This window comes from Nonomuraea diastatica (genome assembly GCF_004349015.1).
Lineage (GTDB): Bacteria > Actinomycetota > Actinomycetes > Streptosporangiales > Streptosporangiaceae > Nonomuraea > Nonomuraea diastatica.
This window is the reverse complement of sequence record NZ_SMKP01000044.1, coordinates 1-56706: the sequence shown is the minus strand read 5'-3', so window position 1 is coordinate 56706 and position 56706 is coordinate 1. Positions and strand designations below refer to the sequence as shown.

The window sequence follows — 56706 nt, the reverse complement described above, 5'->3', positions numbered from 1 at the left end:
CCCGAGGCCCGCAGGCCCGACCCGTGGCGGCTGCTCAAGGCCTACCACTCCTCGGCCGTGACGCTCAATCTCGCGCGCGCGTTCACCAAGGGCGGCTACGCCGACCTGCGCCAGGTGCACGCCTGGAACCAGGACTTCGTCGCCGAGTCGCCGGCCGGGCGCCGCTACGAGAAGCTGGCCAGGGAGATCGACCAGGCGCTGGCGTTCATGCGGGCCTGCGGGGCCGATCCCGAGGAGTTCCACACGGTGGAGTTCTACTCCTCGCACGAGGCGCTCATCCTCGACTACGACCGGGCGCTCACCCGCATCGACTCCCGCACCGGGCTTCCCTACGACGTGTCGGCGCACATGGTCTGGATCGGCGAGCGCACCCGCCAGCTCGACGGCGCGCACGTCGACTTCTTCGCGCGCATCCGCAACCCGATCGGCGTCAAGCTCGGCCCTTCGACCACGCCCGAGGAGGCCGTCTCACTCGTCGAGAAGCTCAATCCCGGCAACGAGGCGGGGCGGCTCACGTTCATCACGCGGATGGGCGCCTCCAAGATCCGCGAATCCCTGCCTGCACTGGTCAAGGAGGTCAGCGCGACGGGGGCCCGGGTGGCCTGGATCTGCGACCCGATGCACGGCAACACCTTCGAGGCGCCGAGCGGCCACAAGACGCGGCGGGTCGACGACGTGCTCGACGAGGTGGCCGGCTTCTTCGAGGTGCACAGGTCGCTCGGCACGCATCCCGGCGGCATCCACATCGAGTTCACGGGCGACGACGTGACCGAATGCGTGGGCGGAGGCCACGAGATCGGCGAGACCGACCTCGCCACGCGTTACGAAACGGCCTGCGACCCGCGGCTCAACCGCAGCCAGTCACTCGACCTCGCCTTCCAGGTGGCCGAGCTCTACCGCGGCTGACGCCTGACCTACGCGTCCGGCCCCATCATGACCGGACGCTGACGGCCCGGCCGTCCCGTCGCGGGGCGACCGGGCCTTCGCGTGCCCGCCGCGCCAGGCACGTCTGTCACCGTATGTGACATGCGTCTCATCAATGCTCTCTGTCATCCCGTTTTCTGGAGATTTCGGGCGTTTACCCCGCTATGATCGCCGCAAACAGGGCGAAATTTCGGGAGAAAAACGTGGATGATGCCCCCGAGGGGGTCGACCCCAACGTCCCTAACGTCGCGCGAATGTATGACTACTTTCTCGACGGCAAGGACAATTTCGCGGCCGACCGTGCAGCGGCGGAGCAGATTCTCAAGAACTTTCCCCACACCAAGGAGGCCGCCCGGTCGAACCGGGCCTTCCTGCGCCGCGCCGTACGCCATCTGGTGGACCTGGGCGCGCGGCAGATCGTGGACCTCGGGGCCGGCCTGCCGACCCAGGGGAACACCCACGAGATCGCCCCGGAGGCGCGCGTCGTGTACGTGGACTACGACGCCGTGGTCTGCGTGCACGGAAGGGCGCTGCTGGCCCGGCGCGACGACGTGGACTTCCTGCAGGCCGACGTGCGCGAGCCGGAGGCGCTGCTGGACAAGCTGGGCGGCCTGGTGGACTTCGACCGGCCGGTGGCGTTCCTGATGCTGACCGTGCTGCACTTCATCCCGGACGACCTCGCGTACGAGGTGGTGACGAAACTGCGGGACGCGAGCGCGCCCGGCAGCCACCTGGTCATCAGCCACGCCGTGGACAACGCGCCCGACACCACTCCGCAGGCCCTGGAGGTCTACCGGAAGGCCACGGCCGCACTCAACCTGCGCACCCGCGAGGAGATCCTGCGCTTCTTCGACGGCTATGAGCTGGCCGATCCCGGGCTGGTGCACCCGTACGACTGGCGCACGGATGACCCGGGCGACCCGGGCAAGGGCATCACCTTCGGGTACGTCGGAGTCGGCCGCAAGCCCTGAGGAACGCGATACGCGAGAGCCCCGCCGGAACCGGCGGGGCTCGCCAGGCTCAGTTCTTCTGCGCGTTCTTCAGCTCTTCGTCGAGCTCCGCCCTGATGGCGTCCATGTCGAGCGCCCGAACCTGCCTGATCAGGTCTTCCAGCGCGGGAGCCGGGATGGCGCCCGCCTGGGCGAAGACCACGATGCCGTCGCGGATGGCCATCAGCGTGGGGATCGAGGTGATGTCGAACCCCTGCGCCAGCGCCTGCTCCGCGTCAGTGTCGATCTTCCCGAACGTGATGTCCTCGTACTTCTCCGACGCCTGCTCGAAGATCGGCCCGAACTTCTTGCACGGCGGGCACCACTCGGCCCAGAAGTCGAGCAGGACGATCCCCTTGTCGGCGATGTCGTTGAAGGTTTTCTCGGTCACTTCGATGGTCGCCACAAGAGGCTCCTCGTTCGTTGGTACGTCTGTGACGGTTAGAACTCGTTACCCTGCCCGGTGATTCCGGCTCCACGCCAGAGCGAACTCCGCCACCGCCCCCCTTCTGCTGTTCACCTTCCGCCGCCGGGCAGGGTCAGCCCGACGATCAGAGGGTCGTGGTCGGAGGAGCGGTAGGCGTCCGGCCGGTAGAGGCCGGGCGGGTTGAACTCGGTGTTGTAGTCGCGGACGCGGGGCTCGTCGGCGTTGATGTGCCAGATCGTCGCGCCCGTCACCCGCTTGCGCAGTTCCCTGCCGACGAGCACGTGGTCGAGCTCGCCCGCGAGCCCGTCGAACACGTAGCTGTAGCGCTGCCGCGCGGGGACGAACTTCTTGGTCGCGCTGGTCAGGCCGCCCTTCTCGAGGGCCTTGATCGGATCCTCCTCGCCGTAGGCGTTGAGGTCGCCGAGCACGATCGGGCCGGGGACGTCCGCGACGATGCCGAGCAGCGCCTGGGCCTGCGCGACGCGGGTGGCGTTCCAGCAGCCCTGGCCGTCGCCCTGGTCGGCGTCGGGGCCGCTGGAGGGGCAGCTGCCCTTCGACTTGAGGTGGTTGACCATCATCGTGAACGACTGCCCGCCGCGCAGCCGTTCGCCCTTCCCGCGGAACGTCTGGATCAGCGGTGGCCGGCTGAACACCGCGTCCTGCGACGTCCGCGGCTCCCCCACCGGGGTCAGCTTGGCGGGCTTGTAGATCAGGCCCACCTGGATGGCGTCGGTGCCCGGGTGGGGGTGGGCGAGCGCGGCGTACGTGCCCGCTCCGACCTTGGCGTTGACGGCGTCCACGAGCGCCTGGAGCGCGGTCTGGCCGTTGTTCTCGACCTCCATGAGGGCCACCGCGTCGGCGTCCAGGCCCTTGAGCGCGGCGACCAGCTTGGCCAGCTGGCGCCGCTGTTCCTCGGCGTCGCCGGCCCCGCGCGAGCCGAGCGTGGTGAACCAGTTGAGGGTGTTGAACGAGGCCACCTTCACGTTCCCGGCCACCGGGGACGGTCTGCGCGGGCGCGGATTGGCGGGCCTGTACGCGATCGGCTTCGTGGGCTGCAGCCGGTACGCGCCGAAACCGTACCCGAGCACGCCCGTGACCCCGGAGGCCACGTCGCCGGCGCGCACGACGGGCGGCAGCGTGGCCGGGTTCTCCCTGGTGGAGCCGTCGTCGACGAGCAGCGAACGGCGGGCGTTCAGCGCCGGGTCCACGCCCTGCCGGTCGGTCGGCTGGTAGAGCCGGCCCTGGGAGGAGAGCGTGACCTCGCCGTAGCGGCCCAGGTTGTAGTGCTCGCTGACGGTCAGCGGCTGCGGGAACGTCAGCAGCATGTTCTCGACCGGCTCCAGCCCGCCGGAGGGCAGCAGGTACGGCCGCGCCGCCACGCGTCCCGTGCCGCACACGTCCACGGCGGTGACCGGCGACAGCTCCGTCCACCCGTTGAACTCGGTGGCCCGCCCGGTGACCAGTACCCGGTCGCCGGGCTTGACGTCGTTGACCCGCTCCCCCGCGTACGCGAAGAGCCCTTCGGAGGTCCGCGGGTCGGCGTCCGGCAGGGGATCCTGCAGGAAGAAGCCGCCGAGCTGGTCGGTCCGCTGGAAGTCGCCGGTGACGACGCCCTCGACCCGCACGGTCCGGCCGGCCAGCGGGGTGGCGTCGCCGTCGCCCTGGACCTGGGAGATCCGGTGCGTGGCGGGGGTCTCGCAGGGGGTGGCCGGCTCGGCCAGGGCCGGTGTGGTGAGGAGGGCCGCGGGCATGGCCGCCACGATCAGGGCGGCCAGGGATGCTCGGGATAAAGCGCGCATGCCCGGCACAATAGAGGTAAATTAGCCCGCATTTTTCCACATAAAAGTGGATAGAACATTAAATCATCGAACCTTGACATGCGCCGTCGCGGGTATGACCACTGCATGGACTGGGTCACCTGCGCGCATTCCGTCAGCTGCACCGGGGTCGCCGTCCGTCCGGCCGGCCGCTGCCTCGCCCACCTCCCCCCTGATCACCTGTCCGAAGCACTCGGCGAGCTGCGCCCCGGCGGCCTGCTCGACCTGCGCGGCACGACCGTCAGCGGCGACCTGCTGACCCGGGTCGTCGAGGCCGCCGGCGGCAGGCCGGGCCGGGCACGCTTCGACCGGGCCCGGTTCACCGGCGACGTCCGGCTGCCGGGCGTGACGTTCGCGGGCGACGTGTCGCTCGACGAGGCAAGGTTCGACCGGCTGGCCTCGTTCTTCGGCGCCCGGTTCGAGGGCAACGTGTCGCTGGCCGGCGCCAGATTCGCCCGCGAGCTCTCCTTCCACGGCGTCACCGTGCGCGGGCACGTCTCGCTCGACCGGGCGCTGATGTCCCGCGACGCGCTGTTCAGCCAGGCCGTGTTCGGTCACGGGTTGTCGTGCGAGCGGGCCAGGTTCGACGGGTACGCCGCCTTCGACGGCGCCCGGCTCGGCGGCGCGGCCGCCTTCAGGGGGACACGCTTCGGCCGCACGCTCTCCTTCCGCAAGGTCATGGGGAACGCCGGGTTCGACGCCGCCCACTTCGCGGCGGACGCGTACCTGTCGGCCACCGGCCGGCTCTCGGCGGCCAGGGCCCGCGCGGACGGCCTGCTCGACGTGGTCGTCGCCCGCTGCGGCGTGGACCTGCGCGGAGTGTCGGTGTCGGGCCCGACGACGCTGCGGCTGACCGACTCGCAGGCCGACCTGGAGGGCGCTGTGCTGCGCGGCCCCGCCATCGTGACGGGCAGGGGCAGGTCCACGCTGACCTCGCTGCGCCGGGTAGAGGCCGGCGACCTGGCGCTGTCGGGGCTGGACCTGTCGGCGTGCCGGTTCGCCGGTCTGGCCCATCCCTCGGGCGTGCGGGTCAAGGACTGCGTGTTCGCGCTCACCTCGCGCGGCGTACGGGTGAGCCTGCGCCGGCCGATGGTGCGCTGGTTCTCCCGCCGCCGCGCGCTGGCCGACGAGCACACCATGCGCGCGGAGCCGAATCCGGGAGATCCCGCCGCGACACCCGCCCACCTGGCCGCTCTCTACGCCGGGCTGTCCGAGGGCGACCACGTCACCTCCGCCGACTTCGCCTCCGCCGCCGTGGAGATGCGCCGCCTGGCCGGCCACCGCTGGTGGTCGTAGGGCACGGTCCCTCAGAGCTCGTCCACGACGGCGGCGATGGCCCGGAAGACGGCGTTGCGCCAGCCGCCGCCCATGATCCGGCGCGACAGCTGCTGCAGCTCGTCGTCCGGGTCGAAGCCCTCGTGGTCGAGGAACAGCCGCGTGCCCCTGCCCTCGGGCACGAGCCGCCAGGTGACCGTCCAGTTTGCAAGCTTGCCGTCGCTCCAGCTGATCCTCAACAGCCGCTCCTGCTGGATCTCCAGCACACTCGCAGTGGACGACGCCGTCGAACCCCACCTGCTTCTTGGGCTCCGTCGTGAACGTGAACCGGTGTCCGGCCACCGGCTTGAAGTCGTTGGGCATGAGCCACCGGGCGACCAGCTCGGGCTCGGTCAGCGCCCGCCACACCCTCGCGGGCGGGTGCGCGATGAACTGGTCGACCCTGATCGCGCGCAGGTCGTCAGCCGTCGTGTCTCGGGGCATCGTCGTCCTCCATCTCGTCGAGCACGGTCGTGAGGGTGGCGAGCCTCTCCCGCCAGAACCGTTCGTACGGGCTGAGCCAGTCGCGGATCTCCATGAGCGGCGCCACCTCCAGCCGGTAGTGCCGCTCGCGCAATCGGGGAAATCCCGGATGGGCCCCCGGTTTCGCACTCCCTAGACTTGACCTCATGCGCATCGACGACTACGTGGCCGATCTCGACCGCGCCCTGGCCGGCCCGCATGGCCTGAAGCGCGACATGGTCGTCGAAGCACACGACAGCCTGACCGACACCGCCGACGCGCTGGAGTCGGAGGGCCTCGACCGGGCGGAGGCGGAGCGGATCGCGGTGGCCGAGTTCGGGGAGGTCACCAGGATCGCCTCCGGCTACCAGGCCGAGCTGACCGCCTCCGCCGGCCGGCGGCTCGGCGTCCTGCTGTTCGCCGGCGTGCCGATCACGGTGCTCATGTGGTCTTTGCTGTGGCGCGCATATCCGCCCGCCGACGATGTCTGGGCACACCAGCCGGAGTGGTATCACACGCTCTCACGACTGCTCGACGCCATCCAGCTGGCCACAGGCGTGTACGGCGGGATCGCGCTCCTCGCGCTGAGCCGGGGCGCCCGGTGGATCCACCGGCCCCGGCTCGTGACCAGGTCGCTGGGGTGGACCGTGTGGGCGTCGCTGCCGGTCACCGGCGGTCTGGGGCTGGTGCTCTCCTACGGCACGAAGGACCCCAACGGCCTCGACTCCCTGCCCGCCATGCTCGCCAACCTGGTGACCTGGGCCGTGTGGGGAATGCAGATCTATTGTGCCTCCCGGTGCATGCGCATCACCCGCGTCTCACGGACGCCCGCCGCCTGACGCGCGCACCATCACCGACTGACGGCGTTCGCGCGCAGGACGCCGCCGATCACGTTCGTGAACTCCCGCCAGGCCGAGCGCTCGCCCTCGAGCTGTTTCTTGCCCGCGTCGGTGAGCCTGTAGGTGCGGCGCTTGCGGCCGCCGACCGTCGCCCACTCGCTGGCGAGGTAGCCGATGCGCTCCAGCCTGCGCAGCGCGGGATAGACGGTGCCCGTCGGCACGTTGAGGGCGCCTCCGCTGCGTTCCTGCAGCGCCTCGATGATGGCGTAGCCGTGCAGCGGCTCCCGCTCCAGCACGGAGAGCAGCAGCGCGTCCATGTGTCCGCGTAGCACGTCCGGGTTCATGGCTTCGATCCTAGACATCCGTCTCCCATATAGACAGCCTACATGTAGGCTGTCTATATGTAGGCTGTCTATATCAGACAGGCACAACAACGGAGTCGTGATGGATGTACTCGAACTGGCCCGTACGCAGTTCGCGGTGACGGGCAGCCTGCACTTCCTGTTCGTCGTGCTCACACTGGGACTGGCGCCACTGGTGGCGATCATGCACACGCGATGGGCTGTCTCCGGCACGCCGGTGCACGAGGGAATGACGCGTTTCTGGGGGCAGGTCTACGTCATCAACTACGCGCTGGGCATCGTGACCGGGCTGGTGATGGAGTTCCAGTTCGGGCTCGCGTGGAGCGGGCTGTCCCACTACGCGGGCGACGTGTTCGGCGCGCCGCTGGCCATGGAGACCCTGGTGGCGTTCTTCCTGGAGTCCACGTTCCTGGGGCTGTGGATCTTCGGCTGGGGCCGGCTGCCCAAATGGGCGCACGTGGCGTGCATCTGGGCCGTCACACTGACGGCGTACGCGAGCGCGTTCTTCATCATGGTGGCCAACTCCTTCCTGCAGAACCCGGCGGGCTCCGTGGTGAGCGGCGGCCGGATGGTGCTGACCGACTTCGGCGCCCTGCTCACCAACAAGGCGCTGATCTTCGCCTTCCCGCACGTGCTCGGGGCCGGGCTGTTCACCGGGGGCATGGTGCTGGTGGGCGCGAGCGCGTACCAGCTGCGCCGCCGTACCAAGGAGCTGGAGTTCTTCACCCGGTCGATGCGCATGGGCGTGTACACCGCGGCCATCGGGATTTTCGTGACGCTGGGCTTCGGCTACGCGCAGTTCGGCGCGGTCGCCGAGGGCAAGTTCGACGGCGACGGGGGCGCCGCGCTGCCGCTCGCGCTCATGATGGAGGCCGGCCATCTGCTCGCGCTGGTCGTGCTGCTCGGGATGCTGCCGCTGGTCGGCGTGCTGCCGAGGTGGCGCTGGACCCATCCGATCCTGATGGCGATGACGCCGCTGCCGTTCATCGTGTCGATCTTGGGCTGGGTGGCCAGGGAGGTCGGGCGGCAGCCGTGGATGATCTGGGAGCGGCTCACCGTGGCCGACGCCATGTCGCCCGAGCTGACCTCGGGCATGGTCACCGCCTCGCTCATCGCCTTCACCGCCGTGCTGGGACTGCTGGCCGTCGCCGACTACGTCCTCATCGCCCGGACCGTCAAGCGGGGACCGCGCGAACCTGCCCTGGGCGCCGCCGCGGCGGACGAGCCGCGATCCCCCGCGCTGAGCTACTGAGGAGTGCGTGACACATGGAAGTGATCTGGTTCGTCTTCTTCGCGGCGCTGCTGGCCGGCTATTTCGCCCTTGAGGGCTTCGACCTGGGCGTGGGGCTGCTGCTGCCGCTCCTCGGCAGGACGCGGGAGACCCGGGACCGCATGGTGGCCGCCGTGGCCCCGTACGTGCTGGCCAACGAGGTGTGGCTGGTCGCCGTCGCCGGCACCCTGTTCGGGGTCTACCCGCTCCTGGAGGGCGAGGTGTTGTTCGGGCTGTACCCGCTGGTCGTGGCCATGCTGCTGAGCTGGATCGTGCGCGACGCCGGGCTGTGGTTCCGGCGCAGGCTCGACGGCTCCGCGTGGCGGGGCTTCTGGGACGCGGCGATCGCGTTCGGGTCCTTGGGGCTCTCGTTCGGCTGGGGAATGGCGCTGTACGCGGCGGCCACCGGGTTCGAGTCGCCGCCCGTCCACCCGCTCGGGGTGCTGCTGGGCGTGGTGATGACGCTGCTGTTCGCCCTGCACGGATGGACGTTCCTCGCCTGGCGCACGCCGGGCGAGTTCGGCGGCACGCGGTCGGGGCGGGCGCTGCTGGGGACGGGACTGGTCGCCGCGATCCCCGCGCTGGGGGTGCTGGCGGGCGCGATGCCGTACCTGCTGGGGCACAGCGCGCCCCCCGCCACGCTGAATGTGCTCAGTGTCATGGTGCTGCCGTTCGCACCCATCATGCTGGGCGCGCAAATATGGGTGTGGCGGACTTTCCGGCCAGGTAAGGACGCCTTCCGGTTCCCATCGTTCTTCTGAGGGCACGTGCACAAGGATCTCCTGCGGCTCATGCGGGCCGAGCGCTCCGTCCGCCGCCACCTCGCCGTCACCATGGCCGCGGCCCTGCTGGCGGGGCTGCTCGTACTGGTGCAGGCCGAGCTGCTCGCCGGGGTGTTGTCCGGCAGGTTCACGGCCGCCGCGCTGGCCGGCCTGGCGGCGGTGGTGTGCGTACGCGCGCTGCTGGCCTGGACGCAGGGCGTCTTCGCCGGGCGCACCGCGACCGGCGTGAAGTCGGCGCTGCGCCACCGGCTGCTCGCACGCCTGCGCGAGCTGGGGCCGGGCAGGCTCGCCGCGCACCGCTCCGGCGAGCTGGTCACGCTCGCCGGGCGCGGCCTCGACGGGCTCGACGCCTACCTGACCGGCTACCTGCCCGCCATCGCGGTCGCCGCGGTGGTGCCCGTGGCCGTGCTGGTCCGGCTGTTCGCCGCCGACCTCGCCAGCGCGGTCATCGTCCTCGTCACGCTGCCGCTGATCCCCGTCTTCGGGGCGCTGGTGGGCATGACGACCAAGGCGGTCACCGAGCGCCAGTACCTCGCGTTGTCGCGGCTCGGCGGCCACTTCCTCGACGTGGTGCGCGGGCTGCCCACCCTCCGGGCGTTCGGCCGGGCCCGCTACCAGGCGGGCGTCATCCAGCAGGTCGCCGACGCCCACCGGAGCGCCACCATGCGGACGTTGCGGGTGGCGTTCCTGTCGTCGCTGGTCCTGGAGCTGTGCGCGTCGCTGTCGCTGGCGCTGGTGGCGGTGCCGATCGGGCTGCGGCTGCTGGGCGGGTCGCTGGACCTGACCACGGCGCTGCTGGTGCTGCTGCTGGCGCCGGAGGCGTACCTGCCGCTGCGGGCGATGGGGACGCGGTTCCACGCGTCCATGGAAGGGGTGGCCGCCGCCGACGCGGCCTTCGCCGTGCTCGACCGTTCCGCCGGCGACCAGGGTGATCCCGTACGCCGCCCGGCCGCCGCGCCGACGGCGTCCCCGGAGACGGGGACGCTCCAGTCCGGGGCTCGCGGAACGGCGGCTTCCGCGACGACGGGCGCGCCGGAGATCCGGCTCGAGGGCGTGACCGTCCGCTACCCGGGCCGGGACGGCGCCGCGCTGGACGACGTCTCCCTCACCATCGGCCCGTGCGAGCGGGTCGCCCTGGTCGGCGAGAGCGGCGGGGGCAAGAGCACGCTGCTCCACCTCATCCTCGGCTTCGTCCATCCGTCCGAGGGGCGGGTGCTCATCGACGGCACGGACCTGCGCGAGCTCGACCTGGCGAGCTGGCGGGCGCGGCTCGCGTTCGTGGCGCAACGGCCGCACCTGTTCGCCACCACCGTGGCCGGCAACATCCGGCTCGGCGCGCCGTCGGCCTCCACGGAAGAGGTACGCCGGGCGGCCGCGGCCGCGCACGCCGGCTTCGTGGCCGACCTGCCGCAGGGGTTCGACACCGTGGTCGGCGAGCGCGGGGCCGACTTCTCGGCGGGCCAGCGGCAGCGGATCGCGCTGGCGCGGGCCTTCTGCCGTCCTGGCGCCTCGGTGCTGCTGCTCGACGAGCCCACGGCCCGCCTGGACGGGCGGAGCGAGGCCGCCGTGGTGGCGGCGACCGCGGACCTGGCCCGGGGCCGTACAGCCGTCATCGTCGCGCACCGCCCCGCGATGATCGATCTCGCCGACCGTGTCGTGCGCGTCCACGAGGGCCGCATCGTCTCCGACACCGCGCGCCCCGCCGGGACGGCACACCCACCCGGCATGCCGTCGGCGGCCCAGGCGACGGCCGGCCTGTCCGACGTCCCCCCAGGAAGCGGGGCAGCGGACGCGGCCGGCGTGCCGTCAGGGGGCGGGGCGGACGCGCCCGCTCGGGACGGCCGGCGGACGGCGGATGTGCGGTGTGAGGAGGGCGGGCGATGAACCGGCGCATGGGGACGCGGCTCGTCTGGGCCGTACTGGCCGGGTCGGCGGCCGACCTGGCGGGGCTCGGGCTGATCGCCGCCGCCGCGTGGCTGATCACCAGGGCCGCCGAGCAGCCGCCGCTCGCCGCGTTGAGCGTGGCGATCGTGGCGACCAGGGCGTTCGCCACCGGCAAGGGCGTCTTCCGCTACGCCGAACGGCTTACAGGTCACGACGTCGCCCTCCGCGCCCAGGCGGGCACCCGTGAGCGGCTCTACCAGGCCCTGATCCCGCCGCAGCGCCCCCGGCACGGCGGCGCCGACCTGCTCAGCCGCATGGTCGACGACACCGAGGCCGTGCAGGACCTGCTGGTGCGCTGCCTGCTCCCGGCCGCCGCGGCGGCGATGGCCGGGCTGGCCGCCGTCGTCATCGGGCTGACCATCCTGCCGGTGACGGCGCTGGTGCTGGTGGCCGGCCTGGTGCTGGCCGGTGTGGTCCTGCCCGCGGGCACGGCAACCGCCGCCCGCCGCTGGTCGGCCAGGATCGCCCCGGCGAGGGCGGCGCTGGCGGGACGGGTGGCGGACCTCGTACACGGTGCCGCTGACCTGGCCGCCTACGGCGCCGACGACGCGGCGCTGGCCAGGGCCCTGGCCGCGGACGAGTCCCTGGCCGCCCTCGAACGCCGCCAGGCCCGCGTCCACGCCGCCGCCCTGGCGGGGGGCACCCTGGTGCAGGGGCTGACGGTGGCGGCCGTCGTCCTGCTCGCCCAGGGGGCGGGTGCCGGCTCGGTCGGGACGGCCGTGCTGGCGCTGACCTCCCTGGTGGCCTTCGAGCCGGTGCTGCCCCTGGCAGCCGCGGGCGAGCGCATGGCGGGCATCACGGCCGCGCTGCGGCGGCTGCGCGAGGTCCGCTCCGCCGAACCGGCGGTCGGCGAGCCCGCCGCGCCCGCGCCGCTGCCCGGCGGCCCCTTGACCGTCGAGATCGACGACCTGGTGGTACGCCACGCCGCCAGGGAGGCGTCCCCGGCCGGCGTCGCGCCGCCGGCGGTCTCCTCTCCGCACCCCGCGCCGGCGCCCGGCGGTCCCGGCTCCCCGGCGGCGGCTGGTTCCGGGGAGGCGGTGCACGGCGGGCGACCGGCGCTGGACGGGGTGTCGTTGCGGCTCACGCCCGGCAAGCGGGTCGCGGTCGTCGGGCCGAGCGGGGCGGGCAAGAGCACGTTGCTGGCCGCCCTGATGCGCCTGGTGGAGCCGGAGTCGGGCACGATCACGGTGAACGGCACCGACCTCCGTGAGCTCGCCGGTGACGACGTGCGGACGCTGATGACGGGGCTCACCCAGGACCCCTACATCTTCCGCGCCGGTCTTCGTGACAACCTGCGCCTGGCGGGGCCCGAAGCCGGCGACGAGGAGCTGCGGCGCGCCGTACGCGATGCCAGGCTCGGGGCGTGGGTCGAGCGCACCGGCTGGGACACGGAGCTGGGCGAGGACGGCAGGACCGTGTCCGGCGGCCAGCTGCAGCGGCTGGCCCTGGCCAGGGCGTTGTTGTACGACCCTCCTGTGCTGCTGCTCGACGAGCCCGCCGAGGCGCTCGACGAGGAGACGGCCGACCGGCTCATGGCCGACCTGCTCGACGTGACCAGGGACCGCACCACGCTGCTCGTGACGCATCGCCTCAAAGGCCTGGAGACGGTCGACGAGGTCGTCGTGCTCGACGAGGGCCGCGTCGTCCAGCGAGGCCGCCATGAGGAGCTCGTCTCCGTGCCCGGCTATTACCGGGATCTGTGGGAGTCCGAGGTCCTGACCAGGCGTTAGGCCGGCACCACTCCGAACGCCCGCTCCAAGGGGTGGAGTTGGCGCGGCAATCTGGTTTATGATACAAACCAGTTTGCGATGTTGAGGAGTTTGCGTTGGTAGAAGACGATCGGCCGCCGAGCCCCGAGGAGATGCTCCGCGTCATCGAGGAGCAGCGCGCCGCCACCACGAAATGGCTCTGTGGCGACCCGCTGCTGCTCTACCTGCCCTGGGGCGTGGCCTGGCTGATCGGCTTCACCGCGTTCTTCCTGCACTACGGGCTCGACGGCCGGGCGTACGCGCCGATCTCCCAGATGCAGGCGCTGGCGCTGCTGATGGCCGGGCAGATCGTGGCGGGCGCGATCGCCGCGTTCGGCATCGTGCGGATGAACAGCCTCGTCCGGGGCGACAGCTCGGCCCGCGGCGCGATGTACGGCTACGCGTGGATGGCGGGCATGCTGCTCATGGTCGTCATCTGCCTCAGGATGGGCCCCCTGCTGCCGCCCGACGAGACCGGCCTGCTCTGGGCGGGCACGTCGCTGCTGGTGGTGGCGGTGCTGCACATGGCCGGCGGCGCTCTCTGGCTCAACTGGCCGATGTTCTTCATCGGGGCCTGGGTCGCCGCCGTCGACGCGCTGGGCGTGCTGCTCGGCGCGGGCTGGCACGCGCTGCTGACGGCCGTGCTGCTGGGGGGCGGCTTCATCGTGGCCGGCCTCTGGCTGCGGCGGCACGACCGGTGAACGCGGACATGGCGCCTCCCGATCTCGACCCGGTAATCCACGCGCAGGCCAGGCTGCGGGTGGTCGCCGCGCTCAACGTGCTCGCCGACGGCGACGAGATGGCCTTCGGCTCCATGAAGGAGCTGCTCGGCATGACGGCCGGCAACCTGTCGGTGCACCTGACCAAGCTGGAGGAGGCCGGATACGTGCGGATCACCAAGACGCACAAAGGCCGCACCCCCGTCACGTTCGTGGCGCTGACCAAGCGCGGGCGCCTGGCCTTCGAGGAGTACACCAAGGCGATCCGCGCCCTGCTCGACAACGCTGGAGGCGTTACATGACCGTCCTCGCTCAAGCGGCCGAGGTCACCCGCCGCTACGGAAACGTGCTCGCGCTCGACCGCGTCTCGCTCGACATCCGCGCGGGCGAGCTGGTCGGGCTGCTCGGCCCCAACGGCGCGGGCAAGTCCACCCTCATCAACCTGTTCGTGGGGCTGCGCCGCCCGACCTCCGGCACGGTCACGCTGTTCGGCGGCTCGCCGCAGGACCCCGCCATGCGGCGCCGCATCGGCGTGACCCCGCAGGAGACGGGGCTGCCCGAGGCGTTACGCGTCGGGGAGGTCGTCGACTTCGTGTCGGCGCACTTCCCTGAGCACGCGGGCAAGCACGAGCTGCTGGCCCGTTTCGGCCTGAGCGACCTGGTCAAGCGGCAGATCGGCGGCCTGTCCGGCGGCCAGAGGCGGCGGCTGGCCGTGGCGCTGGCGTTCGCGGGCGACCCGGAGCTGGTCTTCCTCGACGAGCCGACGACTGGCCTCGACGTCGAGGCCAGGCGCTCCCTGTGGGACGGCATCACCTCCTTCCACGAGCAGGGCGGCACCGTGCTGGTCACCAGCCACTACATCGAGGAGATCGAGGCGCTGGCCAGGCGGGTCATCGTGGTGGGTCACGGGCGCGTGCTGGCCGACGACACGATGGAGTCCGTACGCGACATCGTGGGTGTGCGGCGTGTCTCCTTCACCGCCGCCGACCTGCGCGACTGGGACGCACTGCCGGGCGTGCTCGGCGCCGAGCGCGCCGCCGGCGGCCGGGTCAGCCTGGTGACCACCGACCCCGACCGGCTGGTCGTCGAGCTGGTGACGGGCGGCACGCCGTTCTCCGGCCTCGAGGTCAGACAGACCACGCTCGAAGAGGCGTTCCTCGCCATCACCTCGAAGGAGGCCGCGCATGTCTAGCCTGGTCGCCGCCCACACCCGCTACCTCATGACCGAGCAGATCAGGGTGCCCATCGGCATTCTCGCCAGCGCGCTGTTCCCGGCCATCTCGATGGTGGTGTTCGTGGTGCCGCTGGCGGGCGGCCAGGCACAGGCGGCCACGACGGCGTCGGCGTCGCTGATGTTCTTCGGCGCGATGTCCGGCGCGCTGATCGGGTTGAGCGTCGCCGTCGCCATGGACCGCGAGCAGCCGTGGAACTTCTATCTGCGCACGCTTCCCGCGGGCCCGTTCCCCCGCTTCGCCGGGCGGATGGCGGCGACGCTCGCCGTCATGCTCGCCTCGGTGGTGCCGGTGCTGCTGGTCGCGGCGTTCCTCACGGAGGCGACGATCACGCCGCTCAGGCTCCTGGCCGGGCTGGGCGTGCTGGTCGCCTGCGGGATCCCGTTCATGCTGATGGGGTTGTTCCTCGGCTACATGCTGACGTCGAAGGCCGTGATCGCGGTGTCGCAGCTGCTGTTCTTCCCGCTCGCGATCCTCGGCGGGCTGCTGGTGCCACCGGCCTACCTGCCCGACTTCATCGGGATCGTCTCGCCGTACACGCCGACGAGGGGCGCGGCCGAGCTGTTGTGGGCGGTGACGGCGGGCACCAGCCCCGACATGCTCTCGGTGGTCATGCTGGCCGTGTGGACCGTGGCCGCGGCGGTGGCCGCCGGATGGGCCTACCGCCGCGACGAGGGCCGCCGCTTCTCCTGATCATGGGGGGTGTGCCGCCGAGTCCGCAGCGATCTCAACGGCACACCCGTTCCATGAGGGGGTCCTGTTATTTCTTCTCTTCGAGGGTCACGGTGACCTCGCCGGCTTCGCCGTCCCTCATATATGTGATCTTGACCTGTTGGCCGGGTTTAAAACCTCTGACCTGTCCCACCACAGTATCTCCACCGTCAACCGACTTGCCGGCGATCTTGGTGATCAGGTCGCCCTCCTCGAGCCCGGCCTTCTCCGCCGGGCTGTCCGCGGTGACCTGCCTGACCAGGGCGCCCGGCACGTCGCCGGTGGCGTCGGTGACGCTCACGCCGAGGAAGGCGTGGGTGACCTTGCCGCTGCTGATGAGCTGCTCGGACACCTGCTTGGCGGTGTTGACCGGAATGGCGAAGCCGACGCCGCCGCCGGCCGCGTCGGAGGCGATCGCGGTGTTGATGCCGACCAGCTCGCCCGCGGCGTTCACGAGCGCGCCTCCGGAGTTGCCGGGGTTGATCGAGGCGTCGGTCTGGATCGCTCCGCCGATCGTGGTGCCGCTGCTCTCCTGACCCTGCTGGGTCCAGCCCGGCGGGAGTTGCTGGCGCGGCTCGTCGCCGGTGGTCAGCGTACGGTCCAGCGCGCTGACGATGCCCGCCGTGACCGACCCTGCCAGGCCGAGAGGGCTGCCGATGGCGAGCACGGCGTCGCCCACCTTGAGCTGGTCGCTGTCGCCGAGGGTGGCCTTGGGCAGCCCCGAGACCCCTTCCGCGCGGATGACCGCGAGGTCGGTGGCGGGGTCGGTGCCGACGGTGGCGGCCTTGGCCGTCTTGCCGTCGCTGAACTTGACCGTCATCTGCCCGCCGCCGGGCTCCACCACGTGGTTGTTGGTGAGGATGAGGCCGTCCTCCGACAACACGACTCCCGAACCCTCACGGGTCTGGCCCTGGATCATCACCACGGTCGGCTGCACCTTCGCCGCGACGTCGGCGACGGTCATCTGGTCGGCGGCGGGCTTGAAGACGGGGCTCGGCGTGCCCGTGCCGGCGACCGGCTCGGGCTGGAACGAGGTGGCCACCGCGGCGCCCACGACGCCGCCGCCGACGGCCACCGCAACCAGAGCCAGCCCGGCGATCGCCTTCCTGCCGGCGGAGAAACCCGGCTTCTTCGGCGGCGCGGGCGGCGGCGGCTGCTCCATCATGATCGTGTCACGCCGGGGAAAGCCCCCGGCGGACGGCGGGGTGGCCCCGAACTGGCTCCACCCGCCGGTGCTCTGCTCGCGAGGCTCGTTCGCGTCCATTCGTCCATCTCCCTCAAGTCCCGATGACTCAAGAGTGCCAAGTCGCGCGTAAGAGCCGATTAAGGCCGTGATCGGCGGCATCGGGGCGCGTTGACATGGCGCTTATCACCGCTGGTCAGGGGCCGGTCGCATGGAGCGAGATCGTGACGAGAAATTTCCCGCGGACGGCGGCCCCGCCCTGCTGGAGCCGTCAGCGGCGGTTCGCGGTGTGAATTTGACCAAGTATTTACGTCCGCTCCGACCAGTACTCGTCCCGCAGCAGGCGCTTGTAGAGCTTGCCCGTCGGGTGGCGGGGCAGTTCCTCGCGGAAGTCGACCGACTTGGGACACTTGTAGTGCGCGAGGCGCTCGCGGCAGTACGCGATCAGCTCCGCCTCCAGCCCGGGGCCCGCCTCGGCCATGGTCGCCGGCTCGACCACCGCCTTGACCTGCTCCCCCATCTCCTCGTCCGGCACGCCGAACACCGCCACGTCGGCGACCTTCGGATGCACCGACAACACGTTCTCGGCCTCCTGTGGGTAGATGTTCACCCCGCCTGAGATGATCATGTACGAGCGGCGGTCGGTGAGGTGAAGGAAGCCGTCGGCGTCCAGGTAGCCGATGTCCCCCAGGGTCGTCCAGCCCCTCCCCCGCGGGTCCTGGGCCGCGCGAGTCTTGCCGGGGTCGCCGTGATATTCGAAGCGGCCGCCGTTCTCGAAGTAGATCGTGCCGTGCTCGCCCGGCGGCACGTCGTCGCCGTCCTCGTCGCAGATGTGCACGATGCCGAGCAGGGAGCGGCCGACCGTGCCCTTGTGCCGGAGCCAGTCCTCGGAGTTGACATAGAGGAAGCCGTTGCCCTCGGTGCCCGCGTAATACTCGTGGATGATCGGGCCCCACCAGTCGATCATCTGCTCCTTGACGGGGATCGGGCAGGGGGCAGCGGCGTGGATCGCATACTTGAGCGATGAAATATCGTATTTTGCCCGGGTTTCTGGTGGGAGCTTGAGCATCTTGATGAACATCGTCGGCACGAGCTGCGAGTGTGTCACCCCGTACCTCTCCGCCAGCGCCAGATACTGCTCGGAGTCGAAGCGCTCCATCACCACCACCGTCGCCCCGAGCCGCTGGAACGTCAGGCAGTAGCGCAGCGGCGCGGCGTGGTAGAGCGGCGCCGGCGAGAGGTAGACGCTGCCGGACGACGGCGCGAACAGGGCCTCGATGAGCTTGAACAACATCCCGGGCTCGGTGAGCGGGCCGTGCGTGGAGGGCGTCTTGACGCCCTTCGGCCGCCCCGTGGTGCCGGAGGAGTAGAGCATGTCCGCCCCGAGGCACTCGTCGGCGACCGGGGTGACCGGCTGCTTCGCGACCGCCTCCTCGTACGATGCGAAGCCGTCGGCCACGCCGTCGAGCATGAGCCGCAGCTCGACGCCCGGCGTGGCGTCGGCGATCGAGGTGGCGACGCCGGCCAGGTCGGCGCTCGAGATGAACACGCGGGCGCCGCAGTTGCCGACGATGTAGGCCAGCTCGTCGGCCTGCAGCCGCGAGCTGACCGGCGTGTAGAAGAGGCCCGAGCGGTGCGCGGCCCACGCGATGACCAGGAAGAGCGGATGGTTGCCGAGCATGAAGGCGATGTGGTCGCCCGGCCGCAGTCCCGCCGCGCGGAACAGATGGGCCAGCCGGTTCGACTCCTCGTCCAGCTCGCGGTAGGTGACGACCTTCCCGGAGCCCGCCATGATCACAGCGGGCTTGTCTGGGGTGGCTGCTGCGATGGCTCCCGGATACATGAACAGAACAGTATTCGGTCGCTTGCCCTCCACGCCATAACCCGCTTCGCGGGCTTCCCTCCGGCATGGCGAAGCCGCGGCCTCGTCGTCGAGGCCGCGGCTCATACGGCGGCTCCTACGGGCGGCTCGTACGGGGGCTCGTACGGCGGCGCGTCAGGCGGCCGCGTGGAAAACGCCCTGCCAGCCGCTGTGGTGGCCGGTCGGGTGGTGACGGTCGCCCCTGCTCACGTCCACGTAAATGTGGGCGACGTTCTTACCGTGGAAGGAGAAGCGCCTCGGGTGCCGGTCGCAGTTGCGGAACTGCTCGACGTACGAGGAACCATCCTCACGCACGACCTTGAACGTTTCCCACGCGCACTTGTTCCGGCCCCACCATTTGTGATTGGAGAGCGTGCTGCGCACGGTGTAGAAGTGGTCGTACCGCCACTCCCACACGTGCTTCTTGACTTTCTTCACGACCCACTTGCAGTGCTTGTGGCCCTTACGGTCCTCCCAGCACACTCGCTTCTTCACCGGCACCCACTTCACGTACCGGTGTTTGACGCGCTTCTTGTCGGCCGACACGTGACCGTGCGCCTCGGCCTTGTGGTCGGTGGACTCATAAGATCCCCAGCTCACGTGGGCGGAGCGGGAGCCGGATGCCGTGCTGCCTGCCGTCGCGTTCGCGGCGGCAGGAGCGATGAGCGCCACCAGCGCGGTGGCGATGACGCCGAGCATGATTCGCGAGACGAATCGCACTTGGGGCCTCCTCGGAGAGGTTTTGCTGACCCCGTTTTAATACGCCCGCCGGATTGCGCTCCGCTTACAAATGACTTGCCGCCTCAATGAAATTGATCACCTGATATTCCCGGCCGTCGCACGCGTTTTCAATATCATTCTGCGGGAATCACCGAGCCGGCGTACTTCTGCTGGATGAAATCCTTCACCCGCTGGTCTCGCAGCAGCTTGCCGAGGGTCACGATGTTCGCGTCCTTCTCGTGGCCCGCCGGCACGACCAGGCCGTTGGCGTACGGGTTGCCCTCGCCCTTCTCCAGCACCAGCGCCTGCGACGCGGGCTTGAGCCCGGCCTCGATCGCGTAGTTGCCGTTGATCACCGCGGCGTCGACGTCCTCCAGCGAGCGCGGGAGTTGCGCCGCCTCCAGCGGCTCGAACCGTAGGTTCTTCGGGTTCTCCGTCACGTCGCGCTCGGTGGCGGCGGTGCCCGCACCGTCCCTCAGCTTGACCATGCCGTTGTCGGCCAGCAGCTTGAGCGCGCGGCCCAGGTTGGTGGCGTCGTTCGGGACCGCCACCGTGGCCCCTGCGGGCAGCGCCTGCGCCTCGGTGATCTTCTTGGAGTACAGGCCGAGCGGCTCCAGGTGGACCGGCGCGACGAAGGCCAGCTCGGTGCCCTTGGAGGAGTTGAAGTCGTCGAGGTACGGCTTGTGCTGGAAGAAGTTCGCGGTCAGCAGGCCCTCGTCGAGCTGCGTGTTCGGCTGCACGTAGTCGGTGAACTCCACGATCTCCAGCTTGAGGCCGGCGGCCGGAGCCAGGTTCTCCTTGACGAAGCCGAGGATCTCGGCGTGCGGCACCGGGCTGGCTCCGATCTTGAGCACGCTGTCGGCCGACTCGGCTTGCGTCGTGGCGGACTGCGACGTACCGCATGCGGCGAGCGACAACGCCAGCACAACCGCACCCACAATGCGACCAAATTTCATGATTTTCCTTACTTGTGCGATAGACGCCTGGCGACCCAGTCGCCCAGGCTCTGCAGGAGTTGCACGATCACGATGAGCACCACCACGGTGACGATCATCACCAGCGTCTCGAACCGCTGGTAGCCGTACCGGATGGCCAGGTCGCCCAGCCCGCCGCCGCCGATCGTGCCGGCCATGGCGGAATAGCCGATGAGCGCGACCACGGTCACGGTCAGGCCCGCCACCAGCCCGGGCAGCGCCTCGGGCAGCAGCACCTTGCGTACGATCGCGGTGCGGCCGGCGCCCATGGCCTGGGCGGCCTGCACGACGTCCGTACCGACCTCCCTGAGGGCCGTCTCGACCAGCCGGGCGAAGAACGGCACCGCGCCGGCCGTGAGCGGCACCACCACGGCGGCGGTCCCGATCGTGGTGCCGACGACGAGGCGGGTGAACGGGATGATCGCGATCATCAGCACGATGAACGGCAGCGAGCGCCCGATGTTGACCACGAACCCGAGCGCCGACTTCAGCGCCGGCATCGGCCGGAGCCCGCCGCGGTCGAACACCACGAGCGCCACGCCGAGCGGCAGCCCGAACAGCACGGTGAACAACGTCGACCAGCCGACCATCTGCGCCGTCTCCACCGTCGCCGGCCACAGCAGGGGCAGCATCTCCTCCCAGGTCATGCGGCCCCGCCTTTCCGGGTCTCCCCCGCGACGTCGACGATCAGCCCGCAGTCACGCAGGTACGCCAGCGCCGCGCCGGTCTCGGCGCCGTCGAGCGCGACGCGCAGCCGCCCGGCCGATCCGCCCGCCAGTTCCTCGATCGAGCCGCCCAGGATGCTCACGTCCACGTCGAACCTCCGCACGACCTCCGACACGACCGGCCGGCCCGGATCGCCGGTGAACGTCAGCGTCACCACGCCGGGCGGGGCGGGCTCGGGCAGCGGGAAGATCTCCCTGGTCAGGCGGGGAACCGGGCGTCCTGATGAGGCCGGCGATGGCTCCCGACTCCTCGATGCGGCCCTCCGACATGATGGCGACGGAGTCGCAGACGGTCTTGACGACGCCCATCTCGTGGGTGATGAGCAGGATCGTCAGGCCCAGCTCGGTGTTGAGCCGCTTGAGTAGGGCGAGGATCGACTGGGTGGTGGCCGGGTCGAGGGCGGAGGTGGCCTCGTCCGACAGCAGCACGTCCGGGTTGCCCGCCAGCGCCCTGGCGATGCCGACCCGCTGCTTCTGCCCGCCGGAGAGCTGGTGAGGGCGGTCCTTGCCGCGGCCGTCCAGCCCGACGAGCTCCAGCAGCTCGGCCACCCTGCGCGCGCGCTCGGCCCTGGGCACGCCCATGACCTCCAGCGGGAAGGCGACGTTGCCGGCGACCGTGCGCGAGGAGAGCAGCGCGAAGTGCTGGTGGATCATGCCGATGCGCTGCCTGGCCCGGTTCAGCTCGCCGCCGCCCAGCGCGGTCAGGTCCTGGCCCGCGACCGTGACGGTGCCCGCGGTGGGACGTTCGAGCAGGTTGACGCAGCGCAGCAGCGTGCTCTTGCCGGCGCCGCTCTGGCCGAGCACGCCGTAGATCTCGCCTTCGCGCACGTGCAGGTCGACACCGTCCAGGGCGACGGTCTCGCCATAGTGCTTGCGCAGGCCGGAAGCCTGGATCACGAAAAATCCCCACCACGGAGAGCGGCCACCGGCGGGGGCCGCGGAAACGTACAGGACCGGAGAGAAGGCGCCGGGTCAGCGGGTGCCGGGGTGGAAAGGCAGGTGGCTCAGCCTGCGCAGCACGAAACCGGGAGTGATGATCATGACGACCTTCGAGGAGAACGGGCGGACGGGTTGCTCTAGTGGGCCGGCATTCGCCCCGTATGCATGCGACAACACGCCGCGCCTCCGCGGGCGCCCTGGTCGTGCGCGTATGCCTCGTTCACGCCGTTGCTAACGACGTCGTGAGCTCGCGCTATTCCGCGCCCTCGCCGTGATGTGCGTCACGCTCCGCGATCAGGGAGCCACGCCGGCCCGGCGGCTCGCTCTCCCGCGCCCGCCGCTGTATGGGAGACACCTGTCACTCCGGTCATAACGGCGACCCGCCCCGGACGACGGGCGGCGCATCGAGGTACGGGGGCACCGACGTGGCGGTGCAGGCGCTGTTCCGGCGCTCGACCCGGCCAGGGGACGAGCCAGGGAACCGGCCGGTGGACGAGGCGGTGCGCAAGCCGGTGCTCGACGACGCGCGGGCCGAGCTGATTGCCGGGAATCTCGCCGGAACCCGTCGAACGCGGCGCCACCCCACGACTCCGTCCGCGAGCAAGAACCAAGACGGCGGCCCCGTGATCACAGACGTGATCACGGGGCCGCTTCTGTCTGATCTGTTTCGCCGGCAGTGTGCCGCCCCGGGTGGCGGGGTCAGGCCGCCACGGAGGAGGCGACCTGAGCCGGGGTGAGCGCGAGGTCCAGGACCTCGCGCACGTCGCTGACCGTGTGGATGGTCAGCTCGTCGCGGACCTCCTCGGGCACGTCGTCCAGGTCCGGCTCGTTGCGGGCCGGGATGAGGACGGTGGTGATGCCCGCGCGGTGCGCGGCCAGCAGCTTCTGCTTGACACCGCCGATCGGCAGCACCCGCCCGGTAAGCGAGATCTCGCCGGTCATGGCCACGCCGCCGCGGACGAGCCGCCCCGACAGGAGCGAGGCCAGCGCGGTCGTCAGCGTCACACCGGCCGAAGGGCCGTCCTTGGGGACGGCGCCCGCGGGGAAGTGCACGTGGACCGAGCGGTCCTTCAGCGCGGTGACCGGCAGCTCCAGCTCCGCGCCGTGCGAGCGCAGGTAGGACAGCGCGATCCTGGCCGACTCCTTCATCACGTCGCCCAGCTGGCCGGTGAGCGTGAGCCCGGTCTCGCCGGTCTCCGGATCGGCCATCGACGCCTCCACGTAGAGCACGTCGCCGCCGGCGCCGGTGACCGCCAGGCCGGTGGCCACGCCCGGCACCGAGGTGCGCTGGCGGGACTCGGGCAGTGACGACTCGGGCACGAACCTCGGCCGCCCGATGTAGCCGACCAGGTCGTCCTCGCCGACCGCGACGGGCAACTCGTCCTTGGCCGCCACCTTGCGCAGGATCCTGGCGACAGCCCGCTCCAGGGAGCGTACGCCGGCCTCGCGTGTGTATTCGGCGGCCAGCCTGTGCAGCGCCGCGTCCTCGACCTTGACCTCCTCGGCGGTCAGCCCGGCCAGCTCCAGCTGCCTGGGCAGCAGGTGGTCGCGGGCGATCGCGACCTTCTCGTCCTCGGTGTAGCCGTCGAGGGTGACGACCTCCATCCGGTCGAGCAGCGGCCCGGGGATGGCCTCCAGGACGTTGGCCGTGGCCAGGAACAACACGTCGGACAGGTCGAGCTCGACTTCGAGATAGTGATCGCGGAACGTGTGGTTCTGGGCCGGGTCGAGCACCTCCAGCAGGGCGGCCGTGGGGTCGCCGCGGTAGTCGGCGCCAACCTTGTCGACCTCGTCGAGCAGGACGACGGGGTTCATCGAGCCGGCCTCGCGGATGGCGCGGACGATGCGGCCGGGCAGCGCGCCGACGTAGGTGCGCCGGTGGCCGCGGATCTCCGCCTCGTCACGCACGCCGCCGAGCGCGACGCGGACGAACTTGCGGCCCATCGAGCGTGCCACGGACTCGCCCAGCGAGGTCTTGCCGACCCCGGGAGGACCGGCCAGCGCGAGCACGGCGCCGCTGCGGCGGCCGCCCACCACGCCGAGGCCCTTGTCCTGGCGGCGCTTGCGCACGGCCAGGTGCTCGATGATGCGGTCCTTCACGTCGGACAGGCCCGTGTGGTCGGCGTCGAGCACGGCCCTGGCGCCCACGATGTCGTAGTTGTCCTCCGTGCGGTCGTTCCACGGGATGTCGAGGATCGTGTCGAGCCACGTGCGGATCCATCCGGTCTCCGGGGACTGGTCGGGGGTCCGCTCCAGCTTGTCGACCTCCTTGAGCGCGGCCTCGCGCACCTTCTCCGGCAGGTCGGCCGCCTCGACGCGGGCGCGGTAGTCCTCCTCCTCGGTCTCGGAGTCGCCGTTGAGCTCCTTCAGCTCCTTCCGCACCGCGTCGAGCTGCTGGCGCAGCAGGAACTCGCGCTGCTGCTTCTCCATGCCCTCCTGGACGTCCTTGCGGATCGTCTCGGCGACGTCGAGCTCGGCGAGGTGCTCGCGCGACCACACGACCAGCTTGGCCAGCCGGTCGGCCGGATCGGCGGCCTCGAGCAGCTCGACCTTCTGCGCCGTGCTCAGCCAGGGGGTGTAGCCGGAGCTGTCGGCCAGCACGGAGGGGTCGTCGATCTGGTTGACCTGGTCGACCACCTGCCAGGCGCCGCGCTTCTGCAGGATCGTCGTGGCCAGCGATTTGTACTCCCTGGCCAGCTCCTGGGCGCGCTCGCCGGCGGCGACGGTGTCGATCGTGTCGGCTTCGACCCACAGCGCGGCGCCGGGGCCGGTCGTGCCGGTGCCCACGCGGACGCGGTCGACGCCGCGCACCACGGCTGCGGGCTCACCGCCCGGCAGCCTCCCGACCTGCTCGACCACCGCCCGAACGCCGATGGCGCCGTAACGGCCGTCGATGCGGGGAACGAGGAGGACCTGCGGCTTGTTGCCACCAGATGCACGGGCCGCGTCTATGGCAGCGCGCACGTCGGAGTCGGACAGGTCCAGCGGAACCACCATGCCCGGCAGGACGACCTCGTCGTCGAGCGGCAGGACCGGAAGGATCAAGCTCTCACTCATGCGAACTCCAAAGGGTTGAGTACATCCGACTCAATTCATCGGAGCCTCGGATTGTTCCCTTCCTTGCTAATGTTCGCTCACGGCGATCGTAATCACGTAATCGGATACCTGAGGGCGACAGTGGGATCAACCCCTGGTGTGACGCGGCGCATGTGGGCCCGACCGTATCCTTGACCAGGTGATCTCCGTCCAACGCGCCCGCGACCTCGCCCGCCGGCGGCCCGGCCGCTCCCGTGCCGCCTCCGGCGAGGGAGCCGACCACACGGCCGGCGCGGAGCCCTCGACGGGGCCCTCGACGGAGCCCGCGACGGAGGCCGCGACGGAGGGCGCGACGGAGGGCGCGACGGAGGGCGCGACGGAGGGCGCGACGGAGGGCGCGACGGAGGGCGCGACGGAGGGCGCGACGGAGGGCGCGACGGAGGGCGACGGTGCCCCTGGCGCCGCGCCCGCGACGGGTCGTGGCGGCGAGCCCGGCGACGAGAACGCCGGGGACTCGCCGAGATGGAGCGACGGGCGAGCGAGCGGCGTGGCGCTGACCCTGGTGCGGCCGTTCGAGCAGGCCCTGTGGCGGGGTGACGCCGACCCGCCACCGACCCCCCGTCGCCTGATCTTCAAGGTGCCGCGCTGGCTGGCGGTGCTCGTGCCGCTGAGGACGTTCAACCTCCTCCAGTGGGCCGAGCTGGTGCTGGCCTTCGCCCTGTTCGGGGTGACCCAGTCCATGGTGAACGACTGGAACCTCCAAGCTCGGCTGCCGATCGATGAGCAGTTCACCTACCTCACCGCTCTGGCGGTCGCGTTGCCCGTGGCGCTGCGCGACCGGTGGCCGCTGGCCGCGTGGCGGGTCTCCTTCGTGTCGATGCCCCTCGTCCTCTGGGTGGCCAAGACGGCCGGGCCGCCAGGAGCCCTTCCCTACGCGCCCCCCGTGATCGTGGCCTACCTGCTGGTCCTCTACTCCGTGGCCCTGCGTTGCGACCGGCAGATCACCTGGGTCGTCTGGATCCTCACGGCCCTCACCGCCTGGATCGCCGACCCCGACTCGATGCTGATCGTGTCGATCATCGCGGCCGTCGCGGTGTTGTTCGGCTACAACGTACGGATCCGGCGCTCGGCCACGGCCAAGCTCGTGGTCGAGGAGCGACGCTCCCAGGTGGCCGAGAGCGCCAAGGCCGTGCTGGCCGAGCGCACCCGCATCGCCCGTGAGCTGCACGACGTGGTCGCGCACCACATGTCGGTGATCGCGATCCAGGCGGAGGCGGTGCCGCTCAAGGCGGCCGGCGACCCGGTGCAGTTGGAGGCGGGCCTGGCCGAGATCCGCGGGCTGTCGCTGGAGGCGATCGCGGAGCTGCGCCAGGTCCTCGGCGTGCTGCGCGATCAGGACGGCCGCACCGACACCGCGCCCCAGCCCGGCCTCAACCGGGTCGACGAGCTGTTCTCCAACGCCCGCGCCGCCGGGCTGGCCGTGCTCGTCCAACGGTCGGGCTCGCTCGACGGGCTGCCGCCCGCCGTGGAACTGTCGGCGTACCGGATCGTGCAGGAGTCGCTGAGCAACGTGATGCGGCACGCGCCGGGAGCGCCCGTCGCGGTGCACATCTCACGCGACGGGGACGAGTTGCGGCTGTGCGTCGCCAACGGGCCGGGCCGCGCGGGCAGCGGCTACGGCGTCCCTGACGATGTTCCGCGCGAGCCTTCTCAGAGCGCGGCGCGGGCGTCCGGCTGGAACACGGCGCGTGAGACGGAGGGAGGCACGGCGCGTGAGGCGAGCCAGGACACGGCAAGCGGCACCGGACAGGGCACGGCGCGTGAGGCGCGGCAGGACACGGCTCGCGGGGCGGGGCAGGGGCTGGTGGGCATGCGGGAGCGGGCGGCGTTGCTCGGCGGCTCGCTCGACGCCGGGCCCCTGTCCGGCGGAGGCTTTGAGGTACGCGCGGTGCTGCCGATCGTGAAGAGGGAGAACGCTTGATCCGGGTTCTGATCGCCGACGACCAGGGGATGGTGCGCACGGGGTTCACCGTGTTCCTGAGCGGCCAGCCGGACATCGAGGTCGTCGGCGAGGCGGCCGACGGGCGGGAGGCCGTGGCGCGGGCCGCCGAGCTCGATCCCGACGTGGTGCTCATGGACGTGCGCATGCCGGTCATGAACGGCTTGGAAGCCACCAGGGAGATCCTCGCCCGTCAGGAGTCGACGAAGGTGCTCATCCTGACGACGTTCGACCTCGACGACTACGTCTACGAAGCGTTGCGGGCGGGGGCCAGCGGGTTCCTGCTCAAGGACGCGTCGGCCGCGCAGCTCGCGGAGGCGGTGCGGGTGGTGGCGGATGGGGAGGCGCTCATCGCCCCGTCGATCACCAAGCGGCTCATCCACGAGTTCGCCCGGCTCGGCGGTCCACGACCGGTGGCGGGCGGGCGGCGGCTGGACGAGCTGACCGAGCGGGAGACGGAGGTGCTCGCCCTGGTCGCCCAGGCGCTGTCCAACCAGGAGATCGCCGGCAAGCTGTTCGTGGCCGAGCAGACGGTCAAGACGCATGTGGGGCGGGTGCTGATGAAGCTCGGGCTGCGCGACCGGGCCCAGGCGATCGTCTTCGCCTACGAGACGGGTCTCGTCCGCCCCGGCGAATGAAGGTTTCCACGGCCGCGCGCAAGCTCTGCGCAGGCCACAGACACGCGGGGATCCGGGCATAGCGGTAGTCCGTTGATTCAGGGTGGCTGGAGACGGCTCTAGTGTTCCTCGTCTTTAATACGGCGCAGAAGTGATTCCAGGGATATAAGGATCTCTTCGGCCGTCTTGATCCAGACGAACGGCTTGGGATCCTCATTCCAGATGTCCACCCACGCCAGGATGTTCTTCTCCAGTGCGGTGACGCTGGTGTGGACGCCCCGCCGGATGAGTTTGTCGGTGATCAGTCCGAACCAGCGTTCTACCTGATGCAGCCAGGAGGCGCTGGTCGGCGTGAAGTGCATGTGAAAACGGGGATGGCCGGCCAGCCGTCTGGACGGCCGGGGTCTTGTGAGTGCCGCAGTTGTCACACACGATGTGCACGTGCAGGTGGGACGGCACCTCGCGGTCGATCTTCTTGAGGAACTTCAGCCATTCCACCGACCGGTGACGCCGGTGCATCGAGGCGATCACCTTCCCATCGGCGATGTCGAACGTCGCGAACAGGCTGCTGGTGCCGTGACGCACGTAGTCATGGGTGCGCCGCTCAGGCATCCCGGGCATCATCGGCAGCACCGGCTGTGACCGGTCCAGGGCTTGGACCTGGGACTTCTCATCCGCGCGGCTCGCGCACCCGCTGCGGTTGGAGCTCCTCGACCTGCTCGGACGGATCGGCTCCGCGACGGCCACGACCTGCGCCAAGCACCTGGCCACCTCCCAGGCATCGTGCTCCTTCCACCTCCGTCAACTGGCCAAGTACGGCTACGTCACCGAGGCCGAGCCCTCAGAGGACAGGCGGGAGCGGCTGTGGCGGCTGACCGACCACGAGCAGAAGTGGGCCGCGACGGAAGGCGGCCCGGCGGCTGCGGAGCTGGAACGGGTGCTCATCGAAAGGGAGGCCGCCCGCATGACCGCATGGGCCCAGACCCGCCGCTCCGCTCCACAAGCCTGGCAGGACGCGGCGTTCGTCTCCGGAGTCAGCGTGCCCCTCACCCCCGAGGAACTCGACGCGATCGGCAAGAATCTCACGAGGCTGCTCGAACCGTACATCGCCCGGCTGACAGACCCGTCACTCACTCCAGCAGGCGCCGAGTCAGCGCGGATCTTCCTCCATGGAGCCCCCCAAGCGTCTCTCGACGCCTAGAGTTCCGCAGGTCATGCGCTCCGGAACGGGTTATCCGCGCTTTGCCGGCCCGTCGGCTGGGGGTACTCGCAGCCGGCGATTGATCACTGTGTTGCGACGACCGCTGGAATGCTCCGAGCGCCGGGTGCGGGGCGTCCTGCCGGGGGCTCCCTGACCTGTGCAGGGACCGGATCGGCCTACGACTCGGCCGACTCGCGGTAGCCATCAGTCAGCGCGATGAGTTCCTTGCGCCCGTCGGCACGCACCCCGATGAGCACCAGCAGGCATGGCTGGTGCTCCTCCAGCCGGAGGTTGACACGGGAGCGGGACTTGACGGACTCGTTGGCGTAGGGCGGCGGTGCGGGCGGCAACGTCCAGGTCGTCGTCGGTGATGACGCCAGCGATGCCCAGCCGGCCGCTGGACTTGAGCACCGGGTGGCCTCGGTCAGTACGGCGAGTTCGCCTGTCAGATGTTGGTGACGCAGTTGGAGATGACGATGTCGGCAGCGGCCGCGGGCAGTGGGACGTCCTCGATGTGGCAGTGCGGGAACTCCACGTTGTTCACTCCTGCCTGCTCGGCGCTGGTGCGGGCCGGGGCGAGCATGTCCAGGCCGTAGATCCGGCCAACGGGCCCACGGGCGTCCTCCATCAGATAGGATCATTAGGAAACATCCGAAAGATCCTATAGAGGTGGACATTGGCAACAGCCAAAGAACGCGACTTCGTCGAGCGTTACGCCTTGTTCTTCGCATCGACGACGGGCGTCTCGCGTACCGCCGGCCGCCTGCACGGCTGGCTGCAGGTCTGCGACCCACCGCATCAATCCCTGACCCAGCTGGCCGACGTCGTCGAGTTGAGCAAGGCCTCGGTGAGCCCGATGATTCGGCAGCTGGAGCAGCTGCAGTTCGTCGAGCGTGCCCCGATCCCCGGCACACGGGAGCACTACTACCAGCTCAAGGGGAGCGGGGACGCGTCGCGCATGATCGAGGACCGCGGCAAGTTCTTCGCCTGGGGCCGCCAGCTCGCCGAGCTCGGCCTGGAGGCCGTCGGGGAGGATCCGGCCAGGCGGGAGCGGCTGGAGGAGTTCCTGGACCTTTACACCTTCATGGAGGAGGAATTCGGTGCACGACTCATTTCAGAGTGGGAGAAGTATCGCCAGGACCGGCGCGCCGCGCGCCACCGAGATGGCTGACCCGATCCGGCTGTCCGGCCTGGTCAAGGTCTACGGAACCACCAGCGCCCTGGACGGCCTGGACCTGACGGTGCAGGCCGGCGAAGTGCACGGGTTCCTCGGGCCCAACGGCGCCGGTAAGACCACCACGATCCGCATCCTGCTCGGCCTTCTGCGCGCCGACGCGGGCAGCGCGGTGCTCCTGGGCGGCGACCCCCGCAAGAACGCCGTGGAACTGCACCGACGCATCGCCTACGTGCCGGGCGACGTCACCCTGTGGCCTGCGATCACCGGCGGCGAAGCGATCGACCTGCTCGGCCGGCTGCGCGGCGGTCTCGACGCGCGGCGCCGTGCGAGCCTGCTCGACCGCTTCGACCTGGACCCGGCCAAGAAGGCCCGCACCTACTCCAAGGGCAACCGTCAGAAGGTCGCCCTGGTCGCCGCGCTGGCCTCGGACGCCGAGCTGCTCATCCTCGACGAGCCGACCTCCGGGCTGGATCCGCTGATGGAGGCGGTCTTCCAGGACTGTGTACGCCAGGTCAGCAACGAGGGCCGCACCGTCCTGCTGTCCAGCCACATTCTCGGCCAGGTGGAGGCGCTGTGCGACCGGATCACGATCATCCGCCGGGGCCGTACCGTGGAGAGCGGCACGCTGGCCCAGCTGCGGCACCTCACCCGGACCACCATCGAGATCGACACCGTCGAACCGCTCGTCGGGCTGGAGACACTGCCCGGTGTCCACGACGCCCACATCGAGGGCACCCACGCCAGCTTCGACGTCGACGCCGAGCACCTTGATACCGCGATGCGGCACGTGACCGGCTTCCGGCTGCGCGGGCTGGTCAGCCGGCCGCCCACGCTGGAGCAGCTGTTCCTGCGCCACTACGACCAGCGGCCCACCACCGAAGGAGCTTCACGATGAGCACCACCGCCCCGGTCCCGGCGGGCGGCGCCGTGACCGCGGCCGGCACGCTGGCGCGCTTCATCCTCCGCCAGAACCGGCTGCGCCTCCCGCTGTGGATCCTGTTAGCCGGTGGGCTCGTCCTGGGAAACGCCGGCACCTACGCCGACCTGTTCAGCGCCGACCAGGCACTGGCCGACCGGGTGGACGCGGTGCTGAACAACCCGGCGGTGCTGGCGGCGACCGGTCCCGGATACGGACTGGCGGAGGCCACGGTGGGCAACCTCGGTCCTCTCGTGGTCAACGACAGCTCCTCGGTCTTCATCCTGGCCGCGCTGATGAGCGTGCTGCTGGTGGTGCGGCACACCCGGGCGGAGGAGGAGAGCGGGAGCACCGAGCTCGTCCGCGCGGCCGCGGTCGGTCCGCACGCCCCGCTGGCCGCCGCTCTCGCGGTCGCGGCGGCCGCCAACGTGGCGCTCGGGCTGGTGCTGGCCGCCGGGCTGGCCGGGATGGGTTTGCCCGTGGCCGGATCGGTGGCCTTCGGGTCGAGCGTCTCCGCGGTGGGCATGGCCTTCGCCGCGATCGCCGGCGCGGTCGGCCAGCTCATCCAGCACAGCCGGGCGGTCACCGGCATCACGCTCGCCGGCGTGCTCGGGCTGTCCTTCGTGCTGCGCGGCATCGGCGACATCTCCGGTAGTGCCCTGTCCTGGTCGTCCCCGATCGGGTGGGCGCAGGCGATGCGGCCCTACGCGCAGGAGCGGTGGTGGCCGCTGCTGTTCCTGGTGGCGCTCGCCGCCGCGGGCGTTGCCGCCGCGTTCCTGCTCGGCGCCCGCCGAGACTTCGGTGGCGGGTCACTGCGGCCCCGGCCCGGGCGCGCGCTCGCCTCCGCCCGGCTGCGTGGCCCCTTCTCCCTGGCCGTACGGCTGCAGCGCGGCACACTTGGCGCCTGGACTGCGGGGCTGTTCGTGCTGGGCCTGTTCGGCGGCGGCATGGTGAGCGCGCTGGACGCCGCCCAGACCGTGCAGAGCGACGTCTACCGGCAACTGTTCGGCGGCGGGGGCTCAGAGCGGTTCGCCGACCACGTGTTCGTCTACTACCTGCGGCTGATGGCCCTGTTCACCTGCGTGTGCGCGGTGCTGAGCGGGTCACGCGCGCGGGCCGAAGAGGGCTCGGGACGTGCCGACGCGGTGCTGGCCGCGGCCGTCTCACGCCGCCGGTGGGTCCTGACCCAGCTCGGGGTCGCCGTCGCGGGCAGCGCCGTAGTGCTGTTGTCGGCCGGTCTGGGCGCCGGGCTCGCCTACGGTGCGGCTACCGGAGAGGCGGCGCAGGTGCTGCGGCTGGTTGCCGGCGCGTACGTCCATCTGCCGGCGATCGCGTTGCTGACAGGCATCGCGTTCCTGCTCTACGGCCTGGCGCCCCGGTGGTCAGGGCTGGTCTGGGCGGTCGTGGCGTACGCGTTCTTCGCCTCGCTGTTCGGGCGGGCGCTGGGGCTGCCCGGCTGGCTGCTCGGATTGTCCGTCGTAGAGCTGAGCCCCGACTACCCCGAAACCACCGCCGGGCCGCCGGCGCTGATCGTTCTGACGGCGGTCGCACTGGCGCTGACGGTGGCGGCCGTACGCGGCTTCGAACGCCGGGACCTGCACCCCGACATCTGACCCTCGGCCTCCGCGGAGCACCCGCCGCGAGGAGACGGCTTCTCGTGTGCCCGGCGTCGCTCAACACGATCAACAAGTGGGCGGCCGGCGTCGGTGACACCCTGGCGCTCGGGCTGATCACCGAAGACATCGGCGTGGGCTTGCCGATCATCGCCGCCCCCGCCGTCAACGGCGCCCAGGCCGCCCACCCCTGCCTTCGAGCACGGTGCCGACACACCACGAGCCGCCGGGGTCGCCATGCTGTACGGACCCGGTGTCTGGGAGCCCGCGCCGGCCCGGAGCGGCGGCGCGCGGTTCGCCGGGGAACGCCGTTTACGTCGCCAGGGCGGCCGCGATCCGGTCTTCGGCCCACGGCACCATGAGGAAGCCGCGTTTGACGGTCAGCACCTGCACGCCGGCCGTCCAGGAGTGGATGCCGGGGATCGAGGCCAGCGTGCGGGAGGTGAAGCGGTGGATGTCGGCCGTGGTCGGCACGATCACCTCGCACATGAGCGAGGCCTGCCCCAGCATGGAGGCGATCATCCGCACGCCGCGCTCGCCGGACAGCCGCTCGGCCACGCTGTCCTGCATGCTGGGTTCGACCGACAACCAGAAGAGGATTTCGGCCTCGTAGCCGAGCGCGGCGGCGGGGATGAACGTGGCCACCGTGGCGCAGCCGCATTCCAGCATGCTCTCCAGCCGCCGCCTGGCGGTGCTCTCGCTGATGCCCAGAAGCCGTCCGACCGACTGGAAGCTGGCCCGCCCGTCCTCCCGCATCGCGGCCAGCACCTCGCGGTCGACGTCGTCGAGATGGCTCCGCCCGCACGTCCGGGCGCGCGGCGGCACGGCGAACGACGCCGCCTGCTCCCCCAGCACGGGAACGCTCCAGTCGTAGCTGACCTTGTACGTGTGCAGCACCAGGTCGGCGCTGCTCTGCTGGGCGCCGGGGATGGCGTGCACGAACTCGACCAGCATCGAGTAGAGGTCGCGGTCCTTGGGCGCGACCAGCTCGAAGACGATGTCATAGCCGCCGGTGACGATGGTGACGTAACGGATGTCGGGGTTGGCCGCTAGGAGCCCGGCGACCCTGAGCTGGCTGCCGGGAGCGCAGGTGAGCCGCACGATGAAGGTGTTGACGGGGCCGTCGCACTCCAGGTGCGGCAGCACCGCCACGCGGGCCAGCCCTGCCGCGAACAGCTGCTGGGCCCGCCGCGCCACCGTGGTGGTGGAGATGCCGAGCAGCTGGGCGATGTCGGTCCAGCTGGCCCTGCCGTTCACGTGCAGCGCGGCGAGGATCCTGCGGTCGAGGTCGTCGAGATCTTCCATCGGGGGCATCATCGCGCGTTCAGGACCGTTCGCGCACCCTGCGGAGGAAGTCGCGGACGGTCGCCTCCCACAGTTCGGCCTCCTCGACCTGCGGCGAGTGCCCCGATCGATCGAAGACGCGCAGCTCGGCGCCGGGGATGAGCGCGGCGATGGTCTCGCTGCACTCGACCGGGGTGATCCAGTCGTGCCTGCCGACGGTGATCAGGGCCGGGGCGGTGATGCCGGGCAGGAGATGCTTGATGTCGTAGCTGGGCTGATTCACGGCGAACGCGTAGTTGTGCGTCTTATAGTGGTACGGCGTGGCCGCCACCCGCTGCTCCACCTTGGCCGGATCGTAGTCATGGTCGTAGAGCGGCAGGATCTCCCGCCAGCAGTCGCGCAGGTCGTCGTCGTCGCGCACCGTGCCGGACATGATCCGGTCGAGCTTGGCCGGGTCGATGCTCACCCGGGACGAGGCGGCGGCGTTGCGGGTGGCCAGCTCCTGGTTGGCGTTGTCGGCCGAGGTGTCGCGGAGCACGACGGCGCTCACCCTGCCGGGGTGGCGGGCGGCGTACTCCATGGCGATGAAGCCGCCGTACGAACCGCCGGCGACGATCACCTGCTCGGCGCCGAGCCAGCGGCGCAGGCTCTCGACGTCGGCGACCCACTGCTCGTGGGTGAACGGGCCCGCCTGGCCGCTCCTGCCGGAGCCCCTGGCGTCGAACACGACGACGCGGTACGCGTCGGCGAGCCGCCCGAAGCTGCCCCTGGGCTCGGCGAGCGAGCCGAGGCCGGGGGCGCCGTGGTGGGCGATGATCGTCTGCTCGCCGTCGCCGAGGATCTCGACGTTCAGCGGGTTGTCGTTGATGTCGACGAACACGTTGTTTCCTTCGGACGACACGGTGTCCCCTTCAGATGATGACGTCGGTGAGCTCGCGCGGGTACGCCGTGAGCCGGCGCGGGCCCGTCTCGGTGACCAGGACGGTGTCCGAGATGCGGTAGCCGGCGTGGCCCGGCACGTAGACGCCGGGCTCGCTGGACAGGATCATGCCGGGGGCCAGCTCGGTGGCGTCGCCGTCCGAGAGCCACGGCGGCTCGTGGAAGCCGAGCCCGATGCCGTGCCCCTGCCGGTGGCGGATGTGCTCGGCCAGCCCGGCCTCCTCGATGACCTGCAGGCAGCGGCGGTTGGCCTCCTCGCAGGAGACGCCCGCGACGAGCGCCTCGGTGCCGATCTCCTGGGCCTCGCGGACGGTCTCGTAGTAGCGGGCCTGCCGCGTCGTCGGCTCGCCGATCACGAACGTGCGCTCGCTCTCCACGAACCGGCCGCCGACGGCGCAGCCGAGCGAGAGCATGAACGTCTCCCCCTCGCGCAGCCGGTCGCCGCCGGGCAACCGGTGCGGCTGGGCCGAGTTGGGCCCGCCGTAGACGAGGCCGCCGGTGAGCATGGGCACGACGACGACGTCCGTGTGCCTGGCGTACATGAGGGCGCTGCCGTGGGAGATGACGTGGGAGGCCAGCTCCGTCTCCGCGGGCAGGTCGCCGCCGGCGTCGACGGCCGCCCTGACCAGCTCGACGCCGGCCTCGATCATCGCGTCGGCGATGCGGGCGGCCTCCTCGTGCAGGGCGATCTCCTCGGGCAGCTTGCGCAGCCGTACGCGGCCGACCGCGTCCGAGGCCGTCCACCGGGTGCCGGGGAACGCCTCGACCAGCGCCTGGGCCCTGGCGACGCTGGTCGAGGGCGCGTACGCGGCCTTGCCCGGCGCGTTCACCTGCGCGGCCAGCACCGCGAACGGCGACCTGACGCCGGGGTACTCCGGATAGGCGACGATTTCGGCCCGCGCCCCCTGGTCCTGAGCGTACTCCCGCTCCAGGTCGGGCACGAGCAGCACGGGGTCGCCGTCGAGCGGCAGCCAGCAGGCGACCGGGCGCTCGTTCGGGAAGTGGTGGAAGCCGGTCAGGTAGGCGACGTCGAGCGGGTCGTCGAGCGCCATCGCCGCCAGGCCCTCGGCGGACATCTCGGCTCGGACCCGGCCGAGCGCGCCGGAGTAGAAGCCGTCGGGCAGCCTCTGGGAGAAGGTCATGCATCGCTCCTGTGGTTGCGAGCGTCGTTGTAGGCAACGGAGAGCAGGGTCGTGGACAACACCAGCAGCAGGATCGCCGTCGACGGGAACAGGGTGGTCCACCAGGCGGAGGCCAGGGAGCCCGACTGCTGCGCCTTGTGCAGGATCGTGCCCCACGACCAGCTGTTCGGGTCGCCCAGGCCGAGGAAGGAGAGCCCCGCCTCGGCGAGCACGGCGCGGGAGGTGGTCAGCACGACCGACACGCCGACGACGGGGATCACGCCGGGCAGCAGGTGCTTGCGGACGATCCACCACGACGAGCCGCCGACGACCTTGGCCGCCGACACGAACGGCATGGGCACGATCGCCAGCGCCTGCGAACGCACCACGCGGGCCACCTCAGGCCAGCTGAACAGCGCGATGACCACGGCCAGCGTGCGCACGCTCGGCCCGGCCAGCGCCGCCACCAGGATCATCAGCGGCAGCACGGGCAGCGACAGGGACAGGTCCACCAGCATGCCGAGCGGCGTGTCGAGCCGCCTGAAGTAGGCGGCGCTGACGCCGATCAGCAGCCCGATGACGATGGCCAGCACGGACGCGCTGAGCCCGACCGCCATGCTGACGCGCGTGCCCCACACCACTTGGGCGAACACGTCCTGCCCGATGTCGTCGGTGCCGAACCAGTGCGCGGCCGACGGCGGCTGCGAGGTGTCGGCGCCGTACCCCTCGGGGAAGGGCGCGAGCAGCGGCGCGAAGATCGCGACCAGGGCCAGCAGGACGAGCAACGCCCCGCTGCCCATGCCGAGCGGGTTGCGGCGGAAGGCGGACCAGGTCCGCTGACGGGGGGTGAGCTCGACCGTCGTCATGAGGTACGCACCCTGGGGTCGAGGATTCCGTAGGCCACGTCGGTGATCAGGTTGGCCACCACGACCGCGGCGGCGAGCAACACGAACGCGCCCTGCAGCACGGGGAAGTCGAGCTGGCCGACCGCCTCGTACACCGCCCGGCCGATGCCCGGGTAGGCGTAGATCGTCTCTGTCAGCACCGCGCCGCCGACCAGGGTGCCGAGCTGGAGGCCGGCGATCGTGGTGGTCGGCAGCAGCGCGTTGCGCAGGGCGTGCTTCCACACGACCGTGCCCGGCTTCACCCCCTTCGCCTTGGCCAGCGACACGTAGTCCTCGCCGAGCGCGTCGATGAGCGTGGTGCGCATCGTCAGGACGTAGCCGCCGAGCTGGATGAGCACCAGCGACAGGCACGGCAGCACCAGGTGGTGCAGCATGCTGAGGGTTGCGGCGAAGCCGGTGGCGTCGAGGTCGACCGCGCCGCCGATGGGGAACCAGCCGAGCCAGACGCCCAGCACGTACATGAGGAGGATGCCGACGCTCGGGACGAACAGCGACTGCGCGGTGACGCCGGTGAGCTGGATCACGCGGTCCATCCAGCCCTTGGCCCGGGTGGCGGCGAGCACGCCGAGCGGGATGCCCAGCGCGATCGTCACCGCCATGGCCGAGATCGTGAGGATCAGCGTCCACGGCAGCCGTTCCATGAGCACGGTGGTCACCGGGACCGACTGCCGGAACGACATGCCCAGGTTGCCGTGCAGGAGCTGCCCCAGATAGTTGAGGTACTGAACCCCGAGCGGCTGGTCCAGGCCGAAGTCGGCGAGCAGCTTCCTGCGCAGTTCCTCGGTCATGTTCGGGTCGGCCACGGCCAGCACCGGGTCACCGGGCAGCAGGCGCACCAGGAAGAACGTCACCGTGACCGCGAACCAGAGGGTGAGCAGGCCGCGGGCCAGCCGGATGCCGATGAACCGCATGGGATCAGCCCGCCGGCTTCGCCGCGGCGAGGGAGAGCGGGTTCAGGATGGACAGCAGCTCGCTCGGCATCGGCTTGAACCCGGTCCACTTCGTGGAGTAGGCGATGTTGAACGTCTCCACGTACAGGACGTTGTCGTAGACCTGGTCGTGGATGATCCTGGCGGCCTCCTGGATGGGCTTCTTCGCCTCCTCCTGGGTGAGCGCCCGCTGCGCCTGGTCGATCAGGTCGTCCAGCTCGGGGTCGCTGACCTGGGCGTAGTTGATGAACCCGCCGCTCTTGAAGGCCAGGCCCAGGTTGGCGGGAGGGTTGTCCATGACCGCCCACGAGCCGGCGTAGATGTCGAAGTCGCGTTTGAGGGTCTTGTCGAGGTACGTGTTGCGCTCCAGGCCCTGCAGCTTGATCGTGATCCCGGCCTTCTTCGCCGCGTCGCGGACCATGGGGGCCCAGCGGGCGATGTTCGGGTCGGCCTGGTCGTAGATCATGTTCAGGCTCAGGTTGCTCACGCCCGCCTCGGCCAGCAGTTTCTTGGACTGCTCCGGGTCGAAGGCGTACTCCTTCGACGCCGGGTCGGCGTAGTCGGGCAGCGAGGGGGTGAGCACGCTGGAGTTGGAGGACTTGGCGAAGCCCTTGAGCGCGATGTTCCTGATCGCCTCGTAGTCGACGGCGTGCGCGAGCGCCCTTCGGACGCGGACGTCGTCCAGCGGCTTGCGCTTGGTGTTGTACTGCAGGTGCGCCCAGCCCAGCGACGGGATCTGCTGGAGCTTGACCTTGGGGTCGTTCTTCAGCTCGGCCGCGGTGGCGGGCGGCAGCACGTTGCCGATCAGGTCGATCTCGCCGTTGCGCAGGGCGAGCACCTCGGTGTTCACGTCGGGGAAGACCCGGAAGACGACCTCCTTGATCGCCGGCTTGCCGGGGCCGAAGTCGTCGACGCGCTCCATGATGTAGCGCTGGCCGCGCTCGGCCTTCGTCAGCTTGAACGGGCCCGCGCTCACCCAGTCGGAGTCGTTGGCGAACTTCTGCACGCTGGGCGCCTTCCCGAACACGTGCTTGGGCACGATCGGCAGCCAGAAGCCGACGTTGTCCAGGAACGTGCCGTCGGGACGGCTGAGGGCGAACTCGACCTCGGTTGGCGAGACGGCCTTCGCCTTGTCCAGCGCCGTGATGAGCCCGGCGACCACGCCGAACTTCTCCTTCTGCACCGCCGTCACCGAGAACACCACGTCGTCGGCGGTGACCGGCTTGCCGTCCGACCATTTCATGTCGTCGCGCAGCTTGACCGTGGCGGTCTTGCCGTCGTCGGAGTAGGACCACTCGGTCGCCAGGTAGGGGACGCGCTTGCCGGCCCCGTCCATCTGGGTCAGGTGCGGGTACATCAGGCTGGTGACCCAGGAGTCCGTACGGCTGTTGCCGACCAGCGGGTTGTAGTTGACCACGTCGGCGGTGGTGCCGATGGTCAGCCGGCCGGCCTCGGCGGGCGCGCCGGACGAGCCGGTGGACTCCGACGAGCCGGGCACGCTCGGGGCGCAGGCCGCGGTCAGCGCGACGGACAGGGCGGCCAGCGCGCCCACGACAGTGGCACGTCTCATCAGATCCAGACCTCTTCCAGCACGCGCATGACGTTCCCGCCGACCACCTTGGCGATCTCCTCGTCGGAGTAACCGCGGGTGACCAGCCAGGCGATGATGTTCCAGAAACACTCGGCGGGGTTCTCCAGGCCGTCGACGTACGGCACCTTCTCGTAGGCGATGCCGGCGTGCGCCTCGTTGAGCGACAGATGCTCGGCGAACGTGTCGTGCAGCCCGACGTGGTCGCCGAAGAGCGTGTCGGGGCCGAACGCCACGTGGTCGATGCCGACCAGGTCCACACAGTACGTGAAGTGGTCCATGACCGACTCCAGGCTGTGGCGGGGGTGGTCCGGCGACAGCGTCGTGTGCGGGGCCGCCTCCAGGCCGATCACGCCGCCGCGCTCGGCCGCCGCCTTGATGACGGAGTCGGGCTTCATGCGGTTGGTCGGCCAGACCGCGCGGGCTCCGGCGTGGGTGATGAGGATCGGCTTGGTGGAGTGGCGGATCGTGTCGAGCGAGGTCTGGTCGCCGGAGTGGGAGACGTCGATGGCGATGCCCAGCTTGTTCATGCGGCGCACGGCCTTCTCGCCGAACAGGGTCAGGCCGCCGTCGCCGCGCTCCTTCAGGCCGCTGCCCAGGGTGTTGGCCTCGCTGTAGGCGATGCCCATCTGCCGTACGCCGAAGCCGTACAGCATGTCGACCCTGTCGACCTCGTTCTCGATCATGGTGGCGGCCTCGAGGGCGAGCACGAGGCCGATGCGGCCGCTCGCGTGCGCCTCGTGCACGTCGGCCAGGCGCTCGACCTTGATGACGTAGTCCTGGTGGGCGAGGTCCGACAGGCGCATGCCGATGTCGGCGACGACGTCGTTCCACTTCCAGCCGGCCTGGCTGGTGATGCAGCAGGTGCCGTCCATGAGGTTGTCGAAGACGACGGTCATGCCGGAGCGGGCCAGGCCCGCGTACCCGGTGTGGTGGCGGGCGGTGCGGTTGTAGTCGACGGTCTGGCTGATGTCGTCGGGGAAGACCGAGGGGTGGTCGTGCAGGGAGACGACCAGGTTGTCGGTCAGCAGGCGGCGGACGCGTTCGGACTGCTCGGTGGTGAGTTCGGGCCCCTGGTACGCGGGGACCCGGCCGAGCTCGGGCGCCAGGTCGAACGCGCGGTAGTCGGTGCCGACCTCCAGATATTCGTAGGAACGGTAGCCCTTGTAGCTCTTCGCGGCTTCCAGCACTTGATATCCCCTCTTGTCCGATTGCCGGAAGTTTGCCAGGATCAGGCGCATAAAACAACATCAATGGTGATTTTCGGCGTCAGAGCAGGATCGAACGCCAGCATTCGTCACCACGAGGAAGGGGTGCGGTGAGCGAGTCACCGGTTCTGGAGATCCGCGACCTCCACGTCACGTTCACCGCGCGCGGGCGGGAGATCCACGCGGTGCGCGGGGTGGACCTGACCATCGAGCGCGGCCGGACGCTGGCGCTGCTCGGCGAGTCGGGCTCGGGAAAATCCGTCACCGCCAAGGCCGTCATGGGGCTGCTCGACCAGCCAGGCGTCGAGGTACGCTCGGCGGTCGCCCGCCTCGGCGGCCGTGACCTGCTCACCATGTCCGCCGAGGAGCGCCGGGCCCTGCGAGGCAGCGCGATGACGCTGGTCTTCCAGGACGCCCTGTCGGCGCTCAACCCGGTGCTCAGCGTCGGCGACCAGATCGGGGAGCTCTTCCGCGTCCACCGGGGCCTGTCGCGCAAGGAGGCGAGGGCGCGCTCGGTCGAGCTGCTCGACCTGGTGGGCATCCCGGCGGCGGCCACGCGGATCGGCGACTACCCCCACCAGTTCTCCGGAGGCATGCGGCAACGCATCCTCGTGGCCATGGCGGTGGCGCTCGAACCCGACCTGATCATCGCGGACGAGCCGACCACCGCGCTCGACGTGACCGTACAGGCGCAGATCCTGGAACTCATCGACCGGCTGCGACGCGAGCTGGGCACCGCCGTCCTGCTGATCACCCACGACCTGGGGGTGGCGGCGGAGGTGAGCGACCGGGTCGCGGTGATGTACGCGGGCCGGCTCGTGGAGAGCGGCCAGGCCGAGGAGCTGTACGACCTGCCCGCCCACCCGTACACGGCCGCGCTGCTCGCGGCCGTGCCCGACCTGGACAGGCCGGCGGCGGAGCTGCGCGCCATCCCCGGCGCGCCGCCCAGCCCCGCGACCGCACCGCCCGGGTGCTCGTTCGCGCCCCGCTGCCGGCGGGCGAGCGACGTGTGCACGAGCACGCGCCCGGCGCTCGTGCCGCTGGAGACCGGCGCCGGTCGGTACGCCGCCTGCCACCACGTGAAGGAGATGCTCGATGGCGCCCCCGCCTGATCCCGCCACTGCGGCCGCCATGCAGACCACCGGGCCCGGCGAGCCGGTGCTGCGTGCCACCGGGCTGCACAAGACCTACCGCGGCGGGATCCTCTCGCGCGGCGGGGCCGTACGCGCGGTCGCGGGCGTGGACCTGGAGCTGCGCGCCGGGGAGACGCTGGGCATCGTCGGCGAGTCCGGCTGCGGCAAGTCCACCCTGGCCCGCATGCTCGTCGGCCTCGAACGCCCCGACCAGGGCGAGGTGACCTTCCGCGACCGGCCGTTCTTCAGCCGCGGCGGCGTGCCCCGCGACATCCGCCGCCGCGTCCAGATGGTCTTCCAGGATCCGCTCACCTCGCTCAACCCCCGCATGACCGTGCTCGACATCGTGGCCGAGCCGCTGCGCGTGCACCGGCTGTGCGCGGACGCCCGTGCCCTGCGGGACCGGGTGGGAGAGCTGCTGTCGCTGGTGGGCCTGCCGCCCGAGCGGATGAACCGCTACCCGCACGAGTTCTCCGGCGGCCAGCGGCAGCGCATCGGCATCGCCCGCGCGCTGGCCACCGAGCCGGACGTGATCGTGTGCGACGAGCCGGTCTCGGCACTGGACATGTCGGTGCAGGCGCAGGTGGTCAACCTGTTCGCCGAGTTGCAGCGCACGCTCGGGGTGGCGCTGGTGTTCATCGCCCACGACCTGGCCGTGGTACGGCACGTGTCGCACCGGGTGGCCGTGATGTACCTGGGCCGGCTGGCGGAGATCGGGCCGGCGGCCGGGGTTTACAGCAGCCCCGCGCATCCGTACACGATGGCGCTGCTGTCGGCGGCCCCCGCGGCCAAGCCGCGGCTGCGGGGCCGCTCGCGCATCATGCTGGCCGGCGACCCGCCGAGCCCCGTGGCGCCGCCGCCCGGCTGCCGCTTCCACACCCGCTGCTGGAAGGCCACCGACCGGTGCGCCGAGCGGGAGCCCGCGCTCGAGCCCGTCTCCGGGGACGGCCACGACGCCGCCTGCCACTACGCCGAGCGGCCGTCCTGAACGCGGCGCAGGCACAAACGCCCCAGCTCACGGATCACGGCGCAGGACGACCAGCGCGACGTCGTCCTCGCGCACGCCGAACGCCCCCAGCATGCGCTCGGCGAACTGTTCCAGATCGTTCTCGACGGTCTCCGCCAGCCGCCTGGCGACCTCCAGGCTGTCGTCGAGCGGGGTGTCGCGGTCCTCCACGAGCCCGTCGGTGAACAGCAACATCGTGCCGCCGGGCGGCAGTTTCAGCCGGTCGACCTCGTAGCGCTCCGGCATGACGCCCAGCAGCAGGTTGCCCAGGCTGTGGTAGGCGGAGCCGGGCCCGGCGAGCAGCGGCGGGATGTGACCGGCGTTGGCCAGCTCGACCTCGCCCGTAGCCGGGTCGATGAGCACCATGCAGACCGTGGCGGTCACGCGCGGGTGATAGCGCCGCATCATCCGGTTGAGCAGGTCGAGCGAGGCGCTCAGGTCGGCCTGGGCGATGAGCGTGGCGCGCATGGCGTGGCGGATCTCCGCCATCACGGTCGCGGCGTGCAGCGAGTGTCCCTCCACGTCCCCGATCGCCACCAACACCCGGTGGTCGATCGGCAGCACCTCGTAGAAGTCGCCGCCGACCTCGACGTTGTCCACGGCCGGCTGGTAGCGCATGGCCACCTGCAGGCCGGGCACGTGCGGGATGCCGATGGGCAGCAGGCTGCGCTGCAGGGTGAGCGCGATCGCGTGCTCCTCGGTGTAGGCGCGCAGCGCGTCGACGGCCAGCGCCAGCTGCTGGCCCACCTGGCGCAGCAGGTTGACCTCGTCGGCGTCGAGCGGCGGGCCGATCAGCACGCCGAGGTAGACGGGCGACCTGGACTTCCTCGTCCGGCAGAGCACGCCGGAGCTGGGGCCTTCCGCGCTCACGCCGGGCAGGAGAGCGCGCCAGCCGGCGGCTTCGACCGTGAACACCTGGGTTTGCGCCGCCCCCTCCGGCGCCATCCGGGAGAGCCGGTCGAGCACGTCGGGACCGGCCGTGTGGGAGGTGGCCTGCTCGCCCGGCCGGGCGCAGTAGCGCCGTATCCAGCCCTCCGGCAGCAGCGCCAGGGCGACGCAGAAACGGCCGAGCAGGTCGGCCGTGCCCTCGGCGGCCACCGCGAGCACCTGGTCGAACGTCTCCGCCTCGTTCATCGAGAGCGTCACGTCGGCCAGCCGGGCCAGCCGCCCGGCCATGAGCTCGGCCCGCCACCGCGCCCGGTAGTAACGCAGCATGGCCCGCACGGTGGCGGCGAACTCGGCGGGCTCGATCGGCTCGATCAAATACGCGTCGGCGCCGCGCTCCAGCCCTTCGGCGCGGTCGGCCACGGTGATGGCGTTGGCCGACACCTGGACGACGGGGATCGACGCGGTGGCCGGATCGGCCTTGATCCGCTCGCACACTTCGAACCCGGGCATGTCGGGCAGTCGCACGTCGAGGACGACCAGGTCGATCCGCTGGCCGGCCAGCTTCCGCAGCGCCTCCTCGCCGCCGCTCGCCTCGACCACGCTGTGGCCGGCCCTGCGCAGCCACCTCGCGAGGATGTAACGCTTGGTGGGTGTGTCGTCGACCACGAGGACGGTTCCCGGCTGAGCGTCCGCCACGGGGACGGTTCCCGGCTGCGTCACGCTTCGCCCCCTCTGGCCTGGCGAATGGCCTGGATCAGCTGATCCCTGCGCAGCCCGTGCTTGGACAGGACCGTTCGCCCTTCGGGCGCGTGCTGCGGCTCCACGGTCACCACGACCGCGGGGATCCGGCTCAGCCGATCGTCCTCGGCCATCCGATGGAGCAGCGCGTGCCCGTCGACGCGCGGCATGAGCAGGTCGATGAGGATCACGTCGGGCGGCTCGGCGGCCATCGCCTCGAGGGCGGCCGCGCCGTCGGCGGCCTCGTCGACGTGGACGGCGAAGCCGTGCAACATGCGGCGGGCGGCGGCGCGGAACACCTCGTCGTCGTCGGCGACGAGCACCCGCTCCAGCTCGGGCGGGCCCCCGTGGTGCGGCAGCCTGAGCGTGGCGGTGGTGCCCTCGCCCGGCGTGCTGGACAGTTCCAGCGTACCGCCGAGCGCCTCGGCCAGCCTGTGCGCGTACGGCAGGCCCAGGCCGGTGCCCCTGGCCTCGACCTGGAAGGAGCCCGGCACCTGGTAGAAGTCCTCGAACACGCGCTTCAGGTGCTCGGGCGGGATGCCGATGCCGGTGTCGGCCACCGTGATGACGACTTCGCCCCTGTCGTCGTCCGCGCGGGCCTCCAGTCGCACCTCGCCGCTCCCGGTGAACTTCAGCGCGTTCGACAGCAGGTTGCGCAGGATCGTGACGAGCATGCCCTCGTCCACGTGCAGCGTGGCGGCCTCGGGTGCCACGTGGTGGCGTAGCTCGACGCCGCCGCGCTCGCTCGTCGGGCGCATCGTCACGTGCAGGTGCTCCGCCACCTCGGTCAGGCTGATCCTGGCGGGGTGGGGGTCGAGGCGGCCCGACTCCGCCTTGGCCATGTCGAGCAGCTCGCTGACGAGCGCCAGCAAAGTCTCGGTCGCGTTGCCGATGAGCTCGATCTGGTGGGCCTGCTCCTCGGTCAGCGGGTCGCCCCCCGGGCCTGTCAGCAGCCGCACCAGGCCGATGACCGAGTGGAGCGGGGTCCGCAGCTCGTGGCTGACGGTGGCCCAGAAACGGTTCCTGGCCTCGGTGGCCTCGCGGAGCTGGCTGGACTTCTCATCCAGCTCCGCGTAGAGGGCGACCACTCCCCTGTTGGTCTCCTCCAGCTCGGCCGACAGCTGGTTGTACATCGCCAGCACGCCCGTGTTGGTCTCCTGCAGCTCGGCGTTGAGCCGCAACACGTCATCCAGGGTCGCGGCCAGCTCCCTGTTCTGCTCCCGTAGCTCGTCGAGGACGGAGACGGGTGCGAGCCGGGCCAGCCCGTCGCGGATGTCGGCGATCAGGCCGTGCCACGGCCGCGGCCGCAACCGCTTGGCGAGCGTGACGTGCCCGTCGCCGAGCTCGACCTGGTCGACCAGCCGGCCCGCCAGCCTGACGCCCTCGGACCCGCCCAGGCCGGATCGTTTCTCGTGGTTCAGGGTGATCAGCAGCTCATCGTCGCCGAGCGCGATCACCGCCGCCGCGCCGGGGCCGTAGACCTCCCTGCCGACCTCGCTGAGCGCCGTCGCCACCCGGATCTGGTCCTGCGGCTCGAGCCCGGCCAGCTCGGCGGCCGCGCGGCCGAGGCGGCGCAGCACGAACACGTCCTGCCCGGCGTCGAGCCGGACGCGAATGAGCTCGGCCGCCTTCACGGGCCCGGCCTCGCCGCCACCACGCACGCGTCGTCGCGCCTGGTCCCGGCCTCGCGCAACAGGCACGCGGCGATCACCGCGGGGGTGCGGGCGAACAGCCCGGGTACGTGCGCCGGGTCCCAGCGTTCCGACAGCCCGTCGGAGTGCATGATCACGGTTGCGTGGCCGGGCAGTTCGTACGTGTGCTGCCGCAGCCGCGCCCCCTGGTGGCCGGCGATGCCCGGCACCGACACCATGCCCTTGCGTCCCTGGGCGTGCGCGATCCACCCGGAGACGTTGCCGAGCCCGGCGTAGGCCACCGTACCGCCGGCCAGGCGCGCGACCGCGACCGCCCCTCCCCTGGTGACGCCCATCCTGCGGTGCAGGTGATCCACGATGGCCAGCGGCTCCTGCTCGCACACCTGCAGGAACAGCTCGACGGCCAGCTGGGAGGCCTGCGCCGCGATGTGGCCGTGGCCCAGCCCGTCGCACACCATGGCGGTGGTGGCGGCGCCCGTCGTGGAGATGGCGAAGGAGTCGCCGCACACCTCCTCGTCGCCGATGGGCCGGGTCAGGCCGCTGGCCGGCGCCGGCGGAGCGGGCCGGCGGCTGGCGGTGAAGTGCATGGCGAGCACGGTGCCCCTGCCGGGCAGGGAGTGCACGTCGTAGCCGGCGGCGATGCGGGCGATGGCGCCCATGCCGATGCCGAGCGTCCCGGAGGAGGAGTAGCCGTCGCGCAGGGCGCGGGCGATGTCGGCCATGCCCGGCCCCGTGTCGAAGGCGATGAACTCCACCGTGGCGGGGGCCTCGGGATGGAGGCGGACCAGGACGCTGCCCTCGACGGCGTGCTTGACGAGGTTGGACACCGCCTCGCTGACGGCCACGGCCGTCTGCCCGACGAGCGTCGCGTCGAACCCGGCCCGCTCGGCCAGCTGCACGGCCCGCCGGCGTACCGCGCCCACCGCGCTGGGGTCTTCGGCGCGGATCCACGCCTCCATCCGCCGGCTGGTCACGTGACTCATCTCCGGGCTCATCTCCGGCATCTCCGAGCACATCTCCGGGCCCGTCCTCGGGCCCATCTCGTCACCGGGCCCATTTCGTCACCGGGCCCATTTCGTCACCGTCACCGTCGTGCCTTTTCCCGGTTCGGAGAGCAGGTCGAACTCGTCGACCAGCCGGCGTGACCCGCCGAGCCCGAGCCCCAGGCCCGTACCGGTGGTCCAGCCGTCGGTGAGCGCCCGCTCGACGTCCGAAATGCCCGGCCCTTCATCGCTGACGACCAGCTTGAGCCCGCGCCTCGGCCCGTTCTCGACGACGTGGGCGCGCACCTCCCCCCGCCCCGCGTAGACCAGGGCGTTGCGCGCCAGCTCGCTGGCGGCAGTGATGATCTTGGTCTGGTCGATGAGGGAGAGCCCCACCTCGATGGCGGCACTCCTGACGAGCCGGCGTACCGCCACGACGTCGGCACTGCTCGCGATGGCCGCCTCCCGTTCGGCGGTCACGGCGCCGCGCCCCTGACGTGGTCCAGCAGCGCAACCCCTCTCTCCAGGTTGAGCGCGGTACGGACGCCGCCGAGCGAGAGGCCGAGCTCCACGAGCGTGATCGCCACGGCCGGCCGCATGCCGACGACCACGGCGTGCGCGTCGAGCAGGCGGCACATCTCGGCGATCGTGGCCAGCATCCGCCCGGTGAACGAATCGACGATCTCGACGACGGAGATGTCGATGATCACTCCTCTGGCCCCGCGCGCGACGACCACCTCGGCCAGGTCTTCCTTCAGGGCGAGCACGGTCTGGTCGTCCAGATCGACCTGGATGGAGACGAGCAGCAGGTCGCCGAGCTTGAGAATGGGCACCCGATCCACTACGCCTGCTCCGCCCGTACGGTGACGCGCGTGGCCGGCCCGCCGCTCACCTGCACGCCGCTGCGTCTGAAGGCGTGGGCGAGCGCGTCGGCCAGCGACGTCTTGGTCACGATGTCGCCGAACTCGATGCCGAGCGTGACGATGGTGTGCGCGATCTGCGGGCGGATGCCGGAGATCACGCATTCCGCGCCCATGAGCCGCGCCGCGAACACGGTCTTGAGCAGGTGCTGGGCGACCTGCGTGTCGACGGCGGGGACGCCGGTGATGTCGATGACCGCATGCTCGGCGCCGGTCTCGACCAGCGTCTCCAGCAGCTTCTCCATGACGACCTGGGTGCGGGCGGAGTCGAGCGTGCCGATCAGCGGCACCGCCACGATGCCGTCCCAGAGCTTGACCACCGGGGTGGACAGCTCGAGAAGCTGCTCGGCCTGATCCATGATGATCTTCTCGCGGGCTTCCGCGTACGCCTCGAACGTGAACAGGCCGAGATCGTCGATGAGGCGGGCGAACCGGATGAACCCACGCAGCACCTCGTCGTCGGCGTGGGTGACCACGATCTCGTACAGGGCCCCCTTCAGGCCGAAGACGGCCTTGGAGGTCTCGGCGGGCGAGTAGCCGGCGCGAGCCCGCGACCGCGACAGCTCGGCGAGCAGGCCGCGCAGGTCGGCGAGGTCGCGCCCACCCTCCTCGACGGCGCGGAGGACGGCGCGGTAGAGCTCCGCCAGCTCGTCGCGCCGCGCGCTGACCGACTCCGTCCAATGGCGGATGACCTGCTCCTCATGGGTGCGGAGCAGCTCTCCCAACCGCCGTTCCACGTCTGCATGATCGGACAAGGTCTCTCCAGAGGGGACTCTCGATGTGCCGTCCGGCATCCCCGGTACACCTCCCCTGCCCAGAGTCACCCCCGAGTACTACGCGCAGGTTCAAACCGTACGGGGACGCGGATGACCCGGCGGCCTCCATAACGTCGCGGCATGTTCAGAAACCTCGCCCTGGCCGGGCTTGTCGCGACCGGCGCGTTCCTGCTGTTGCCGGCGCCGCCGGGCGGGCGGCTGGTGAAGATCTACGGAGACCTGAAGACGGCCGACCGGGTGGCGGTCATCGTGCCGGGCGCGGACACCACGGTGAAGACGTTCGACGACGGCCCGGAGCGGCCCGGCGGCGCGGCGCGGGCGCTGCTGGCCGAGGCCGCCCGGCTGGCGCCGCACGAGCGGCTGGCGGTGGTGGCGTGGCTGGGCTACGACGCCCCGCCCACGCTGAGCCTGGGCGCGATCGCCTACGGCGCGGCCGGCGAAGGGGCCGGCGAGCTGCGCCGCACCGTCGCGAAGTTGCGCGGGCGCACGGACGCGCCGGTGACGCTGCTGTGCCACAGCTACGGCTCGGCGGTGTGCGCCAAGACCGTGCCCGGCCTGCCGATCTCCGACCTGGCCGTCTTCGGCAGCCCCGGCGTCGATGCGCCGTCGGCCGCCGCGCTGACCGCTCCGCCGCGCACGGGGTCCGTCCTGGCGTCGCACGGTGTGCCGGCCCGGCCGCGTGTGTGGGCGGGGCTCGGGGCGAACGACTGGATCAGGTTCGTGCCCAAGGCCAAGCTCGGCCCGCTGGGGTTCGGCACCGACCCCATGAGCACCGCTTTCGGCGCCCGCGTGTTCGAGGCGGGCTCTGGCGGGCACAGCGACTACTTCGCGCCCGGCACCGCGTCGCTGCGCAACCTGACCCTGATCGCGCTGGGGCGATCCGAGCAGGTCACCGGTTGACCGGGGGCTTCCCGGGGTAGGAGGAGCTTTGATGACATGGTGTCGTCATCAGCTTGACGCCGGCGGGCGCCGTTTGTGACACTTCGTCATGAAAACACCAGCGAAATTGGGGTGGGCTGTGACGACGTCGTTCTCCGAGAGCTTGAGAAAGGCCACCTGGGCCGACCACGAGTCGGCCGAGTCCGAGGGCTATCTCGCCGAGCTCATGGCCGGCCGGTTGAACGAGCACGAATACGGCGAGATGGTCGCCCAGCACTACTTCGCCTACACCGCGCTCGACGGGGTGTCACGGGAGCTGGCCGAGCATCCGGTGGCCGGCCGCTTCGTCTTCCCCGAGCTCTACCGCGAGCCCGCCCTCGAACGCGATCTGGCCACCGTCTACGGGCCGGGATGGCGCGACCGGATCACGCCGTCCGCGTCCACCGGAGCCCTCGTGGCGCGCATCCGCGAGACGGCCGGCTGGCCGGGCGGCTACGTCGCCCACCACTACACCCGCTACCTGGGCGACCTGTCCGGCGGGCAGTTCATCCGGATGGAACTGCAGAAGATCTACGGTTACGCCAAGGGCGGGGGCGTCGACTTCTACTTCTTCGACGAGCTGGGCAGCCTGCCCCGGTTCAAGACCGAATACCGGTCCCGGCTCGACGCGCTGGAGATCGGCGAAAGCGAGCGGCAGCGCATCATCAGCGAGGTCAAGCTCGCCTACCGGCTCAACACCGCGGTGCTCAGCGAGCTCTTCCACACCGTCCGGGCCGCCGCCTGACCGGCGGCTCTAGCCGGCTTCCTCGCGATAGGGGTCGCGCAGCGGGGCGGCGCGACCGGCGAAGTCGGCCTTGATCTCGGCCATCCGGGGACCGGCCTCGTAATAGCGGCCCTTCGTCTCACCGTAGGGCCGCAGCCAGCCCTTGGTGGCCAGGTCTCGCAGGTCGCGGGCGGCCTGGCCCTGGCTCAGGTCCTCGTCGGCCTGATAGCGGCTGCGGCGCAGGCGCCTGCTCACGAACGCTTCGTACAACGCCGAGACGCACCGCGTGTTGAGCCCGTCGGCGTCGACCTGCTCCTCCAGCAGGGTCCAGATCTCGCCCGCCTCAGCGAGCCGGCGCCGGACGCGTTGCGCCTGCATGTGATGCGCCTTCAGGCAGAACCGCACCCAGGGAAGGGTGTCGCCGTGCGGGCTCCACCGGCGCCCGCCGACCGTGCCGAGCACGTCGTAGTATTCGACCTTCGTGCGCTGCTCCCCCAGCCATTCCTCGATGGAGGCGAACTCGGGGGTGGTGATCCGGTCTCTTCCCAGCACGAGGGTCTGCAGGGCACGCGACATGCGGCCGTTGCCGTCGCGCCACGGATGGATGTTCACCAGGTTGAGGTGGGCCATCGCGGCCCGCACGTAGCTCGGTGCCTCCAGGTCACCTTCGTTGAGCCACGTCACGAGCTCATCGAGAAGCCCCGGCACGACTTCGACGTCCGGCCCTTCGTAGACGACCTCGCCGGATCGTCCATTACGGACGAAGATGCTCCCCGGCCTGATGACGCCGGGCGTCTTGTGCCGGTTGTGGCCGATCATCATGAAGTTGAGCGCGTTGAGCACGCCCACGTCGTAGCGGAACGCGGGCGCGCACGACAGCAGCGTGATGTAGGTCAGCGCCTGCTGGTAGCCGGCGATCTCCTTGGCGACCGAGGCGGAGGTCTCCAGAGGCTCCTCCCCCGCCATGATCGACTGGATGTCCTCCACCCCCGCCCGGTAGCCCTCGATGGAGTTGGAGCCCTGGATCGCCCGCGCCTGGAGCTGCCGGCGGAGCTGGCCGTCCCATCGATGGGTCTCGGCCAGGCGGAATCGCAGATCCTGCCGCATGTCCTCGATCTCGGCGAGCACCGCCTTGTCGGCGGGGTCGAGGGCCGGTGTGCCGTAGAGCATGAGGCCATGGAAGCATAGTCGAATCATTCACGCAAACGAGTGAATGATTCGCATAATATGTCGGGTCTGTTCCCTCAGACGAGATCGCCCGCCCGCCGTACCATGGGCACATGCCCCGCATCTCCGCCGCCACCATCGGCGAGCACCGCGCCCAGACGCGCGACCGCATCCTGCAGGCGGTCTCGCGGCTGTCCAGGGAGCAGGGCATCGACGCCATCTCCATGACCGACGTGGCCGGCGAGGCCGGCATCACGCGCACCGTCCTCTACAACTATTTTCCCGACAAAACCGCGCTGCTGCTGGCGTTCACCGAGCGGGTGACCCGCTACTTCATCGACAGCTACGAGCGGGAGCTGCCCGCCGACGCCTCACCCGCCGACCGGTTGCGGGCCTTCGTACACCTCCAGCTGGCCGGGCTGCTCGCGCATCCGCACCCGGGGGCCGCCGACCTCAGCGCGGCCCTCGGCCCCGACGCCTACCAGCGGCTGGCCGAGCACGTCGCGCCCATGCAGCGCGTCCTCGTCGAGATCCTCCAGAGCGGCCAGGCGTCCGGGGACTTCCAGGTGCTCGACGTGCCCGCCACCGCGCGGATGGTGCTCGCGGTCATCGGCGCGGAGCGAGTGCCGCTGATCAGCGGCGACGTGACGGTGGAGGCGGCCGCCGAGCTGGTTTCCGCGTTCGTGCTGCGGGCCCTCGGGAGCGAAGCCGGGCGGCGGTGACAGGATTGGGCCCATGACATCCGGGCCCAACGAGCTCCCGGCCGGCCACACTGCGGGCGACCACGTCGGGCTCAGGTCGGCGCGCGGCCGCTGGATCATGTTCGCGACGGTTCTGGGCTCGGGCCTGGCGCTGCTCGACAGCACCGTGGTCAACGTCGCGCTACCCTACCTCGGCAGGGAACTCGACGCGGGCATGGCGGGGCTGCAGTGGACGATCAACGCCTACACGCTCACCCTCGCCGGGCTGATCCTGCTCGGCGGCTCGCTCGGTGACCGCTACGGCCGGCGCACGATCTTCGTCATCGGCGTCGTGTGGTTCGCCGTGGCCTCAGCGCTGTGCGGGTTGTCGCCGAGCATCGAGTTCCTGATCGGGGCAAGGGCGCTGCAGGGCATCGGCGGCGCGCTGCTCACGCCCGGCTCTCTGGCGATCATCCAGGCGTCGTTCGTCCGGCACGACCGGCCGCGCGCCGTGGGCACGTGGTCGGGGCTCGGCGGGGTGGCCAGCGCCATCGGGCCCCTGCTCGGCGGGTGGCTGGTGCAGACCGCCGGGTGGCGGTGGGCGTTCCTGATCAATCTGCCGTTCGCGGCGCTCATCGTCTTCGTCGCCCTGCGGCACGTGCCCGAGAGCAAGGACGAGCAGGCCGCGGGGCACTTCGACGTGCTGGGCTCGGTCCTCGCGGCGCTGGCGCTGGCCGGGATCACCTACGGGCTGATCCAGGAGGGCGCGCCGGCGCCGCTGCTCGCCGGGCTGCTGCTGGGGGCCGCGTTCGTGGCGATCGAGGTGCGCAGGTCGCCGGACGCGCTGGTGCCCGTCGGCATCTTCCGCGACCGCGTGTTCACGGCCGTCAACGTGGTCACGCTGATCATGTACGCGGCCATGGGCGTGGTGTTCTTCCTGCTCGTGGTGCAGCTCCAGGTCGTCTCCGGCTTCTCCCCCATCGCCGCCGGGCTGGCGATGCTGCCCACGACGATCCTGATGATGCTGCTGTCGGGCCGGGCCGGTGAGCTGGCCAAACGGATCGGGCCGCGCTGGCCGATGACGGGCGGGATCCTGCTGGCGGGCGCCGGTTTCCTGTGGATGAGCACCATCGGCTTCGGTGCGTCCTATCCCCTCCAGGTGCTGCCCGCGGTGTTCGTCTTCGGGCTGGGGTTGTCGGGCGCGGTAGCACCGCTGACCGCGACCGTGCTGGCCACGGTCGAGGACCGCCACGCGGGCACGGCCAGCGGCGTCAACAATGCGGTGGCCCGCACCGGCAGCCTGTTCGCGGTGGCCGCGGTGCCGCCGGTGGTCGGCCTGGTCGGCGACGCGTTCGAGAACCCGCCGGTGTTCGACGCGGGCTTCAGGATGGCGATGCTGATCAGCGCCGGCATGATGGTGGTGGCGGCGCTGATCACGTTCTTCACCATCAGGTCGAACGTCCTGGTGTCCGACGACTGACGACGACCGGCGACGGCTAGAGGGTGAACGCCTGGCTGCGCACGCTGTTGTCGAAGTTCGACAGGAGCAGCTCGGGCTCGCCGACCGAGCGGATGCCGGGCAGCCGGGTCAGCAGCTCGCGGAACATCGTCCGCAGCTCCTGTCTGGCCAGGTTGGCGCCGAGGCAGAAGTGCGGCCCGGGCCCGCCGAAGCCGACGTGCGGCTTGGTGTCGCGGATGATGTCGAACGTGTCGGGGTCGGGGAAGACCGACTCGTCGCGGTTGGCCGAGCCGTAGAACAACACGACCTTGTCGCCCTTCTTCAGCTCCAGGCCGCGCAGCGAACAGTCCTCGGTGACCGTGCGCCGGAACTGCATGATCGGCGACACGTAGCGGACCATCTCCTCGATGGCGCCGTTGATGTGCGTGTCGAAGTCGCTCGTCAGCAGCTCGCGCTGTGCCGGGTTGTCGGTGAGCAACTTGATGCCGTGGGCCATCGTGTTGCGGGCCGTCTCGTTGCCCGCGACCAGGAGCAGCGCGAAGAACGAGCCCAGCTCCTTGTCGGTCAGCTTCTCCCCGTCGGGGTTGGCGTTGACCAGGAGGGAGACGAGGTCGCCCTTGGGGTCGGCGACACGCTCGTGGCCGAGCTTGATGACCATGCGCTGCAGGGCGAGCAGGGCCAGCATGTTCTGGCCGGCCATCTGGACGCTGCGGGCCAGGCTGGGCCGCACGCCGGTGTAGGCGGTGGAGATGTCGACGTGCTGGTGCACCTTGGCCCGCAACTCCTGCGGGATGTCGAGCATGTCGCAGATGACGTGGATGGGCAGCCGGGCGGCGACCTGGGAGACGAAGTCGCGCGGGCCGTCCTTGATGACGTCGTCGACGATGCGGGCGCAGGCGGCCTCGATGTCGCTCTGCAGGCCGGCCAGCATCTTCGGGCTGAACGAGCGGGTGACGATCCTGCGCAGGCGGGCGTGGCGCGGATCGTCCATGTTGACCATCGACTCCCCGAACACCTGTTTCACCCAGCCGGGCGGCTCCGGGTTGGTGACGGCGGGCTCGCTGGAGAACACCTTGGCGTTGCGGCTGGCCTCGACCACGTCCGCGTGGCGTACAAGGGCGTAGAAACCCTTGCCCGAGCGGAGGAGCGGGACCTTCTTCTCCGGAAAGAACACCGGGAGCTCCAGCTGGCGGAGCCGGGCGAACGCCTCGTTGCGCTCCTTGAGCGGCTTGCGCCAGAAATCCAGATCAGCGAGGTCGATGTCGTCCACCCGACTATCCTGGCACGCTCCCGCGCCGCTCCCGACCCGGGAAACCCCGCGCTCACAGGGCTCCTCGCGGGCGGCAGGTGATGTGCATCCTGCCCTCCTGGCCCGTTCTCGTGCCGTTCAGGCGTGGTTCGACCTGCCTGGTCATTACTTCCGGTATGAACGCTGTGCTCGCCGCCTGCCTGGTTCTTCCTCTCGCCACGGGTACGGCCCCCGCCACCGCCCGTTCGTGTGGCGGTCAGCCGCTCGACTTCGACGCCGACGGGCGGCCCGACCTCGCCGTGGCCGCGCCCTACGACGCCTCCAGAGCCGGTTCCGTGACCGTGACGTACGGCTCGGGCGAGACGGCCAAGCTCGTCCAGGACGACGCCGAGCCGGGTGACGCGTTCGGCTCCGCTTTGGCCGTCGGCGACTTCAACGGCGACCGGTGCGCGGACCTGGCCGTGGGGGTGTCGGAGGAGTTCACCGGTGAGCGGGTGCCCGGCGGCGACGGGAACGGGGTCGTGCAGATCTACGACGGCTCCCCCGAAGGGCTGGTCGCGGGCCGGCGGCTGGCGCCCGCCAAACCGTCCAGCGACCGCTTCGGCGCGGCCCTGGCCGCAGGCGACCTCGACGGCGACGGCAGGGACGAGCTGGCCGTCGGCTCGCCCAGCCACCGGTCGGGCGGGGCCGTGACGGTGTACTGGATGAAGGGGCGCGAGCCGTACCAGATCACGCAGAAGACGCGGTGGGTACGGCAGGCGGCGCGCGTCACCGACCAGTGGGGCGCGGCGCTGGCCACCGGCGACTTCGACGGTGACGGCAAGGACGAGCTGGCCGTGGGAGCGCCCGCCGACACCCTGAGCAAGGACGGGCAGGGCTCGGCCACCGTCATCGACGTACGCGCGAAGCGGGCCCGGCTGCTCACGCAGAGCACGCCGGGCATCAAGGGCGTCGCGGAGAAGTGGGACGGGTTCGGGGCCTCGCTGGCCACCGGCGACTTCAACGGCGATGGCAAGGACGACCTGGCCATCGGCGTACCCGGCGAAGGGCTCACCGCGAACCAGCGGGCCATGGATTACGGCGACGGCACCGTGGACGTGCTGTACGGCTCGCGCCGCGGGTTGCGTACCGACCGGACCGAGGCCTGGTCGCAGAACACCCTCGACGGCAAGCCCCGCTACTACGACCGGTTCGGCGCCTCGCTGACGGCCGGGGACTTCAACGGCGACGGCAAGGACGACCTGGCCATCGGCGTGCCCGGGGAGAAGGCCGTCCAGGTGCTGGCGGGACGTGCGGCGGGCGGGCTCACGCGGAAGGGGAACCTGCTGGTCAAGGGTAAGGGGCGCGACTTCGGCGCCTCGGTGACCGCGCTGCCGGGGTGGGGTGACGGCTACCGGCCGCTGACCCGGCGGCGCCCGGTGCACGCGCTCGTGGTGGCCGCACCCGGCCAGGGCCTCGTCATGTACGCGCCCGGGTCGCGCAGGCCGGGCCTGCGGCTGGGCAAGATACGCCCGCTCAGCGAGGGCTCCGGCCTGTACGGCTACACCTTCGGCTGACACCACCCGCGGCTGACGCGGTCGCACCGGTACACGTCCCGCACGCGAGGGCCGGGACGCCCACCCGAGCCCGGCGGCTCATCGCCGGGCCCCGGCGTGACAGCCGCACGGCGGGCGCGGAGCACGGCATCGCCGCAGGGCGGGCGCGGAGCACGGCATCGCCACACGGCAGGCCCGGAGCACGCCGACACCGAACGCAGGCGCAGCGTCCCCGCGCCGGGGGTGCGGCACCGCGCACGGCGCCCTGGCATGCGGCGCGGGCTCGGCGCCCCCATGACGAGGCGCGAGGTCCGCGCGGCGGGCTCGGCATCGCCCGGCGAGGCGTGAGGTCCGCGCGGCGGGCGGGGGTTCGCGTCGGCGGTCGGCCGGGAGGGCCGCGGTC

Annotated in this window: 52 protein-coding genes and 4 pseudogenes (1 of these 56 only partly in view); 25 read left to right on the top strand and 31 right to left on the bottom strand. The window is 71.0% G+C overall.

Translation table 11 applies throughout. From position 1 onward, the window contains the following. A protein-coding gene (locus tag E1294_RS17600; RefSeq protein WP_132509605.1) for a class II 3-deoxy-7-phosphoheptulonate synthase crosses the window boundary here: on the top strand, positions 1 to 906 show its 3' portion. The gene continues 432 nt to the left of window position 1, outside the view; 906 of the gene's 1338 nt are visible here — the last part of the coding sequence; its start codon lies beyond the left edge, outside the window; the stop codon is at positions 904 to 906. Between the two features lie 182 nt (positions 907 to 1088). Then, positions 1089 to 1895 carry an SAM-dependent methyltransferase gene (locus E1294_RS17595; protein WP_132509604.1) on the top strand — a complete coding sequence of 269 codons (807 nt, stop codon included), beginning with the start codon at positions 1089 to 1091 and terminating at the stop codon, positions 1893 to 1895. Between the two features lie 49 nt (positions 1896 to 1944). Here E1294_RS17595 and trxA read toward each other — a convergent pair whose 3' ends face one another. Beyond that, the gene (gene trxA / locus E1294_RS17590) at positions 1945 to 2319 is read right to left on the bottom strand and encodes a thioredoxin (protein WP_132509603.1); all 375 of its coding nucleotides are present in this window, start codon (positions 2317 to 2319) and stop codon (positions 1945 to 1947) included. 110 nt (positions 2320 to 2429) lie between these two features. Then, on the bottom strand, positions 2430 to 4139 hold the full coding sequence (locus E1294_RS17585; RefSeq protein ID WP_246083079.1) for an ExeM/NucH family extracellular endonuclease: 1710 nt from the start codon (positions 4137 to 4139) through the stop codon (positions 2430 to 2432). 105 nt (positions 4140 to 4244) lie between these two features. Here E1294_RS17585 and E1294_RS17580 point away from each other — a divergent pair, with 105 nt between their 5' ends. Beyond that, positions 4245 to 5453 (top strand): pentapeptide repeat-containing protein, encoded by a 1209-nt coding sequence (locus E1294_RS17580; RefSeq protein ID WP_165977340.1) that lies wholly within the window; start codon positions 4245 to 4247, stop codon positions 5451 to 5453. An 11-nt stretch (positions 5454 to 5464) separates the two neighbouring features. Here the strand turns inward: E1294_RS17580 and E1294_RS17575 are convergent. The 3 genes and pseudogenes from E1294_RS17575 to E1294_RS17570 all read right to left on the bottom strand — a co-directional run. Beyond that, positions 5465 to 5719 (bottom strand): annotated as a pseudogene (locus E1294_RS17575) (SRPBCC family protein); the annotation flags it as partial. Positions 5720 to 5816: 97 nt separating this feature from the next. After that, a pseudogene (locus E1294_RS57760) lies at positions 5817 to 5915 on the bottom strand (hypothetical protein); the annotation flags it as partial. Continuing rightward, on the bottom strand, positions 5893 to 6048 hold the full coding sequence (locus tag E1294_RS17570) for a hypothetical protein (protein WP_181958514.1): 156 nt from the start codon (positions 6046 to 6048) through the stop codon (positions 5893 to 5895). The pseudogene E1294_RS57760 and the gene E1294_RS17570, both read right to left, overlap by 23 nt. A gap of 52 nt (positions 6049 to 6100) precedes the next feature. On the opposite strand from E1294_RS17570, the gene E1294_RS17565 reads away from it, so the two are divergent. Beyond that, entirely contained in the window at positions 6101 to 6772 is a 672-nt protein-coding gene (locus E1294_RS17565) for a permease prefix domain 1-containing protein (RefSeq protein WP_132509601.1), read from the top strand. 11 nt (positions 6773 to 6783) lie between these two features. Here the strand turns inward: E1294_RS17565 and E1294_RS17560 are convergent, their stop codons facing one another. Beyond that, positions 6784 to 7116, bottom strand: coding sequence for a helix-turn-helix transcriptional regulator (locus E1294_RS17560; RefSeq protein WP_132509600.1), 333 nt, complete (start codon positions 7114 to 7116; stop codon positions 6784 to 6786). A 100-nt stretch (positions 7117 to 7216) separates the two neighbouring features. On the opposite strand from E1294_RS17560, the gene E1294_RS17555 reads away from it, so the two are divergent. The 8 genes from E1294_RS17555 (at position 7217) to E1294_RS17520 (ending at position 15522) form a co-directional block, all read left to right on the top strand. After that, entirely contained in the window at positions 7217 to 8386 is a 1170-nt protein-coding gene (locus E1294_RS17555) for a cytochrome ubiquinol oxidase subunit I (RefSeq protein WP_132509599.1), read from the top strand. A 14-nt stretch (positions 8387 to 8400) separates the two neighbouring features. Continuing rightward, positions 8401 to 9165 (top strand): cytochrome d ubiquinol oxidase subunit II, encoded by a 765-nt coding sequence (locus tag E1294_RS17550; protein WP_132509598.1) that lies wholly within the window; start codon positions 8401 to 8403, stop codon positions 9163 to 9165. A gap of 6 nt (positions 9166 to 9171) precedes the next feature. Next, positions 9172 to 11070: a thiol reductant ABC exporter subunit CydD gene (gene cydD / locus E1294_RS17545; protein ID WP_246083078.1), complete on the top strand. Its 1899-nt coding sequence runs from the start codon at positions 9172 to 9174 to the stop codon at positions 11068 to 11070. Continuing rightward, a complete protein-coding gene (locus E1294_RS17540; RefSeq protein ID WP_246083077.1) occupies positions 11067 to 12860 on the top strand; it encodes an amino acid ABC transporter ATP-binding/permease protein in 1794 nt (597 codons plus the stop codon). The genes cydD and E1294_RS17540 overlap by 4 nt, the downstream gene beginning before the upstream one ends. Positions 12861 to 12955: 95 nt before the next feature. Then, positions 12956 to 13579: a transporter gene (locus tag E1294_RS17535; protein ID WP_132509597.1), complete on the top strand. Its 624-nt coding sequence runs from the start codon at positions 12956 to 12958 to the stop codon at positions 13577 to 13579. Positions 13580 to 13587: 8 nt separating this feature from the next. Next, positions 13588 to 13899, top strand: a complete 312-nt coding sequence (locus E1294_RS17530) for a winged helix-turn-helix domain-containing protein (RefSeq protein WP_132509596.1) — start codon at positions 13588 to 13590, stop codon at positions 13897 to 13899. Further along, complete coding sequence (locus tag E1294_RS17525) at positions 13896 to 14789, top strand: ABC transporter ATP-binding protein (RefSeq protein WP_132509595.1); 894 nt, start codon at positions 13896 to 13898, stop codon at positions 14787 to 14789. Before E1294_RS17530 ends, E1294_RS17525 begins: the two co-directional genes overlap by 4 nt. Further along, a complete protein-coding gene (locus E1294_RS17520; protein WP_132509594.1) occupies positions 14782 to 15522 on the top strand; it encodes an ABC transporter permease in 741 nt (246 codons plus the stop codon). The genes E1294_RS17525 and E1294_RS17520 overlap by 8 nt, the downstream gene beginning before the upstream one ends. 67 nt (positions 15523 to 15589) lie before the next feature. Here E1294_RS17520 and E1294_RS17515 read toward each other — a convergent pair whose 3' ends face one another. The 7 genes and pseudogenes from E1294_RS17515 to lon all read right to left on the bottom strand — a co-directional run bounded on the left by E1294_RS17515 (position 15590) and on the right by lon (position 24999). Then, positions 15590 to 16804, bottom strand: coding sequence for a S1C family serine protease (locus tag E1294_RS17515; protein WP_132509593.1), 1215 nt, complete (start codon positions 16802 to 16804; stop codon positions 15590 to 15592). 226 nt (positions 16805 to 17030) lie between these two features. Further along, entirely contained in the window at positions 17031 to 18566 is a 1536-nt protein-coding gene (locus tag E1294_RS17510) for an AMP-binding protein (protein WP_132509592.1), read from the bottom strand. 153 nt (positions 18567 to 18719) lie between these two features. Further along, on the bottom strand, positions 18720 to 19304 hold the full coding sequence (locus E1294_RS17505) for a hypothetical protein (protein WP_132509591.1): 585 nt from the start codon (positions 19302 to 19304) through the stop codon (positions 18720 to 18722). Between the two features lie 134 nt (positions 19305 to 19438). Next, the gene (locus tag E1294_RS17500) at positions 19439 to 20260 is read right to left on the bottom strand and encodes a MetQ/NlpA family ABC transporter substrate-binding protein (RefSeq protein ID WP_132509590.1); all 822 of its coding nucleotides are present in this window, start codon (positions 20258 to 20260) and stop codon (positions 19439 to 19441) included. A gap of 8 nt (positions 20261 to 20268) precedes the next feature. Beyond that, positions 20269 to 20925 (bottom strand): methionine ABC transporter permease, encoded by a 657-nt coding sequence (locus tag E1294_RS17495; protein ID WP_132509589.1) that lies wholly within the window; start codon positions 20923 to 20925, stop codon positions 20269 to 20271. Beyond that, positions 20922 to 21900: pseudogene (locus tag E1294_RS17490) on the bottom strand (methionine ABC transporter ATP-binding protein). Before E1294_RS17490 ends, E1294_RS17495 begins: the two are co-directional and overlap by 4 nt. A gap of 741 nt (positions 21901 to 22641) precedes the next feature. Then, positions 22642 to 24999 carry an endopeptidase La gene (gene lon, locus E1294_RS17485; RefSeq protein ID WP_132509588.1) on the bottom strand — a complete coding sequence of 786 codons (2358 nt, stop codon included), beginning with the start codon at positions 24997 to 24999 and terminating at the stop codon, positions 22642 to 22644. A 178-nt stretch (positions 25000 to 25177) separates the two neighbouring features. On the opposite strand from lon, the gene E1294_RS17480 reads away from it, so the two are divergent. Further along, positions 25178 to 26959: a histidine kinase gene (locus E1294_RS17480; RefSeq protein ID WP_132509587.1), complete on the top strand. Its 1782-nt coding sequence runs from the start codon at positions 25178 to 25180 to the stop codon at positions 26957 to 26959. Further along, the gene (locus E1294_RS17475; RefSeq protein ID WP_132509586.1) at positions 26956 to 27615 is read left to right on the top strand and encodes a response regulator; all 660 of its coding nucleotides are present in this window, start codon (positions 26956 to 26958) and stop codon (positions 27613 to 27615) included. Before E1294_RS17480 ends, E1294_RS17475 begins: the two co-directional genes overlap by 4 nt. Positions 27616 to 27713: 98 nt before the next feature. On the opposite strand, the pseudogene E1294_RS17470 reads toward E1294_RS17475, so the two are convergent. After that, a pseudogene (locus tag E1294_RS17470) lies at positions 27714 to 28269 on the bottom strand (IS630 family transposase); the annotation flags it as partial. Between E1294_RS17470 and E1294_RS17465 the strand changes: the two are divergent. After that, positions 28190 to 28795, top strand: coding sequence for a winged helix-turn-helix domain-containing protein (locus E1294_RS17465; protein WP_132509585.1), 606 nt, complete (start codon positions 28190 to 28192; stop codon positions 28793 to 28795). The pseudogene E1294_RS17470 and the gene E1294_RS17465 overlap by 80 nt on opposite strands. Positions 28796 to 28971: 176 nt before the next feature. Here E1294_RS17465 and E1294_RS52760 read toward each other — a convergent pair whose 3' ends face one another. Together E1294_RS52760 and E1294_RS17460 are read right to left on the bottom strand one after the other, a co-directional pair. Beyond that, entirely contained in the window at positions 28972 to 29145 is a 174-nt protein-coding gene (locus tag E1294_RS52760) for a hypothetical protein (protein WP_165977337.1), read from the bottom strand. 95 nt (positions 29146 to 29240) lie between these two features. Next, positions 29241 to 29423 carry a methyltransferase domain-containing protein gene (locus E1294_RS17460; RefSeq protein WP_132509584.1) on the bottom strand — a complete coding sequence of 61 codons (183 nt, stop codon included), beginning with the start codon at positions 29421 to 29423 and terminating at the stop codon, positions 29241 to 29243. Between the two features lie 48 nt (positions 29424 to 29471). On the opposite strand from E1294_RS17460, the gene E1294_RS17455 reads away from it, so the two are divergent. The 3 genes from E1294_RS17455 to E1294_RS54575 are packed head-to-tail and all read left to right on the top strand — an operon-like array spanning position 29472 to position 32501. After that, positions 29472 to 29966: a GbsR/MarR family transcriptional regulator gene (locus E1294_RS17455; protein WP_132509583.1), complete on the top strand. Its 495-nt coding sequence runs from the start codon at positions 29472 to 29474 to the stop codon at positions 29964 to 29966. Further along, positions 29959 to 30867: an ABC transporter ATP-binding protein gene (locus E1294_RS17450; protein ID WP_132509582.1), complete on the top strand. Its 909-nt coding sequence runs from the start codon at positions 29959 to 29961 to the stop codon at positions 30865 to 30867. Before E1294_RS17455 ends, E1294_RS17450 begins: the two co-directional genes overlap by 8 nt. Then, a complete protein-coding gene (locus tag E1294_RS54575; RefSeq protein WP_220447792.1) occupies positions 30864 to 32501 on the top strand; it encodes an ABC transporter permease in 1638 nt (545 codons plus the stop codon). Before E1294_RS17450 ends, E1294_RS54575 begins: the two co-directional genes overlap by 4 nt. Positions 32502 to 32813: 312 nt before the next feature. Here the strand turns inward: E1294_RS54575 and E1294_RS17435 are convergent, their stop codons facing one another. From E1294_RS17435 to E1294_RS17405, 7 genes are read right to left on the bottom strand one after another with little or no spacing between them, the layout of a single operon-like run. After that, positions 32814 to 33806 (bottom strand): Lrp/AsnC family transcriptional regulator, encoded by a 993-nt coding sequence (locus E1294_RS17435; protein ID WP_165977338.1) that lies wholly within the window; start codon positions 33804 to 33806, stop codon positions 32814 to 32816. Between the two features lie 19 nt (positions 33807 to 33825). After that, positions 33826 to 34686, bottom strand: coding sequence for an alpha/beta fold hydrolase (locus E1294_RS17430; RefSeq protein WP_220447790.1), 861 nt, complete (start codon positions 34684 to 34686; stop codon positions 33826 to 33828). 10 nt (positions 34687 to 34696) lie between these two features. Next, a complete protein-coding gene (locus tag E1294_RS17425; RefSeq protein ID WP_132509580.1) occupies positions 34697 to 35866 on the bottom strand; it encodes a M24 family metallopeptidase in 1170 nt (389 codons plus the stop codon). Further along, entirely contained in the window at positions 35863 to 36711 is an 849-nt protein-coding gene (locus tag E1294_RS17420) for an ABC transporter permease (RefSeq protein ID WP_132509579.1), read from the bottom strand. The genes E1294_RS17425 and E1294_RS17420 overlap by 4 nt, the downstream gene beginning before the upstream one ends. Continuing rightward, entirely contained in the window at positions 36708 to 37661 is a 954-nt protein-coding gene (locus E1294_RS17415; RefSeq protein WP_132509578.1) for an ABC transporter permease, read from the bottom strand. The genes E1294_RS17420 and E1294_RS17415 overlap by 4 nt, the downstream gene beginning before the upstream one ends. Positions 37662 to 37665: 4 nt before the next feature. Continuing rightward, positions 37666 to 39249: an ABC transporter substrate-binding protein gene (locus tag E1294_RS17410; protein WP_132509577.1), complete on the bottom strand. Its 1584-nt coding sequence runs from the start codon at positions 39247 to 39249 to the stop codon at positions 37666 to 37668. Further along, positions 39249 to 40457, bottom strand: coding sequence for a dipeptidase (locus tag E1294_RS17405; protein WP_132509576.1), 1209 nt, complete (start codon positions 40455 to 40457; stop codon positions 39249 to 39251). Before E1294_RS17405 ends, E1294_RS17410 begins: the two co-directional genes overlap by 1 nt. Before the next feature lie 128 nt (positions 40458 to 40585). On the opposite strand from E1294_RS17405, the gene E1294_RS17400 reads away from it, so the two are divergent. Together E1294_RS17400 and E1294_RS17395 are read left to right on the top strand one after the other, a co-directional pair. Then, positions 40586 to 41587, top strand: a complete 1002-nt coding sequence (locus E1294_RS17400; protein WP_132509575.1) for an ABC transporter ATP-binding protein — start codon at positions 40586 to 40588, stop codon at positions 41585 to 41587. Beyond that, positions 41571 to 42596 (top strand): ABC transporter ATP-binding protein, encoded by a 1026-nt coding sequence (locus tag E1294_RS17395; RefSeq protein WP_132509574.1) that lies wholly within the window; start codon positions 41571 to 41573, stop codon positions 42594 to 42596. The genes E1294_RS17400 and E1294_RS17395 overlap by 17 nt, the downstream gene beginning before the upstream one ends. A gap of 27 nt (positions 42597 to 42623) precedes the next feature. Here E1294_RS17395 and E1294_RS17390 read toward each other — a convergent pair whose 3' ends face one another. The 6 genes from E1294_RS17390 to E1294_RS17365 form a co-directional block, all read right to left on the bottom strand. Beyond that, a complete protein-coding gene (locus E1294_RS17390; protein ID WP_246083075.1) occupies positions 42624 to 44222 on the bottom strand; it encodes a fused response regulator/phosphatase in 1599 nt (532 codons plus the stop codon). Continuing rightward, positions 44219 to 45901, bottom strand: a complete 1683-nt coding sequence (locus E1294_RS17385) for an ATP-binding response regulator (protein WP_246083074.1) — start codon at positions 45899 to 45901, stop codon at positions 44219 to 44221. Before E1294_RS17385 ends, E1294_RS17390 begins: the two co-directional genes overlap by 4 nt. Next, positions 45871 to 46875 (bottom strand): ATP-binding SpoIIE family protein phosphatase, encoded by a 1005-nt coding sequence (locus tag E1294_RS17380; protein WP_132509573.1) that lies wholly within the window; start codon positions 46873 to 46875, stop codon positions 45871 to 45873. Before E1294_RS17380 ends, E1294_RS17385 begins: the two co-directional genes overlap by 31 nt. A 78-nt stretch (positions 46876 to 46953) precedes the next feature. Then, the gene (locus tag E1294_RS17375) at positions 46954 to 47355 is read right to left on the bottom strand and encodes an ATP-binding protein (RefSeq protein WP_132509572.1); all 402 of its coding nucleotides are present in this window, start codon (positions 47353 to 47355) and stop codon (positions 46954 to 46956) included. After that, positions 47352 to 47717 carry an STAS domain-containing protein gene (locus E1294_RS17370; protein WP_132509571.1) on the bottom strand — a complete coding sequence of 122 codons (366 nt, stop codon included), beginning with the start codon at positions 47715 to 47717 and terminating at the stop codon, positions 47352 to 47354. Before E1294_RS17370 ends, E1294_RS17375 begins: the two co-directional genes overlap by 4 nt. Continuing rightward, positions 47717 to 48532 (bottom strand): STAS domain-containing protein, encoded by an 816-nt coding sequence (locus E1294_RS17365; protein ID WP_246083072.1) that lies wholly within the window; start codon positions 48530 to 48532, stop codon positions 47717 to 47719. The genes E1294_RS17370 and E1294_RS17365 overlap by 1 nt, the downstream gene beginning before the upstream one ends. Positions 48533 to 48691: 159 nt before the next feature. Here E1294_RS17365 and E1294_RS17360 point away from each other — a divergent pair, with 159 nt between their 5' ends. Further along, positions 48692 to 49471 (top strand): alpha/beta hydrolase, encoded by a 780-nt coding sequence (locus E1294_RS17360; RefSeq protein WP_132509569.1) that lies wholly within the window; start codon positions 48692 to 48694, stop codon positions 49469 to 49471. 88 nt (positions 49472 to 49559) lie between these two features. Then, positions 49560 to 50234, top strand: coding sequence for a biliverdin-producing heme oxygenase (locus tag E1294_RS17355; protein ID WP_132509568.1), 675 nt, complete (start codon positions 49560 to 49562; stop codon positions 50232 to 50234). A gap of 9 nt (positions 50235 to 50243) precedes the next feature. On the opposite strand, the gene E1294_RS17350 is transcribed toward E1294_RS17355, so the two are convergent. Further along, the gene (locus tag E1294_RS17350) at positions 50244 to 51383 is read right to left on the bottom strand and encodes a Fic family protein (RefSeq protein WP_132509567.1); all 1140 of its coding nucleotides are present in this window, start codon (positions 51381 to 51383) and stop codon (positions 50244 to 50246) included. Positions 51384 to 51493: 110 nt separating this feature from the next. Here E1294_RS17350 and E1294_RS17345 point away from each other — a divergent pair, with 110 nt between their 5' ends. Further along, a complete protein-coding gene (locus E1294_RS17345; protein WP_132509566.1) occupies positions 51494 to 52102 on the top strand; it encodes a TetR/AcrR family transcriptional regulator in 609 nt (202 codons plus the stop codon). A 13-nt stretch (positions 52103 to 52115) separates the two neighbouring features. After that, the gene (locus E1294_RS17340) at positions 52116 to 53540 is read left to right on the top strand and encodes an MFS transporter (protein WP_132509565.1); all 1425 of its coding nucleotides are present in this window, start codon (positions 52116 to 52118) and stop codon (positions 53538 to 53540) included. A gap of 16 nt (positions 53541 to 53556) precedes the next feature. Here E1294_RS17340 and E1294_RS17335 read toward each other — a convergent pair whose 3' ends face one another. Continuing rightward, the gene (locus E1294_RS17335; RefSeq protein WP_132509564.1) at positions 53557 to 54789 is read right to left on the bottom strand and encodes a cytochrome P450; all 1233 of its coding nucleotides are present in this window, start codon (positions 54787 to 54789) and stop codon (positions 53557 to 53559) included. A gap of 155 nt (positions 54790 to 54944) precedes the next feature. On the opposite strand from E1294_RS17335, the gene E1294_RS17330 reads away from it, so the two are divergent. Then, positions 54945 to 56324, top strand: a complete 1380-nt coding sequence (locus E1294_RS17330; protein WP_132509563.1) for an FG-GAP-like repeat-containing protein — start codon at positions 54945 to 54947, stop codon at positions 56322 to 56324. The last annotated feature ends 382 nt before the right edge of the window (positions 56325 to 56706 follow it).

Coding starts and splice junctions, on each gene's coding strand:
- E1294_RS17350 (WP_132509567.1), bottom strand. CDS start 51,383: ATGCTCTACGGCACACCGGCCCTCGACCCCGCCGACAAGGCGGTGCTC.
- E1294_RS17540 (WP_246083077.1), top strand. CDS start 11,067: ATGAACCGGCGCATGGGGACGCGGCTCGTCTGGGCCGTACTGGCCGGG.
- E1294_RS17530 (WP_132509596.1), top strand. CDS start 13,588: ATGGCGCCTCCCGATCTCGACCCGGTAATCCACGCGCAGGCCAGGCTG.
- E1294_RS17410 (WP_132509577.1), bottom strand. CDS start 39,249: ATGAGACGTGCCACTGTCGTGGGCGCGCTGGCCGCCCTGTCCGTCGCG.
- E1294_RS17460 (WP_132509584.1), bottom strand. CDS start 29,423: ATGGAGGACGCCCGTGGGCCCGTTGGCCGGATCTACGGCCTGGACATG.
- E1294_RS17520 (WP_132509594.1), top strand. CDS start 14,782: ATGTCTAGCCTGGTCGCCGCCCACACCCGCTACCTCATGACCGAGCAG.
- E1294_RS17425 (WP_132509580.1), bottom strand. CDS start 35,866: ATGACCTTCTCCCAGAGGCTGCCCGACGGCTTCTACTCCGGCGCGCTC.
- E1294_RS17555 (WP_132509599.1), top strand. CDS start 7,217: ATGGATGTACTCGAACTGGCCCGTACGCAGTTCGCGGTGACGGGCAGC.
- E1294_RS17560 (WP_132509600.1), bottom strand. CDS start 7,116: ATGAACCCGGACGTGCTACGCGGACACATGGACGCGCTGCTGCTCTCC.
- lon (WP_132509588.1), bottom strand. CDS start 24,999: ATGAGTGAGAGCTTGATCCTTCCGGTCCTGCCGCTCGACGACGAGGTC.
- E1294_RS17395 (WP_132509574.1), top strand. CDS start 41,571: ATGGCGCCCCCGCCTGATCCCGCCACTGCGGCCGCCATGCAGACCACC.
- E1294_RS17595 (WP_132509604.1), top strand. CDS start 1,089: ATGATCGCCGCAAACAGGGCGAAATTTCGGGAGAAAAACGTGGATGAT.
- E1294_RS17330 (WP_132509563.1), top strand. CDS start 54,945: ATGAACGCTGTGCTCGCCGCCTGCCTGGTTCTTCCTCTCGCCACGGGT.
- E1294_RS17415 (WP_132509578.1), bottom strand. CDS start 37,661: ATGCGGTTCATCGGCATCCGGCTGGCCCGCGGCCTGCTCACCCTCTGG.
- E1294_RS17510 (WP_132509592.1), bottom strand. CDS start 18,566: ATGTATCCGGGAGCCATCGCAGCAGCCACCCCAGACAAGCCCGCTGTG.
- E1294_RS17345 (WP_132509566.1), top strand. CDS start 51,494: ATGCCCCGCATCTCCGCCGCCACCATCGGCGAGCACCGCGCCCAGACG.
- E1294_RS17435 (WP_165977338.1), bottom strand. CDS start 33,806: ATGGAAGATCTCGACGACCTCGACCGCAGGATCCTCGCCGCGCTGCAC.
- E1294_RS17515 (WP_132509593.1), bottom strand. CDS start 16,804: ATGGACGCGAACGAGCCTCGCGAGCAGAGCACCGGCGGGTGGAGCCAG.
- E1294_RS17525 (WP_132509595.1), top strand. CDS start 13,896: ATGACCGTCCTCGCTCAAGCGGCCGAGGTCACCCGCCGCTACGGAAAC.
- E1294_RS17565 (WP_132509601.1), top strand. CDS start 6,101: ATGCGCATCGACGACTACGTGGCCGATCTCGACCGCGCCCTGGCCGGC.
- E1294_RS17450 (WP_132509582.1), top strand. CDS start 29,959: ATGGCTGACCCGATCCGGCTGTCCGGCCTGGTCAAGGTCTACGGAACC.
- E1294_RS17585 (WP_246083079.1), bottom strand. CDS start 4,139: ATGCGCGCTTTATCCCGAGCATCCCTGGCCGCCCTGATCGTGGCGGCC.
- E1294_RS17380 (WP_132509573.1), bottom strand. CDS start 46,875: ATGAGTCACGTGACCAGCCGGCGGATGGAGGCGTGGATCCGCGCCGAA.
- E1294_RS17580 (WP_165977340.1), top strand. CDS start 4,245: ATGGACTGGGTCACCTGCGCGCATTCCGTCAGCTGCACCGGGGTCGCC.
- E1294_RS17420 (WP_132509579.1), bottom strand. CDS start 36,711: ATGACGACGGTCGAGCTCACCCCCCGTCAGCGGACCTGGTCCGCCTTC.
- E1294_RS17360 (WP_132509569.1), top strand. CDS start 48,692: ATGTTCAGAAACCTCGCCCTGGCCGGGCTTGTCGCGACCGGCGCGTTC.
- E1294_RS54575 (WP_220447792.1), top strand. CDS start 30,864: ATGAGCACCACCGCCCCGGTCCCGGCGGGCGGCGCCGTGACCGCGGCC.
- E1294_RS17550 (WP_132509598.1), top strand. CDS start 8,401: ATGGAAGTGATCTGGTTCGTCTTCTTCGCGGCGCTGCTGGCCGGCTAT.
- E1294_RS17355 (WP_132509568.1), top strand. CDS start 49,560: ATGAAAACACCAGCGAAATTGGGGTGGGCTGTGACGACGTCGTTCTCC.
- E1294_RS17495 (WP_132509589.1), bottom strand. CDS start 20,925: ATGACCTGGGAGGAGATGCTGCCCCTGCTGTGGCCGGCGACGGTGGAG.
- E1294_RS17500 (WP_132509590.1), bottom strand. CDS start 20,260: ATGAAATTTGGTCGCATTGTGGGTGCGGTTGTGCTGGCGTTGTCGCTC.
- E1294_RS17340 (WP_132509565.1), top strand. CDS start 52,116: ATGACATCCGGGCCCAACGAGCTCCCGGCCGGCCACACTGCGGGCGAC.